Genomic DNA, 57,671 nt, shown 5'->3' on the forward strand with positions numbered 1-57,671 from the left:
GCTTATGGTGCTATGATAAATTCTTGTTTTACTTTATTTGTGTTATAGAACAGTATCCTGTTTGAATATTCTCTTGTAAGGCTAAATAATATTTGAGTTCTATATCATAGTATAACTGTATAAAGATAATACATTTTATGATTTTTTTGATATATATAAAAAATTTTCTTTAAATTTGTCTTCTTTTTTAGAGTTTAGAAGTTTTTTACATTTTTAGGGATTTTTTATAACGCGGTTTAACAAGAAAAATTGCTTAAAAAGTCAATAAAGTTTGGGCATTTTTTGTAAAATGTTCTCTCTCATGGTGTTTTAGATAAACTGGAGCTCCCTTGATGTTTGAGGTCGTCTGTTTTGCGGATAGTGCTGTTTGCTTTTGAGCTTTAGTCGTTTTTTAGAAGAGCTGAAGATTATTTTAGGCGGTTTGAAATTTTTTGCTCCTTTATTGATTGTGTTTTTTTCGTTTTATTGTTGCTTGATTAGGGGTGTTTTTACCAGATTTTCCTTTTCGATTTTCCAAAATACCAGTGTCTATGGTTGGTCCCATATGTGCAAGGTCTGGTTTGGAGAAAAGGCTTGGTTGTAACACGGGCTCATGGGTGGATTGTTCGCTATGATGTGTTAAGGGGCTCTCAGCGATTTCTAGTTCTATCTTTTGTAATTGTTTGATTTCATCGCGAAGTCGCGCTGCTTCTTCAAAGTTGAGATCAGCAGCCGCTTCATGCATTAATTTTTCAAGGTGTTTAATATGAGATGTCAAATTGTTGCCAACCATATTTTTTTTCTCGATGACATCAGGGATATTTGTGCGAATATGGTTGTTTTCATAGCCTGAATTGAGAATATCTCCGATATTTTTTTTGATACTTTTCGGTGTGATATGGTGTTCTTCATTATAGGCTATTTGTTTTTGTCGACGTCTTTGTGTCTCCTGTAAGGCTCGTTCTATGGAGCCTGTGATTGTATCTGCATAGAGGATAACGTGGCCATCCACATTACGTGCAGCACGTCCGATTGTTTGTATGAGGGAAGTTTCAGAGCGCAAAAAGCCCTCCTTATCGGCATCTAGAATGGCAACAAAACCACATTCTGGAATATCTAAGCCTTCTCGGAGCAAGTTGATACCGATGAGGACATCAAAGGTGCCAAGCCGCAGATCGCGTAGAATTTCAATGCGTTCTAATGTATCAATGTCAGAATGCATATAGCGTACGCGAATATCTTGTTCGTGGATATATTCAGTTAAGTCCTCGGCCATACGCTTTGTGAGAACTGTCACCAATGTACGGTAGCCTTTTTGAATTGTTTTACGAATTTCATTCACAACATCATCGACTTGATTGCTGGCTGGACGAACCTCTGTTGGTGGATCAATGAGCCCTGTTGGACGAATAATTTGTTCTGCAAAAGTGCCATGAGATTGTTCTATTTCCCAGCGTCCTGGTGTTGCAGAGACGGCAATAGTTTGTGGGCGCATGGCATCCCATTCTTCAAAGCGTAAAGGGCGATTGTCCATACAGGAAGGTAGGCGAAACCCATATTCTGCTAGGGTTGCTTTTCTTCGAAAGTCACCTCGGTACATGCCTCCAATTTGGGGAATGGTTACGTGGCTTTCATCGATAAAAACAAGAGCATTGTTTGGAATGTATTCGAACAAGGTTGGTGGTGGTTCACCAGGTTTTCGTCCTGTTAAATAGCGTGAATAATTTTCGATTCCAGAGCATGAGCCGGTGGTTTCCAACATTTCCAAATCAAAAATTGTACGTTGTTCTAAACGTTGTGCTTCTAAAAGACGTCCAGCTGCGTTCAACTCATCAAGGCGTTGAGCGAGTTCCATTTTGATCGATTTCATCGCTTGGTTAAGTGTTGGGCGTGGTGTTACGTAGTGTGAGTTGGCATAAATTTTAATCGATTGAAGGTCGCCTGTTTTTTGTCCTGTGAGAGGATCAAATTCCGTAATTGTTTCCACTTCATCGCCAAAGAGCGAAATACGCCAAGCACGATCTTCGAGGTGGGCAGGGAAAATTTCAATTGTATCCCCTCGAACACGAAAGGAACCACGAATGAAATTAATATCTTGTCGATGATAGTGTTGGGCAACTAAATCGGCCAGTAATTGCCGTTGATTGAGTTTATCACCTTTTTCTATTTTGAAGGTCATAGCAGTATAAGTTTCTACTGAACCAATCCCGTAGATACAGGATACAGATGCGACAATAATGACGTCATCACGTTCAAGAACAGCACGTGTTGCAGCATGGCGCATACGGTCGATTTGTTCATTAATTGAGGATTCTTTTTCAATATAGGTATCAGAGCGTGCAACGTAGGCTTCTGGCTGATAATAGTCATAATAGGAAACAAAATATTCGACGGCATTGTGGGGAAAAAAACTTTTAAACTCTCCGTAAAGCTGTGCTGCTAGAGTTTTATTTGGTGCTAAGATTAAAGCTGGACGCTGTGTTTCTTCAATGATTTTGGCCATTGTATAGGTTTTTCCTGAGCCGGTAACACCCAAAAGCACTTGTGTACGTTCATCTTTTTGAATTCCATCAACCAGAGTTTTAATGGCTTGAGGTTGATCTCCCGCAGGTTCAAAGGGGGTTTCGAGTTGAAATGGAATACCACCTTCAGACTTTTCAGGACGAATAGGGCGGTGAGGTGTCCATAATGCACCATTCTTAAAAAGAGGATTACCTGAAGCAATCAGAGCAGAAAGAGCCTCAACTGTTGCTGTAACACCATTTTTCATTGTTGTATCCTTTGATAGAAAAGTGCTGGTGATTTTAAAGAAAATACTAATTTTTACAATTTCATCACGACAACAGCAAAACGTTATTGAACAGATTTATTTTGGTTTATTGGAGCTTTCATTAGGATATTGATCAAGTTTTTTCTATGAGACGAATTCTTCGAAGTGTTTCTTTGGAGGAGCATATTTGTGGTTGTTCGTGGACACTATTGCATTTTTGCCATGATGATATTTAAGATGGCATAAGTTATTATGGCTGTTATGGAGAATAATCGGTACGTTTGGGTACTAAAGACATCGTGTATGTGTGATAAAGATCATTTCCATCTTTAAATGAAAGATAACGAGATGACACCCAACCGATTTGAGTGTTATATCGGATATGGCACCAATTTCCTTCACAGTTTTTAACAAAAACCAATTCTCCAGCAGAGATTAAGCCGCAAAGTGCATACTGAGTGCTGGGACCTGTTCTAAAATTAAGATTCCTCGTAACAAAAGCATCCGCAGCTTCAGATACTGTTGTGGCGAAAAAGAAAAAGCCAAACATAAAAAAAATGACGATTTTTTTCATTCTTCTGTAAAGAATTTCTTTAGAGATTTTCTATCCTTCTCTCTTTGTATCCCATATGATTTCTTTTCCTAGATTATGATAAAACAGAAAAAAATACAATTCTTTCTTCTTTAGGAGACTTTAAAGAGAAGAGTGAAGTTTAACGGTTTAAACACCAAAATGAGATGTTTTAATCACTATTTGTGCATGTTTTGTTTCCTTTATTTATTTTTGTATGGAAAATAGCGATACTGTACTATATAATAAAAAAGATCGTAGTTTTCGGATTCCAAAAGTAATTTTGGAAGCCGTTTTTTGTATTTTTATTAAACCTTCCGTGTAATAGAAAGGGACGGATTATGGAAAAAGTTCCGATGACTACAGCTGGTTTTGAGAGTCTTAAAGAAGAGTTGCGTTGGCGTCAACAACAGGAGCGTCCGCGAATTATTGAAGCAATTTCTGAGGCGCGTGCACATGGTGATTTATCAGAAAATGCTGAGTATCATGCAGCTAAAGAAGCGCAAAGCCATAATGAGGGGCGTATAAATGAGCTTGAAGATTATATCGCACGAGCAGAAGTTATAGATGTCACGCGTCTTTCAGGCGACAAAATAAAATTTGGAGCAACCATTAAACTCTTGGATGAGGATACTGAAGAAAAAAAAGTGTATCAGATCGTAGGAGATCAAGAAGCTGATGTAAAGGTTGGTAAAATCTCTATTTCTTCGCCTATTGCACGTGCACTCATTGGCAAGCAAGAAGGTGATGTGATTGAGGTGAATGCACCCGGTGGTGCGCATAATTACGAGATCATTAAGGTTCAGTACATCTAAATAACATATGGATTATTATGCGTGTATCTTTGGATGAAACTGAGATTATTGCGCCTCACTTTAAAAGGCGTTTATCGGGAGTAACATCTACGATTATTCAGCTTATTCCACTGCAACGCGAACAGGGTGTGCGTATATCCACTTTGGGGTTTGGTTTGCCACAAACTTTGCCGGCTCTTGCTTTTAAGGACCTTTTCGGACTTTGGAAAAGTCCGAAAGGGAAGCCATTTCGTATTTGGCATGCACGACGCAATATTGAGATGCTTTTTGGGATCTTTTTGCGCGATATCTTGAAAATGAAGCTGAAACTTATCTTTACATCGGCTTCACAACGCCATCATAAGCCTTTTACCAAATGGTTGATTCGCTGTATGGATAGGGTTATCGCTACCAGTACACATACGGGCGCTTATCTAGAAGTGCCTCATAAGGTTATTATGCATGGGGTGGATGTGAAGCGTTTTACTCCACCACAGACTCTTGATGATTGCTTTTTTTCGACAGGATTTCCAGGAAAATACGCGGTAGGGTGTTTTGGGCGTCTGCGTTACTCAAAGGGAACAGATTTATTTGTTGATGCCATGATAGCGTTATTGCCTGACTATCCTGAATGGACAGCACTTATCGCTGGTCGTACGACAGAGCAATATTATCATTTTGAAAAAGAATTACACCAAAAGATTGCTAAGGCTGGTCTGGATGATCGCATTATTTTTCTTGGTGAGATTCTGGATATCCCTTTGTGGTATCGTCGTTTATCGCTTTATGTTGCACCTTCTCGTACAGAAGGTTTCGGTTTAACACCATTAGAAGCAATGGCATCACAGGTTGCGGTTGTAACGAGTGATGCAGGAGCTTATAAAGAATTGGTGGTCGAGGGAACAGGAACAGTTGTAAAAGCAGGAGATGGAGCGGCTTTAACAGCAGCAATTGAACCTTATTTTGCTGATGTAGAAAAAACATTGGTAGCCGGAAAGAAAGCTTTAACCCATGTTCGTACACACTTTCCTTTGGAAAAGGAGACAACCGAGATTGAGCGTGTTTACAAAGAACTGTTTGCGGAAAAAACACTTTGATTATTATATCAAAAATCTTTTTGAGGAGTGATAAAAAGTGTCTTCCTTAAAGGTTTTTCATAGTCATCAAGAAAACAGCTCAATGATATAAATGTTATTTTACAAAATTTATATTGTCTTTAGTAGAACGCTATAAGAAGTTCTCAAAATTTTGGATAAAAGATTAAAAATGTATACGCTTGAGAGCAATATGTGCTTTATGATGAAGCATACTAGGAGAGAGGAAAATTATTTTTATTCAGTGATATTTTAGAATAAGAAAATAATGCTTTAACTCAAGTTTAGATATACGGTGTCGTACTGATATTGTTCGTTTTGGAAGACTTAAATAGATAGAAAAAACGTTTTCTTGTCTTTAAAAAGATATTTATGGTGTCTCCATGGGTAAAATAGTCGTACATATTTTCAATAAATTCATAATAAGATGGATCTAAGATCAATATATATATGATTTCTATAGATAATTTACCTTTTTAATTTGAATAAGAGCTATCCTCTTGCACATCACAATTGGAAGAAAGCATGTGGTGGATAAAAACTATTGAAGACAGGGTATAAAGAAATTTCTTATAAATTGTCTGAAATGCAGGCTGTTACGACATTAACAGAAAGAAAATAGTATGGTGGTACTAATTTATATCTTATTTTGTGGTACCGCCTTGCACCTTATTATTATTTAAGTAAAAATGATGGTGCCCATTTTATATCTTTCATGAGAGCTGTCGTGAAATGGGGGTGATGAGTATTGTGAGATGTTTTTTACAAACAAGCTTGTGAATTCGTAATATAATAGCATTTTATTTTCTATAAGGATGTAACTCTATTAAAGAGAAAACGCACTTTTATCAGCAAATATTCATATTTTTTGCATGAGAGATTATTCGTAAAAAAAGGATGTTCTATGTGCCCACTTTATTTGATAAAGAAGATCAATAAAGTGAAGTTTTATATGTTCTGGATTTGAAGGCTCTTGGTATTTGATTGCTCTTGTCGAATTATTTTTATATCAACATTTATATCATTGATATGATGATTTGTATGAAATTTTAGGAAATCTTCAGTGGATTGAGTGAGGGGTGAATATTATGACTCATACTGTTCACGCTTTTTTATCTTGTAAATTTTTTATCATGGTAGAATAAAATGCTCTATGCATTAGAATTGTTCACGCCAGAAAGCGGGAATAAAAAGGACGAATATTGTTATGATTTCAAGGCGTCCAGCTAACATTAGAAAACTTAAAATCCATAAAGCATTATCGTTGATTGTAGAGAAATTACCAGCGGGGCCAATAATATCTCCAAAGCCTGGACCAACATTTGAAAGTGCGGTTAAGACCCCTGTAAAGGCAGAAGTAAAGTCAAGACCGGTTGTAAGCAAAAGTGCAGTGCCGATAATAAGGCAAAACATATAAAGACAGACAAAAAACAAAACGGCTTGTGCAACATCGTTTGATATATTTGAGTGATCGTAGCGCGCCTTTACAATGACATTAGGAGAAAGAAGTTTTTCTATATTTGTTTGTGTAATACGCCAAAGAATAATGAGGCGATTGATTTTCATGCCACCAGAAGTAGAACCAGCACATCCGCCTGTAAAAGAAACAATGAAGAAAATTCCAAGCGCAAACGGTCCCCAAAGTTGATAATCTTCAGCGCTGTAACCTGTGGTGCTAATAATGGATGAAAGGTGAAAAATGACATCAAGGAAAATCAAGTGGAACGCGCGATGATCATAAAACCGTAGCCATGCCGCTAAAGCAAAGCTGAAAAGGAGAACGATATGGAGAAAAACAATCACTTGTGGGTCAAGGAAGCGTTTGGAGTGTCCAGGAAGGACTAATTTAACATAAAGTACGAAGGGCAAAGCAGAAAGCAACATGAAGATTGTTGAAATAATTAAGATGGCTGGTTTATCTGAAAAATAACCAAAAGAAGCATCATGCGTTGAAAAACCAGCTGTTGCGACTGTACTCATTGCATGGTTAATGGCATCAAATAAATTCATGCCTGCAGCAAAATAAGAAAGCATACAAGCCAATGTGAGACCAACATAAGCGATGATAATTCCGTTAGCAATTTGGTTGATGCGAGGCAATATTTTTTCAGATTTATCAGATGATTCCATATGAAAAAGTCGTACGCCACCCACACGCAGTGAAGGCAAAAGTAAGAGGGCTAAACCGATAAAACCAATGCCCCCAATCCAGCATATAAGAGAACGCCATAACAAAATACTTCGCGATAAATTATCAAGATCAGAAAGGACTGTGGAGCCTGTTGTTGTAATTCCAGAAACAGATTCAAAAATGGCTCCTGCTAGAGAAATGGGAAGAGGAGAAAGATAAAGAGGTAAGGCACCTACGATGCTTCCTGTTAGCCAAAGACAAACAGTGAGCATAAAGCCAAGCCGTGCTGAAAAACGACAAGTAGCTCCCTTAGTTGCTAAAAGAATCAGCGTTGCTAACATGGTGGTTATGGCACAAGAATAGAGAAAGGTTATCCAATTACGATTGTTGTCGTGCAGATCCACAAAAATTGGCAAAAGCATTGCTCCTGCCATGATTAACGCAAAACGTGCACAGACATTGATAATAAACTGAAAAATGACCGTTCCCTATCTTTGTATCTCTTTTTATTATGGTTTTGTGCTCATAAGAATTTACGTTTTTCTCTTTATAGGATAAAGATTAATCCTTAACATTAGCATGCCTTGATGAATTGGTAATCAGACCTTTTCATAAAACTTGAAAATGAAGTACATATAACATAATCGAGGCTCTTGAAAAATATTTTTTTAAAAGGCTGCATTCCGTTATCATTTATAGAATAATTAAGTTATAATAAAGTGAAGGGGATTTAATGATACAATCGCATATTCGTCTGCTGATTATTGGCTCAGGTCCGGCTGGTTATACAGCGGCGATCTATGCAGCAAGAGCAATGCTTAAGCCGGTTTTGGTGACGGGCTTGCAGCAGGGTGGACAATTGACAATTACAACTGATGTTGAGAATTATCCAGGTTTTGCAGATCCCATTCAAGGACCGTGGTTGATGGAACAAATGGCGAAACAAGCTGAGAATATGGGGACAAAAATTGTCTATGATACAATTATAAAGGCTGATTTGTTGAAGTATCCTTTTGTCTTATATGGGGATTCAGGAACACAATATTCTTGTGATGCACTGATTATTGCAACAGGAGCTCAAGCGCGCTGGCTTGGTTTAGAAAGTGAACAAACCTTTATGGGCGGTGGTGTGTCCGCTTGTGCTACATGTGATGGCTTTTTTTACCGTGATAAGGACGTTATTGTCGTGGGAGGAGGAAATACCGCTGTTGAAGAAGCACTTTATTTATCGCATTTGGCTAAAAGTGTAAGCGTGGTTCATCGCCGAGATCATTTTCGGGCAGAAAAAATTTTGCAAGATAGGTTGCTTGCTTGCAAGAACGTACGTATCATTTGGGATCATGTGGTGGAAGAAATTGTGGGGCTGCCAGCACAGGGGCCAGTGGGCGCTGTTGTAACAGGGGCACGTCTGAAAAATGTTAAGACAGGTCACGAGATGACCGTGAATGCAGAGGGAATATTTATTGCTATAGGGCATGATCCTGCTGTTTCTCTGTTTGAAGGACAGCTGAAACAAAAACGAGGCGGCTATTTATGGACAGCACCGGACTCAACAGCAACAAGCATTGCTGGTGTTTTTGCTGCTGGGGATGTAACAGATGAAATATTCCGCCAAGCTGTAACAGCTGCGGGAAGAGGATGTATGGCAGCGTTGGAGGCAGAACGGTTTTTAGATATATCTAAGCGTTAGTAACTCATTGAGAACATAAAGAATCTAGAGGTAGAATTAATTGTGGCGCCACCGTTGGATTGGGATAAGTTAAGGGTTTTTCACGCTGCAGCAGAAGCGGGATCTTTTACGCATGCTGCTCAAAAGCTTCATTTATCTCAGTCAGCAGTTTCACGACAGGTTTCGGCTTTAGAACAAGAGGTTGGGGTATCCTTATTTCAACGTCATGCGCGTGGTTTGATTCTTACAGAACAGGGAGAAACTCTTTATCGTACAGCTCATGATGTTTTGATGAAGCTTGAAAGTGTACGTTTGCAACTAAGTGAAAGCTATGCAAAACCAACGGGGCACTTGCGTGTGACCTCGACCTTTGGAATGGGGGCAGGGTGGATTGCAGAGCGTATGCCAGAATTTCTTAGTCTTTATCCTGATATGCAGGTTCAGCTTTTGCTTTCCGATGAAGAGCTTGATTTGACAATGTGTCATGCGGATTGTGCTGTTCGCTTACATCAACCCCAACAACCTGATCTTATACAAAGAAAACTCTTTACAATTCATATGCATGTTTATGCTTCGGAAAAGTATATTGCAAATTATGGAAAGCCGGAAAAATTGTCTGATCTCGATGAGCATCGTATTATTTCGTTCGGTGAACCTGTCCCACCTTATTTGTCTGGTTTAAATTGGTTGGAAAAGGCTGGTAGAAGTGATGGATCATTGCGCGTTTCAGTTCTACAAATCAACAATATCATCTCAATAAAGAATGCGCTTATGCGTGATCTTGGGATTGCTGTGCTGCCTGATTATATCGTCAATAATGATGAGCATTTGGTGCGTCTTTTTCCTGATATGGTTGATATTCCTTCTTTTGATACTTTTTTTTGTTATCCTTATAATTTAAAGAATTTGGCAAGGTTAAATGCTTTTCGAGATTATATTTTTTTAAAAGCCCGTCAGTGGTCTTTTTAATGTTAATGCCTTAATTTATAAGGAATAATTAACTTTTTTACAATTTGAGACTCCCCTAATATTCTTTCGTTTTAAATTTGCCCATATTGAATCAATTAAAACTATTCGTTGCACATTAAAAGTGGATGGAGTCCGTGTGGAAAAATACTTTTGAAAAAAGGGATAAATGTTTTTTATGAATGCTAGCAAATGTGAGAGTTATTATATATTGAAAACTGGACAATCGTGTGATGGTGTAGCTTACATTTTTATATTTAATTAATAAAGAGTGGTACATGATGGAGACAAATTTAAAGCTATGTGTTTATTGCATAGCAGATACGCTTAAGTCTTTATTGTACTTTTTCTTATAAAATGACATAGAATGCTATCTCTTGATTATGTTGCCTCCCAGTGCATTTTCTTGAGTGTTCCCTTACGAAGATCTATCAGATTGATTTTATCTCTGAGGATTTTCCAAATTTGCCGGACGTATGTCCGGCTTTTTTTTATTTTTGAAAGAGCTCCTAGAAATTGCAATATATGGGAGGATGATAAGGAAAAAATTTCGAAACTTGTGGATATCCAACAATTTTTTAAGAATACTAAAATTCAATAAGGAGTTTGAGAGAGATTTATTCTGTTGTAGCATAAAAGTCTGTCTTTTAGGGGCGTGATATAAAATATTTAAAACTTTATACATTGAGGTGCTTTTTATTAGAGTGAGAGGTGAATATTTAAGGCAGGTCTTGTTCATAAAGCCTATGAAGTAAATCAAGTCGTTATTAGATAGAACTTAAAGGAAACTGGATTGTTTACATAACGACGGGAGGAGGCTTCTTCTTCATTTTAGGACGAAGAAGAAGCCGAGAAATAGAAAAGATTTGATTATAAGGGCAATTGTGTTTAAAAGTGCTCGATCTTTTTTAGAGTTATAAATTGAATAGAGAAAGCAGAATAGTTTTTTCATCTCTCATGATAATAAACCGATTCATTTATTTGATCGCTAGATTTTTTTGCTCTTTATCTACAGCCTCTATTGTTGTGTTTATTCATGGATATTTTTACTGAATCGATTGATTCAGACCATGATACAATTTCCGATATTTTCTCGGATATACTGACATTCGGCAAAAAAAACGATCACAAGAGATGATATTAAAAATTTTAAATTAAACTGTTGCAAAAGCGCTGTATACGTATACAAGCTTCTTCAAGTAATTCTTCTGATGTTGCATAAGAAATACGAAAAGCTGATCCAAGTCCAAAAGCAGATCCTTGGACGACAGCAACAGCTTCTGTTTCTAGAAGCGCTATGGCAAAGTCTTCATCATTCGTAATACATTGACCGTTGGGTGTTTTCTTTCCAATAAGTCCTGTGCAAGAGGGATAAACATAAAAAGCACCTTCGGGCGTTGGACAGTGAATGCCAGGAGCTTGGTTTAGCATGGAAACAACGAAATCACGGCGTGCTTGAAAAATACTTTTATTTTTAGCGATAAAGCTTTGTGGCCCATTGAGTGCTTCAACAGCAGCCCATTGTGAAATGACACTTGTTCCAGATGTTTGCTGACCTTGAATGGTATCCATAGCTTTAATTAATTCTTGTGGTCCCCCTGCATAGCCGATTCTCCATCCCGTCATCGCATAGGCTTTGGAAACACCATTCATTGTGAGTGTACGCTCATAAAGCGCTGGTTCTACTTGAGCTGGAGTAACAAAGGTAAAACCCTCATATGTGAGATGTTCATATATATCATCGGAAAGAATATAAACATGAGGATATTTTACTAAAACATCTGTGAGTTTTTTCAATTCATTATGTGTATAAGCGGCACCTGATGGATTTGAAGGAGAGTTAAAGATGAACCATTTGGTTTTGGGGGTAATGGCAGCTTCTAGCTCTTGTGGTTGGAGTTTATAAGAAAATTCGGCTTTTGTTTCTAAAAAGACAGGCGTACCACCGTTGAGTGCAACCATTTCTGGATAACTTACCCAATAAGGAGATGGAATGATGACTTCATCCCCTTTATTCAAAGTTGCCATCAATGCATTAAAGAGAATTTGTTTTCCACCGGTACCAACAATAATTTGCTCTGGTTCATAATTGAGATTATTTTCCCTTTTAAACTTTGCAGAAATTGCTTGGCGCAATTCTGGAATTCCAGATATGGGAGGGTATTTTGTTTCTCCTCTTCGAATAGCTTCAATGGCCGCGTTTTTGATGTTGTCTGGGGTATCAAAGTCTGGCTCTCCAGCGCTTAAAGCAATAACGTTGCGCCCTAATGTTTTTAAATGACGGGCTTTTTGGGAAGCAGCAATTGTTGCAGAAGGTTTGATACGAGACAGTTTGTCGGCAATAAAAGCCATAATTTTAAATCCTTATATTATATCAACAAATAGTTATTGCTTTAAGGATATTCTATAAGAGATTATATTGTATGCAATAAAAAACTTCCAAAATACTCTTACACGGGCTTTACATTCTTCTTTTTTGAGATTTTTACAAGATAATTTCTTCTTAGATTTTATGAAAGTTTTAGAGGAAGTATAAGGGAGGTTTGATAAATTGTGCAAAGGAGGTAAGCAGTCTTTTATTTTAACAAGGTAAAATGATGCTTTATACAAAATAAAAAATCTTCGTCGTTACAGACGAAGATTTTTAAATAAAATACTGCAGAATTTAAACTTTAAAGGGCAGCAAGGTTGCCAGCGGCAAATTTTCCTGAACGACGATCTTGAAGAACATCATAAGAAATTTTTTGCCCTTCATTAAGACTGTTTAGACCAGAACGCTCAACGGCAGAAATGTGTACAAATACATCTGCACTACCATCACTAGGCTGAATGAATCCGAAACCTTTTGTTGTATTAAACCACTTAACTGTTCCTGTAGACATAGGAAACTCCTTAGAATATATAATTATATTGAGTATTGAAGCTTTCATTCCTTCAATACGGTTGTAGATCGAAATTAGGTGGGAGAAGTTTCGTCAAAAGTGCAGATCGCACAGGAAAGAAAGTCACGTAACCGAAAATTCGATGAAACCTCTATAAAAGTCTTTAGAACAAAAAGCAAGTCTTAATCAATTTTTATATAAAAAAAATAAGAAAGCAGTGTACCTTTTGCTGAGTAGAAAAAATTCAACTGAAATAACTTTGTAGTGAACGTACTTCAAGGCGCCTTTTTTTGAGTGCTTTGATCGCTTCTACGACGGCTTCGGCTCCAGCTATTGTTGTATAATAGGGAACATTTTGCATGAGTGCTGCATAACGTAATGATTTTGAGTCTGAGATGGCACTGGCAGTGCTAGTTGTATTAAAAATCAATTGAATTTGGCGATTACGAATGGAATCTTCAATATGAGGATGCCCTTCTAGGACTTTGTTGATTTTTGTTGCTTCAACGTGGTGTTCGGTAAGAAATTTATGTGTTCCACTTGTGGCAACAACAGAAAAGCCAAGCTCAGTTAAACGTTTTACAGGATTTAAGATGCGTTTTTTATCTTCATCTCTTACAGAAACGAACAAAGTTCCCTCTTTAGGGAGTTTTACACCAGCTCCAAGTTGTGCTTTAGCAAAAGCAAGCGAAAATTCATAGTCAAGTCCCATAACTTCACCGGTTGAGCGCATTTCTGGACCAAGAAGTGTATCAACACCTGAAAAACGAGCAAAAGGAAACACTGCTTCCTTGACGGCAATATGTTGTTTTTTCTGCAAGGAAGGTAATCCACCATAAGCTTGAAGAGCATCATGAAGTGTTTCTCCTGCCATAATACGTGCAGCCATTTTAGCAATAGGGCGACCAATCGTTTTTGCAACAAATGGGACAGTACGTGAAGCACGGGGATTGACTTCTAAGACATAAATGGTGTCATCTTTTATAGCATATTGTACATTCATTAAGCCGCGAACATGAAGTGCTTGTGCTAATGCTTTGGTTTGGCGCTCTAATTCAGTAACTATTTTATTTGAGAGCGTACGGACTGGTAAAGAACATGCTGAATCACCAGAGTGGATACCAGCTTCTTCAATGTGTTCCATAATACCAACAATCAGTGTTTCGTTGCCATCACATAGACAATCAACGTCTACTTCAATTGCTTCTGTTAAATAGGTATCAAAGAGAAGCGGATTTTTACCAAGCAATATATTGATTTGTCCTGTTGTGTCGTTAGGATAACGGACTTTGATATCTTCTGAAATTAATTCTGGGACACTTTCAAGTAAATAATTTTGTAAGCTACGTTCATCACGGATAATTTGCATAGCACGTCCTCCTAAAACATAAGAGGGACGTACAACCAATGGGAAGCCTAGTTCGTGGGCAATGAGGCGTGCTTGTTCGATGGAGTGAGCAATACCATTTTGAGGTTGTGTTAAGTTAAGTTTAAATAACAGTTTTTGAAAGCGATCTCTATCTTCTGCTAAGTCGATAGCGTCAGGTGAAGTACCCAAGATGGGAATGTTGTGTTTTTCTAGAGCGCTTGCCAATTTCAAGGGTGTTTGTCCGCCAAATTGGACGATGACTCCAACCAAATCTCCTTTTTCCTGTTCTGCTTCTAAAATAGCGATAACATCTTCTGTTGTTAAAGATTCAAAGTAAAGGCGATCAGAGGTATCATAGTCGGTTGAAACTGTTTCAGGATTACAGTTAATCATAATCGCTTCAAAGCCTGCATCACGCAGTGCAAAAGCAGCGTGGCAGCAACAGTAATCAAATTCAATACCTTGCCCAATGCGGTTTGGTCCACCGCCTAAAATAGCAATTTTTTTGCGTTCAGAAATGTGTGCTTCCGAGTGCTCTATACCTGCAAAGGGAACTTCATATGTTGAATACATATAGGCTGTAGGAGAAGAAAATTCAGCGGCACAAGTGTCAATCCGTTTGAAGACGTGTTTAACATTCAGTGATTTGCGTAAAGCTGCGATATCATCGGGTTCTTTTCCAGTAAGGGAGGCTAATCGCGCATCTGAAAATCCCATAGCTTTTAACATACGTAAGTTATCTGCGTCTTGGGGTAATCCATGAACGCGGATACGCTGCTCCATTTCAATGATGGAGGCTATTTGTTCTAAAAACCACGGATCAATTTTGCTAATTTGGTGAATCTCATCTAAGGGTAAGCCTGTGCGCATGGCTTGAGCAATATAGCGTAGACGATCAGGGCTTGGTATTGCAATGGCGGAGCGTATAGAACTTTTTTCATCACCTTCAGCATGCTCTGGAATAACAATTTCATCAAGACCCGTAAGTCCTGTTTCAAGTCCACGGAGTGCTTTTTGTAACGATTCTTGAAAAGTGCGTCCAATTGCCATGACTTCTCCTACAGATTTCATCGCAGTTGTGAGGACAGGTGATGAACCGGGAAATTTTTCGAAAGCAAAACGAGGAATTTTTGTCACAATATAGTCAATAGAAGGTTCAAATGATGCTGGTGTTGCACCACCCGTTATATCATTTTTTAATTCATCAAGAGTATAACCAACAGCCAGTTTAGCGGCTACTTTGGCAATGGGAAACCCCGTTGCTTTTGAGGCAAGCGCTGAAGAGCGAGAAACACGTGGATTCATTTCAATAACAATGAGGCGCCCATTTTCAGGATTGACAGCAAACTGTACATTGGATCCCCCCGTTTCAACACCAATTTCACGCAAAACAGCAATCGAAGCATTACGCATACATTGATATTCTTTATCTGTTAAGGTGAGAGCAGGCGCTACAGTGATCGAATCACCGGTATGAATCCCCATTGGATCAATGTTTTCAATAGAACAAACAATGATACAGTTGTCGTTCTTATCACGAACAACTTCCATCTCATATTCTTTCCACCCTAAAACACTTTCTTCAATTAAAACTTCAGTTGTAGGCGAAGCTTCAAGACCGCGTTCGATAATTTCATAAAATTCAGAACGATTGTAAGCGATTCCACCACCGGTTCCACCAAGGGTAAATGAAGGACGAATAATAGCTGGAAGTCCAACAACATCAAGAGCTTGAACTGCTTTTGCTGTTGCATGGGCGATATAATGTTGTTTGCGATCAGTTTCGGTATGTCGCCAGTTGCGCTCAAGTTCTTCGAGTGCTTTGTCAAGTGCAGCACCAGAAAGTTTTGCTTTAAGTTCAGCACGCGTTTTTGCGTGCTGTCGGCGATTTTCTTCTTTTAGTTCTGTTGCATTGGCTAACATAGAGCGTGGCGTTTCCAAACCGATTTTTGCCATCGCTTGGCGGAATAAAGCACGATCTTCAGCTTTATCAATAGCATCAGCATTGGCCCCTATCATTTCAACATGATAGCGGTCTAAAATACCCATACGCTTTAATGATAAAGCAGTGTTGAGGGCTGTTTGTCCTCCCATAGTGGGCAAAAGGGCATCGGGACGTTCGTGGGCAATAATTTTGGCAACTATTTCAGGAGTAATGGGCTCTATATAAGTTGCATCAGCTAGATCTGGATCTGTCATAATCGTGGCAGGATTAGAATTTACCAAAATAATTCGATAACCTTCTTCTTTTAATGCTTTACAGGCTTGTGTGCCTGAATAATCAAATTCACATGCCTGACCAATGATAATAGGTCCTGCTCCGATGATAAGAATAGATTTTATATCTGTGCGTTTGGGCATGGCTTTTTCCTATGACAAATATCTGTGCGCGATTGTTGCGGGTAAAATATTTCAGTTCTGAGGCTACAGTCATTTTATAAGTTAAGTGACAAAGAAAGTAAGCACTAAAATACCTTTTCCATGCTTTTTTTCATAAAATTGAAGATAAATTTCTTTTTTGAGCTGAGTCATCTCGTAAGTATATCAAAAGTATGATCTTTGATAAAAAAATAATAGTAGTACTCCAACAAATTAGAATATTTAAGCATACTGTGGAGAATAAAAGCCGGAACATCTTTTCAGTCCATTGCCGGCACATTTTGTGTTTTATGACGTTGTTTTCCTAAAGAGAGGGCGCGCACTTTTTCTGTTGCTTGTAAAACATAAGCCACTATTGATGGTTCGATGGGATTTCGTAAAATAAAATGGGAAGTTTATCTTGTTGTTCCGTAAAATACTGCCGTTTAGAGCTGTGATATAAGGTATGAAAATTTACCACATTAAGGTGTTTTTTGTTAGAGTATATGATAGAATTCAGGGCGGGATTTGTTTTTAGAGAGCTTGTGAAATAAACCATATGAAATGGTCTTATTTGGAATCTGTTATATAAAAAGCAAGATTGTTGATAGATCTGTTCTGGTCGAATTTTCCGTTTTAGGGTAGGAAGAAAGTCAATTGATGTATATTTCCATTTCATAAAAGGGTGAGAGTGTATTTTAATACAATGGCTAAGGAGATAATTTCAGAATGATTTTGTTTGCTGTTAAAAGATAGTGAATACTCTCTCTTTACTTTATGGATGATGTTCAAAAATATTTAAAAATATAAAGAAGGCTAAAATGCTGAACATTTCCCAAACGAGAATATTCTGTCTGAAAGATGTATCAATAGGAAAGCTTTTGGTGGCTAGGTCTCAAAAAGGGATTTGTTATATAGCGTTAGGAGATACTATAGAACAATTATTACAGGAGTTTACGATACGATTTGGCAATGCACAACAAGTTGTAGGTGACAATACATTTAAGAGAGAAGTTGCTCATATTATAGCTATGATAGAAACACCTAAGTTGGTCAAAAAATATAATTTTCCCTTAGATATAAATGGTACAGTTTTTCAACGACAAGTATGGGCAGTATTATGTGATATACCATGTGGTGAAACAATTTCATATGAAGTCTTAGCATGCCGTATTGGTATACCGAACGCTTTTCGTGCCGTTGCTAATGCGTGTGCACGTAACGAATTGGCTGTTATCATTCCGTGTCATCGTGTTGTGCGTAAAAATGGTTTTATTTCAGGGTATCGTTGGGGATCCAAACGGAAACAGATTTTGCTACAACGAGAACAAAATGGAGGAATTTAATTTTGTGTGATGGGCATTATAATCGTTACAGTTGTCCCTTTCATTTCTTTTGAGGTAATTTCAAGTTTTCCTTTGTGGAGTTCTAGCAAGGAGCGTGAAATGGCTAAGCCAAGACCTGAGCCCGTGTGAGATTTAGTAAGCTGATTTTCAACTTGTTCAAAAGGTTGCCCAAGTTTTTTAATTGCTGATTGGGGAATACCAACACCTGTATCTGTAATTTTAAAAATAAGGTTGTTTTTTTTCTTGAAAGCGCAAACATCAATATTTCCGCCAGAAGGCGTAAATTTAACGGCATTAGAGATGAGATTAAGGAAAATCTGTTTCATAGCACGACCATCAACTTCAGCATGAAGTTCTGGCGTAATGTTTGTTGTAACAACAATATTTTTTTCTTGAGCTTGAGGCGTTAGTGTTCGTACTGCTTCACTAATGATGGGCTCAAGATCGGTATTTTTACAATCAAGCGAAAATCTTCCAGCTTCAATTTTTGACATATCAAGGATGTCATTGATAAGGGTTAGAAGATGGGTTCCCGAATTGTAAATATCATGCATATATTCCTTATAGCGTTGTGAGCCAAGAGGTCCAAAAGTCGATTGCAACATGATATCTGAAAAGCCGAGAATAGCGTTAAGAGGAGTGCGCAATTCATGGGACATATTAGCCAAAAACTCTGATTTAGCTTTGTTAGCACTTTCAGCACGCTCTTTTTCTGCCTTGAGACTTTTATTAAGTTTTTCAACTTCTGAGGCACGTTGTTGAGCACTTCCTCGAGCACGTTTGAGTTCTTGAATAAAAGAAAAAAGACGCCTTTCACTGTCTTCAAATTTTTCCTGTTGTTGTTTAAGCTCAGAAATGTCAGTACCAATACAAACCAATCCTCCGTCTTGGGTCCGCCGTTCGTTAATTTTGAGCCAACAACCATCTGCCGTTTGGCGAATACTGGTTAAGTTACCAGTACCATCATCTTTAAGGGGATATTCACTGATAGCAGGGCGTGCCATGGCTTCGACGGTTGCACGTTGGATACCGGATTGTAGAATTTGTTTAGGAATAGCAGCATATTCGCAAAATTTGCTGTTGGACATGACTAAACGTCCTTCTGAATCCCACAAGACGAAAGATTCTGAAATGTTTTCAATTGCATCACGGATACGAAGGTCGGCTTGCGCTGTTTGTTCAGCCAATTGTTGCTGTTCACTAATATCGAAGGAAATACCAACCAAATGGGGTTCTTCTTCTTCAGTAACTTCAGCACGAATGCGCATCCAGACATAATGGCCATCGGCATGACGCATGGGAACGTTAATATCGATATGCTTTTTTTTACCGCTCATTAATTCCTGAGCAAGATCAAAAAAATTCGCATCATTTGGATTGATAATGGCGCTAATTTGGGAAATTGAGAGCAATGCATCTTGAGGGACATAGCCCAGCATTTCATACATTGCTCGTGACCAGTAGACGCGTCCACTTGCCATATTCCAATCCCATAGTCCACAGCGTCCACGCATCATTGCCATATCAATACGGTTTTGAATTTTTTCTGAGACAAGATCCGTTTTGCGTGCTCGTACAATTTGGTTGTAATAAGCATAAAGAAGAGCGAGGATAACGCCACTAGTTCCAATGAACAGGGTTATATTTAACGAGAGAATTTTCCGCCATTCCATGGCGCTATCTTGCATTTTTTCGCTAATGAATACGCCATATTGCCCATTTTCTGTTTGCTGAAATGAAGCAAGAGCAGGGGCATCTTTTCCTATTGTGATTTTCATAATTCCAACGTGCTGTCCAAGAGATTGTAAAGCAATGCTGTCAGAGATAAAATCTTGCAAAGGTTTTCCTAAAGAAATCTCTGAACTGGATGAAGCTAAGACATTTCCTTTTTGATCAATAATGGCGATCAGAGTGCTAGGATTAATAAGATCTTGATTACGAAAAGTGGTGAGGATATTTTGCAAATGACTATGAGAAAGGGCAGAGACTTTTCCTTTCTGAGAAACAGCCAGTAAGTCATGATTAATTGTATTGGTAATATGAGAAGCTAAGAGAGTGATGGTAGAACGCGTGTTCTTATCAATCGTGTTACGCCAATCATAGAGTGATATAAAACGAATTGATGCAAGTACAATAAGAAATGCTAAAATAACAAACGGAAGCGAGCGACGCAACCAAGGTTCAATAAAGAGAAGCTTTTGATAGGCGGAGCCAGAAAGCAGATGAATACGTTTTTTCTGCGCTTTATGACTTGGAGCGCTCGATTTTGAATCAGTATACACCTCCGTTGGCGCATGATATGCGTCCAATTTAGCCATTTCCAGTTCCTTTAATTATGGAATAATGTGATTTAAAAACTGCTTCGATATTCATAGTAACCCCATCGAGTGCAATGAATCAAAACAGGAGTCTTCTGTCCAGTCTTTTTTTTAAAAAAAATAATTTTACTTCTATGAACTTGGAATATGAAAAGGAAAAGGCACTTTAAACATGATCTATAAACAGGCTTAGATTGCCTGTTTATAGATTTAATGATGATCGAATAGTCTGTAGAATTTATTTAAAAAATATTATAGAATATTGATTTAAAATAATTTTTCGTTTCAAGTGAGCAGACGGTTGATAATATCAGCGACATCGCTTGATAATTTTGGCGCAGCAGCAATTGTTTTTAATTCAGTTTCAAGTTTTTGTTGTCGAATGGGTTCTAATTGTCGCCAAGAGCGCATCGTCGTTAATAATCGTGAAGCGAGCTGTGGATTTTTTTTGTCAATTTCCAAAATGATTTGGCAAAGAAAATGATAAGATGCTCCATCCATCCTGTTAAAGCCCGTGAGATTGTTAGAGGCAAAGACACCGATTAGGGAACGCACACGATTGGGATTGTCTTTTGAAAATAGCGGGTGTTGCATGAGCTTTTGAACATTCTCGAGCGTTGATGCCCCTGCAACCATTGCTTGAATGGAGAACCATTTATCCATGACCAAAGGATCATGGTGATAGCGGTTTTCAAAATCATTTAAGGCATTTTGCGCCTGCTCACTTTCATTAAAACGCTTCACGAGAACAGCGATACTAGCCATACGGTCAGTCATATTATCAGCTGTTGCATATTGTGCGGCAGCACGATTTGGATTGGCCTCAGTAATGGAAAGATAATCCAGTATTATATTCTTTAATGCTCGCTTTCCAGCTTGTACAGTGTTTGATGAATAGGGCTCTTTGGTTTGCATTTGCCCATAAAATTTTGTGAAGAGCCCTTGATGTGTATGTGCGAGCGAAGCTAAAAACTGATTGCGCACATGATGAATACGCTCTGGGTCAACATTTTTACCAAGTGTATGGGCAAGTTCAACTTCGCTCGGTAAACTTAAACAAAATGCACGAAACTCAGGTTCAAGACTTTCATCTGTAATGATAGCTTCAATCAATTTTATCAAAGCAGAGGGCATCCCCTCTTTTGCTTTTGTTTCATCTTGAATGCTTTGAATCAAAGCTTGCGTCATTAAATGATTAAGAGATTGCCAGCGATTGATGTGATTGTCATCATGTTGTGCAAGAAAAATAAGTTCGCTTTCATTGAATGGAGTTTGTAGATTGATTGGCGCAGAGAAGTCTCTAAGCAGTGATAAAACAGGTTTTTCACGCAGACCCTTTAATGTAAACGTTTGGTTTTCCTTGGATAAAAGCATAACGTTTGATTGAATATCTGTATCCGCTTCATAGGTGAGGTTTTCTCCATTAGGTCCTAACAAGCCAAATAATATAGGGATAAGCATGGGCTTTTTTGTATTTTGTTGTGGGGTTGCCGGAATATGTTGCTTTGCATGAATTGTTAAAACACCATCGCTATAATGACTATCGATTTCTACATTTGGTGTTCCAGCTTGTTCATACCACAACATGAATTGGGAAAAGTCTTGACCAGATACTTCAGCAAAACAGGTGATAAAATCTTCAATTGTACAAGCTTGTCCATCATGACGTTGAAAATAAAGATCAGTACCTTTACGAAACAGAGAGGGTCCTAAAATAGTCCGTATCATGCGAACAACCTCAGCACCTTTTTCATAAACAGTTGTGGTGTAAAAATTGTTAATTTGGCTATATTGACGAGGACGTACAGGATGAGCGAGGGGACCAGCGTCTTCGGCAAATTGAGTAGCTTTTAATGTTTTTATATTTTCAATTCGCTGTAGGCTGCGTACATTTTGATCTGATGAAAATTCCTGATCACGATAAACAGTGAATCCTTCTTTTAAACAGAGTTGAAACCAATCGCGACAGGTAATACGATTACCGCTCCAATTATGGAAATATTCATGTGCAATGACACGTTCAACATTTCTATAATCTTGATCGGTTGCTGTTTCAGGATCTGCGAGAACATATTTATCATTAAAAACGTTAAGTCCCTTGTTTTCCATTGCTCCCATGTTAAAGTCGGACACAGCAACAATATTGAAAACATCAAGATCATATTCGCGCCCAAAACATTGTTCATCCCAACGCATGGAACGTTTAAGAGCATCCATTGCATAGGTTGCGCGTTTGGTTTTTCCTTTTTCCACATAGATACCAAGCTCGATACGTCGTCCAGATACAGTTGTAAAATGATCTTCTAACTTATCAAGATCTCCACCTACTAAAGCAAAGAGATAAGATGGTTTGGGATAAGGATCTTCCCAAATGGCAAAATGGCGATTATTCTCTAAAGTTCCTGTTTCCACTAGATTACCATTTGAAAGCAAGATTGGGATTGTTTGGGAATCTGCTTCAATTTTCACTCTATAGGTAGAAAGAACATCTGGGCGGTCGTAAAAATAAGTAATACGACGAAAGCCTTCCGATTCGCATTGTGTGCAATAAACACCATTTGAAAGATAAAGGCCCATAAGTTGGCGGTTGCTTTCAGGATTCAGTTCCGTAACCAATTTCAATGTAAAAGGAGCCGCTGGTGGGTTTGTAATTTCTAAACGTGAAGGCGTCACTTTATAAGTGTTTGGGGCTAACGTCTCACCATTGATAGAAACGGAAATTAAAGTAAGATCATCACCAGAAAGAACAAGAGGTGTTAATTCTTTTGTATTGTGACGGGGTTCAATAGACAATATGGCTGTAACATAGGTTTTTGTTGGTGCCAATTGGAAGGAAAGTTGTGTTTTAGGGATAGCGTAAGGGGTTGGCTGATAGTCTTCCAAACGATAAATAGATGTTGTTGGCTGTTCCATAGTTTTTCCCATTCGTATTTTAAGAGTTAAAGAAGGTGTTTAATTTTAGAGTCAAAGAAGATTACAGAATTACAAAAGGCTATCGAGGCGATTTTTTACTTCTAAGAAGTCTGTCCATGTAAGTTTTTTTTGACTAGGGGTTCGGAGAAGGTAGGCAGGGTGGAAAGTTGGCATAACAGGTATTTTTATATTATCCTCACTTTCATAAATATGCCATTTCCCTCGTGTTCGGATAATCCCATTTTGAGATCCCGTAAGAAACTGTGCAGCAATGCCTCCCAGTGCTATAAGTACACGAGGACGCGCTAAATAAATGTGCCGTTCAATAAAAGGGCGGCACAAGGCAACTTCTCTTGGTGTTGGTGTACGATTTCCTGGTGGACGCCAAGGAATAGTGTTGGCAATGTAAACATTATTTCTTGTTAAGCCAATTGATGCGAGGATTTTATTAAGCAACATCCCTGCTTTTCCCACAAAAGGAATTCCTTGTATATCCTCTTCTCGTCCTGGTGCTTCGCCTATAAGCATCAGGGGGCTTCCTGCTGTTCCATCTGAAAAGCAGGTATTTTTTGCTGTCAATTTTAGTGAACAGCCATTAAATGCGAGGAGCGCAGATTTTAATTCATCAAGTGTTTTTGCATTGTTTGCACTCTCTATAGCTGTGGGTTCATTTTGTATAGCCCCCCTAGAGTTATGCAGCGGACGATGATCTGATTTTACGGTGGGAGATGTTTGTTGATTATGAGAAATGTTCACGACAGATATTAATTTGCTCTCTGAACAAGCAGACTGCTTAAAACGATTAATAGGGAAATTTGTCAGAACAGCATCCGCACCACTTTCTTTATAAAAGTTTAAGAGTTCTTCATAGGAAATTGAGCACGGCGTTTGATTTAACATTTTATTTTTTCTAATGATCTAGCAACTATAGATCAAACAAAATTATCCTTCAAGTTTTATAAATGTATTCGCTAGCCATTAATGTACAAGAACGCTGATAGGATTCTCTCTTTTCACAAAAAAGGCAAATCGTAAAATGCGAGTGTTCGCGATTATATACATCTTTAAATGTACAATTTGTTTAAATTACGCTATTTTAAATTTTTAAACAGACTAAGCTCTTTATAATAAAAGAATTCTCTACTGAATGCAAGTGGTATGATAACATTTTTGATCATTATATTCTATATTTAATAATTAATGAAAGTGATTTTTGTAGTATTTTATTTGTAATAATTAAGTATAAATTTTTTATTATTATATTTTTATCTTTTTTTTTAATAATTTTTATTAAAAATATTAAATATATTAATGAGATATATAAATATTACTTTTATATGAGAAAATATTAGATATATGAGAAAATACTAAGACTTTACAAACTGTTTTTGCAATGGGTTAAAAGCAATGTGTAGATATATGCTTTTGCTTTTTTTACAGCTGAAATGAGAGGTTCATTTAATGCTAAATGCGCAGCAATAGCGCTTGAGAGAATGCAACCTGTTCCTCGCATTGTTCCTTTTAAACGTGGCGTAGAAATATTTATGACTTCAGTTTTGTCAATGAAGCTATCAATTGCAAGAGGACCCTCTGCATGTCCCCCTTTTACTAAAATAGATCGAGCTCCCAATGACAAAAGTTTTTTTGCTTGTTGTATTGCTTGCTCATCATGAGATGCCAATGGACTTTGGCTAAGAAGAGCAAGTTCTTCTCTATTCGGTGTTAAAAGAGTAACATGAGAAAGCAGTTTATCGATCATCGTGTCGATGATTGCTTCCGTTGTTAGTTTTCCTCCTGATGAAGCGACAAGTACGGGGTCCAAAATAACTGGAACATGGGGATAGTCTTTGAGTACGTTACAGATTGCTGTTATAATTGCTTTTGTACCCATCATACCGATTTTTATTGCGCTTATTGGATTTGCTTCTAGGGCAGCACGCATTTGCGCAGCGACGAGGTCTTCACGCATTGGAATGATTTCGGCAACGCGATTATCATCTTGTACGTTAACACAAGTGATTGCCAAATTTGCTTTTATTTGAAAATGTGCAGCGGTTTCTATATCACGAACAATACCGGCACCTCCTGTTGGATCCGTGCCTGCAACAATAAGAATGGAAGGTATCAACGCCATGTTTGTGTCACTTTTATCCACTGTTGGACACGTTCTTCAGGTTTTTTATGGAGGATAATATCAGTCACAACAGCAGCACTATTTGCTCCCGCTTTTAAAACACCAACTGCGCGTTCTGGTGTTAAACCACCAATACCCACCAAAGGTAAAGCACCAATCCGCTTTCTCCATTGTTTGATTTTTTCTAGTCCTTGCGGCATCCATTTCATTTTTTTTAAGATTGTCGGATAAATAGGACCAAGTGCAATATACTCAGGATTAACAGAGAGTGCGATATCCAATTCATGTTCATCATGTGTACTAAGACCAACTTTTATACCACTTTTACGAATTGCGTGAAGATCAGCATTGCTTAGGTCTTCTTGTCCCAGATGAATAAAATTGCACTTTTCATCAATTGCTATTTCCCAATGATCATTAATAATTAATTGTGCTCCCAATTTATTGCATATGTTTTTTGCGCGCTTGATATGTTGACGGATTATTTGTTGATTTTCATGTTTCATACGCAATTGTACGAGCTTGATGCCAAGAGGGAGCAAACGTTCAATCCAATCAGCGTTATCAACGATGAGGTAAAATGGATCCAGTTTCATGAAAATACTGCTTTTCCAATGACTGGCGTTGAAGGGACTGCTACATTGCGTGCTTCGATCATGCCAGCTTTATATCCCATACGTCCTGCTTGAACAGCTTTAGAAAATGCTTCAGCCATTAAGACAGGATCACCTGCTTTAGCAACTGCGGTATTAAGCAGTACTGCATCATAACCGAGTTCCATCGCAATGGCGGCATGTGATGGGCGTCCAATGCCGGCATCAATAACAAGAGTAGCGTCAGGAAGGTAAGCACGGATAGAACGCAATCCATCAGTATTATGAGGTCCTTTGGCAGAACCAATAGGAGCACACCAAGGCATAATAACACGGCAACCAATGTCGAAAAGTTTTTCAGCAACAATGAGATCATCCGTTGTGTAAGCAAAAATTTTGAAACCTTCATTGTTTAAAATTTGCGCTGCTTCGATTAAGGAAAAAATATTTGGCTGTAAGGTGTCTGGGTTTCCTATCACTTCGAGTTTAATCCAAGCTGTTTTAAAGAGATCTCTTGCTAATTGCGCTGTGGTTACGGCCTCTTTAACAGTATAACAACCAGCAGTATTAGGAAGCACTGTTACCCCAAGTTCTTGAAGAAATTGCCAAAATTGTCCACCTTGTTTTCCACCTGCCGTTTCACGACGCAAGGAAACAGTCACAATTTCCGTATTCGATTTATGAATAGCATCACGAAGAATTGCTGGTGAAGGATATTGCGCTGTACCTAATAGAAGACGGGAAGAGAATTGTCGTCCATAAAGATTCAGCATAATTTTAGCCTCCTTGCATTGGGCTTAAAATTTCAATTTTATCTCCTTCATGCAAGACAAATTGGCTTCGTGCATCTATGGAAACAACTTCAGCGTTAACAGCGGTTGCAAGCCAATTTCCTTCATACCCCAATTCTTCAAGTAAGAGACCGAGAGTCATAACTTCTGTTTGGACTGTTTCACCATTAACAAATATTTGCATGCTTTATTCCAATGCCAATTTCATTGCTCGTTTTGCCATTTCTGGAGACAAAAGAAAACCATGTCTATAAAATCCATTAATAGAAATACAATTACCATCTTTATGCACAGAAGGGAAGTTATCAGGATAACATGGACGAACACCAACGCCAGATTCAATAATTTCTGCTTCAGCAAAAGCAGGATGTAAAGTATAAGCCGCGTTGAGCAGTTCCATCATTGATCTCACTGAGATTGCACCATCAAAGTTACTTTCAATCATTGTTGCACCAATCATAAAAATATTATCTTGTCGAGGTACAATATAGAGAGGAAACCGTGGATGAAGAAGACGAATTGGACGCAAAATTTTAATATCGGTGCAGCGCACGAGAAGCATTTCGCCGCGCACGCCCCGTATATTTTTATCTTTTCCTAAACGTGCTATTCCTGTTGCATCAATAACAATATCAAAATTTGTTTCAGCCGTCTCTACATCAACAAAACACGCTCCATTGTTGAGAAGCTTTTCTTTTAAAGCCATAAGTGCTTTGCGAGGATCAATATGGGCTTCATTTTCATAAAAGAGCGCACAGTTAAAACGTTCCGCAAGATCTGGTTCAAGATGAGCTATTTCTATATTATCTATGGTTTTGTGATTATGCGTGCGTCCAGAAAACCGTTCAAGCTCTCCTCTATCTCGTGTAGGTGCAACCACTAAAGTGCCTTTTTGTATGACAAGGTTGGGAAGCGTTTTACGCCACCACTGTATAGCTTGTATACCAAGATCTTCAACAATCTGTTCCGCATTTTCTTTCTCACAGTAAGGTGCGAGCATTCCTCCTGCATACCAACTAGCACTTCCTATAGGAGAATGAGGGGGAGCTGATATAGTAACAGAAACACCTTTTTGCTGTAACATAAAGGCAACCGTTAAGCCGCCTACACCTGCACCTTTGATAAGAATGTTCTTCAACTGTTTACTTTCTCTTTTTGAGGAGGAACAATTTCCATATAAAGGTCGCCATTTTTCTGATATTTCTCGGCCATGGCGATCATACCTTCCCCTTTTGTTTTTCTTATTGCTGCTGCCTCACGAATATCATGAGAAATACGCATAGAACAGAATTTTGGTCCACACATGGAACAAAAATGTACCAATTTATGGGCTTCTTTAGGCATTGTCTCATCATGAAAGGCACTGGCTGTTTCCGGATCAAGAGAAAGGTTGAATTGATCATGCCATCTAAAATCAAATCGTGCACGCGAAAGAGCATTATCGCGCAATTGTGCTCTAGGCAAACCTTTGGCAAGGTCAGCGGCATGAGCAGCAATTTTATAAGTGATCACACCAGTTTTTACGTCATTCCTATCGGGGAGTCCTAGGTGTTCTTTAGGTGTTACATAACACAACATAGCTGTTCCAAACCATCCAATCATAGCGGCACCAATTGCTGATGTAATATGATCATAACCAGGAGCAATGTCGGTTGTAAGAGGTCCCAAAGTATAAAAAGGCGCCTCGTGACAGAGATCTAATTGTTGCTCCATATTTTCTTTAATTTTGTGCATTGGGACATGCCCAGGACCTTCAATCATAACCTGTACATCTTTTTCCCAAGCAATTTTTGTCAATTCTCCCAAAGTTTTAAGCTCTGCAAATTGGGCTTCATCATTGGCATCGGCAATAGAGCCAGGGCGCAATCCATCCCCCAAGGAAAGAGAGATGTCATACGTGCGTGCAATATCACAAATTTCATCAAAATGTTCATAAAGAAAACTTTCTTTGTGATGATGCAAGCACCATTTTGCCATAATAGAACCACCTCGTGAAACAATACCTGTTACCCGATCAACGGTTAAAGGGATAAAAGGTAATCTTAATCCCGCATGAATGGTAAAATAATCAACACCTTGCTCTGCTTGTTCAATAAGGGTATCACGGAAAATATCCCATGTTAAGTTTTCGGCAATACCCTGTACTTTTTCGAGTGCTTGATAAAGTGGAACAGTCCCAATGGGAACAGGGGCATTTCGAATAATCCACTCACGAATATTATGAATATTTCGACCTGTTGAGAGATCCATAACTGTATCTGCTCCCCAGCGAATGGCCCAAACCATTTTATCAACTTCTTCTTCCATAGATGAAGTCACTGCTGAATTGCCAATATTGGCATTAATTTTAACACGAAAATTACGCCCAATAATCATGGGTTCGCACTCTGGATGATTAATGTTTTGTGGAATAATGGCGCGTCCACAAGCAATTTCATTGCGAACAAATTCGGCAGTATAAATTTCTGGTATTGATCCAGAAAATGTTTCATTTGATGGTACATTCTGCCGTTCTTTTACTGCTAATCCTTCATTTTCTCGTATAGCCACATATTCCATTTCCGCTGTAATAATGCCTGCGCGCGCATAAGCCATTTGTGTAATTGCTTTGCCATTTTTTGCTCGTAAAATGGGACGTTTTTGTTTAAATGTTGGTGTAAGGTTTTTATCAGAAGCCAATCCATTATCTTCAGGTTTTACTAATCGTGCAGGATAAGTTTCAGTATCATCCCGCTTAGAGAGCCAAGGCAAGCTAATTGCTGGCAAGCCTTTTGTAATATCAATGATCATATCTTTATCTGTGTAGGGGCCAGAAGTATCGTAAACGTTTAAAGGTTTCTCACCACTGCCATCAGTCAGTGAAATTTCACGCAATGGTACGCGCACATCAGAAAAGATAGGACTTTGTTGATAAATTTTGCGTGAAGCGGGAAAGGGGCTACAACTAATTGATGGAGTATTTTTCTGCACAAACTTTTTCCTTATAGACACAGAGTTCAAAAATAGGTTACGATGTTAATGGGGATGTATTCAAATTATCAATCACGAGTATTCGGATGAATAGGAATAGTATTGCTTTATAGCAAAGCAAACCCAATAAAGATCAAGAAAATTTATTTTGAAAAATTGATACAATATCTATTCTCATATTTGCATGCCTCCTCCCACTTAAAGTATTTTTGCTAATACGAATATGGTTGGCTTAAATATCTATATTGTCAATCATAAAAATATATTTAAACGATTTTGGTGTGTTTTTTAAGAGTGAAAATAGATATTATGAAGTGATAAACTGTGATATTGAAGCTTTTATAAACAAGAATAAAGTTAAAAACGGATTATCAAGGAAAAAGTAGATAGTTTATAGCTCTGATTGAGATTTTTTCATATTAAAATAATAACTCAGAATACTATAAGATTCTCTCATCATACATCTTTTCATATAAAATCACTTCCTTGCACGTCATAAGTGGGAGCATATGGGGCAAAATACTTGAAGAAAGGAAGCCAAAAGTCATTCATGAACATTCTCAGATGCGAGGACTATCGCAATGTGGGGGCCAACAAAATGTATGATGGGTTCCAGCTTGTATCTTCAAAAGCTTAAAGATGATGATCTGTAATAGCTTATCATTGTATCATTGACGTGCGCTGTCGTAAAATGAACGGAGTATATTTTAAGCAATATTTCTTTAATAAAGTGCGTGATATGCAATATCATTATATTTTGTGTGGGGCATTCTATTTTTCATGAGGGGATGTTCCCATTAAGAGTGCGATAAACAAAAGCGTGAAACAATACCTAATCTTTATTATTAAAAATAATATTGCCTTGAATGTTTTAAAAATCGTAAAGCGGAATTAAAAAATGATGATGAAAATGAACAAAGGCTTTTCATCTTGAAATTTCATCAACACTTTTAAAGAGTTGGAAGAGAGAGGAAAGAAAAAGGATGTATCTCAGCATAAAGTACTACGTAAATTCATTAATTAGTTTGCAATAGAAATGCGCACAAAGCGCTGTGTTTTAGCTTAAGACGAGGCAAAAATTCATTTTCTGAGACATAAAGCTCTTTGTTTTCAAGGTAAAGTTATTCAATAGTCATGTGATATCATGCAACAATATTACAGATAAAAAATCATTAATTATATACAAAAAGCTTTCTAATTATAACGAAGTGCTCTTATTATTATAATAGAACAAGAGAAAAATTGAGTAAATTTTCATCAAAAAAATTTTTAAACACTAAAATAGGTAATAAATAAAACAAACGCAAACAAAGAATTATTATGATAATGATTAACAAAGCCAAAAACTAATTTTGGAATAAGTAGGGAATTATGAGGAGGAGTAACCAAATTCCCACTAATATTGCTATTATTAGCAATGTTACAATTGGTAGCCATATAAAAGCTGCAGCTATACAGGAAAAGATGATTGGTATACTCCAGAGATAGACAAATGTGTTAACAAGAGACTCATAGGTAAATTCGTTAGTAAGTTCTTTATCTACACTATTATAGCATTCTATAATCGCTTTGCATTGTCCCACTAATACCATAAAACTGGTTATGAACATTATGAAAGATATAAAAAACAGTTTATCTTTTAGATCTTGTAAAAAAATCATTTTTAAGTAGTGCACTTATACTAAATAATGAGGTAAACGCCGGAAAGAATAGAGAAGAGCACCAATAATTGCAAGATGTTGTTGAGAATGATTTATTATTCTTGCAAAAAAAATATACATATAATAATATATATAGAGATATGCTAAGTGCGGGAGGGGAGAATTTGATTACGGGGCGTTTAAAAAACAAGGGTATTGTTCATAAAAATTGGGGGAGGGTGCTAGGTTATGTTTTTTAATATTTTCCGGATTGGATACAACCTTCAGATTTGGTGAGGGTGTGTGGTGTTTCTTTAGTATTTCAAAGTATTTCATTTCCAGTTCAATGAAAGTGTGAAGAAATGTCCATATTGAATATATTTTCTATGGTGCATTTAGATTAGACAAAAGCTTGTTCAAAAAAACATTGGTGCTGACCTTGTAATACAATTTCAGGAATAAATTGAATAAAATATAACAAAGCATCTGCATGTGAATAAAAACATAATGAAGCATGCAACGAAGTTGAAGCTAACTTTTAAAATTTTAATACAAGTGATAGCCAAAAGATAGAGTTTTTTTGTTTTAAAATATCGACGCGATAGATTTAAACTATTGAAAAAAAATAAAAAAAGATAATGTTTAAATCAGAAACTTTCTATGTGGATGATAAGTTATTACATTCGATAATGGTTGTATGAAATCCATAATAAGGAAAATTTTGAACAGTATTTATAAATTTTGCAACAAGATGCAAGCTTTAAAAAATAATTATATAACAACAGCAAAGCAACAAAACAAGATATTAAGTAACATCAGATGAGGTGTTACATTACACATTAGAAGAGAAAACATTAATACTAATGTTATGAAAAGCATCTGGTGAATTTAGGTTATTAAATTGTAAGGAGTGAAGAGAGGTAAAATGCGTAAATACGGATGGTGCAGTGATTATGATGTACCAATCAACAGCGGCAGCACATTTTAGTGCACAGAACGAGAATTTGTTAAAAAAACTATGAAAATAATGGGGGATTTATAATGTCTAATATTTACGATTGGTCTCTAAAGGCTGATGAAAATGCTTATTCAGATAGTATCATTAATTGGGCAGAAGGTCAGCCGCCTAGTTCTGTTAATGATAGTGCACGGGCGATGATGCAGCGCGTGCGTGAATATCTTGCAGATAATGGTGGATCTATTAATTCAAGCTTTATAGTAAATGTGGAAGATAAAACAACATTAATTACCTTAAAGACAGTTTCGCCTATAAAGAAATACAACAATGATATCGTCATACGTTTTAAAGCTTGTGGTGTAAATATTGGCGCGACAAAAATAACTGTTAATAATATAGGAGAAAAGCTTATCTATAAAGCAACTGATGTGGGGGTTATACCATTAGAAGGTGGAGAACTTCAAACAGATGGCATTTATGAAATGGTATACAATAATGGTGTTTTAATAAAAGAGCATGAGGGGTGGTACTTATTAAATCCTACACCACCAAAGATAGAAAGTTTTCCCTCTGGATTCATTGCAACATTTGCTATGCAAAATGTGCCAAATGGTTGGCTTTTGTGTGATGGTAAGGCCTATAAGCGTGAAGATTATCCGCAGTTATTCAACGCAATAGGTGATAAATGGGGAAAAGACAGCAATAAAACTTTTAAAGTTCCTGATTTTAGAGGCATGTTTTTACGCGGCTTTGATAATGGTCGGGGTTTAGATGGTGGTAGAAAATTTGCAGATGAACAACAAGATAGCATAAAATCGCATACGCATATTGGGAGTATTGAAAATGCAGGCGAGCATGCGCATAATTTTGAGTATCAAGGGGTAGGATGGCCAGTTGGTGATATTGGGAGACTACCGAATCATTATACTTATAATGCGACCCTGAAAGGGAGAACAGGTTCTGCTGGTGCACATACACACAAGGTAACTCTTTCCCATACGGGTGAGGCAGAAACGCGCCCTGTTAATGCAACCGTTGTCTATGCTATAAAATCATGAGTATGTTTGAGTAATAATAATTCATCCACCCTGATAATTTTGTTAACGCAGAGCAATTCCGCGTTATTTTCTAGCGTATGAAGAGGAAATCTATACTGTTAATATGATACTTGAGAGAGTCGAAAAAAACAATTTTTTAAAATGACAGATGACAAAAAAAACTCATATAAAAATAAAAAAATTCTTGAATATTTGCATGTTTTATTTTTCTATGGACTTTAGTTTTTAGATTGAAACCGATAGCTTAGAGATTTAATTTCATAGGAGGATGCCGTTTGAGGGAGTATAAAAGGGATATCTTCTTTAGGTAATTCAGAAACGTTTAAAGAACAATGATAAACATCGCGGAGATTTTGTGTTGTTAAAACGTTAGTTGCATTTCCTTCGCAATAAACCTCTCCTTCCTTGAGCAAAATCATGTTATCTGCATAATGTGCTGCGAGATTGAGGTCATGAAGAACAGCAAGAACGCCGCCACCAGAATGGGCGAAATTTTTGGCAATATCCATAACGATGATTTGATGTTGAATATCGAGGCTAGCAATAGGTTCATCTAATATCATCCAGCGAGGAATTCCATTATGAACAGGTTTCCAGATTTGGCAAAGTACACGGGCAAGTTGTACTCTAGCTTGTTCTCCGCCTGATAATTGGTGATAATATAGGTTGCCATAATCAGCAAGGTCAACGCACTCTAAAGCTTTTTGGATAAGATTTTGCACTTCGGCTTTGGTAATGGTAAATTGGTTTACAGAAAGGCCAAGCCCTACAACTTCATGGACTAAGAATGGAAATACGAGCGTTGTTGATTGTGGTAGTATAGCGCGCATTTTGGCCATTTCATGAGTTTTTGTTTGGCATACATTATAACCATTTAAGGTTATTTTTCCACTGTAAGGAATTTCACCACTCAGAGCTTTGATAAAAGTACTTTTTCCTGATCCATTAGGACCAATAATAATGGTAAAAGCACCACTTTTAGCTTGAAGATTAATGTGTTTAAGAATCTGCTTCTTTCCGCGCTGAACACAAATATTTGTCGCTTCAATCATGAAAAGTCTGTTCTTCGTTTGCATATAAGGATCCATAGAAAGAAAGGTGCACCAAAAAGTGCTGTTACAATTCCAATTGGCAATTCTGCGGGGGCAACAATTAAGCGTGCAAACGTATCAGCAAAAATAAGTAATGCTGCTCCCAAGAGAGCAGAGCAAGGAATGAGATAGCGATGATCAGGACCAATGAGTTGACGTAAAATATGAGGAACAATAATACCAATAAAACCAATACCACCACTGACAGCAACAGCACTACCACACATAAGAGCAACAAGGGGAATAGCAATATTTTTAACGCGTTGAATATGGAAACCAATATGGCCAGCAACAGCTTCTCCAAGAGCAAGGGCATTAAGTGCTCGTGATAAAAAGGGAGAGAAAAGAAGACCAATAACGATGAAAGGGAGAACGAGCCATACTTTCAACCACGTAGCGCCCGCAAGAGAGCCAAGACTCCAAAAAGTGATATCACGGAGTTGTTGGTCATTTGCGATAAAAATCAATGTTCCAACAACTGCACTGCTTAATGCACCAAGAGCAATACCAGCAAGCAGCATGGTTGCAATAGAGGTAAAACTATTATGCGTTGCTATTATGTAGAGAATAATCGTTGATAAAAGTCCACCAAAAAAAGCACCTATGATAACTTTGTAAGGCTCTAGAAAAGGTGCAAATGAAATAGGAAAAGCAATACCGACAACAATTGCTAAGACTGCTCCAAGTCCAGCACCTGCTGATACACCTATAATTCCAGGATCTGCAAGAGGATTACGGAAAAGCCCTTGCATAAGAACACCGGAGACAGCTAAAGCTGCTCCAATCAACAATCCAAAGATAACACGGGGAAGCCTTATGTCGATAAGCACGAGGTAATCACGCGTTTTACTACTTACTGAAAAATCTTGTGTAAGCATTACATGGAGGAGATCAACGAAAGAAACCTTTGCGGCACCATTCAAGAGCCCACCAAAAATACTGAAGATAAGGAATATTATTAAGCTTAATAATAAAATCTTCCCCTGCTTTGAACGGTTTATTTTTTTACCTTCTTTTGCTTCAGGTAAATGCATCATGGATGTACCGTCTACCATTTTTATCAGCTCTTACCGTTTTGATTTGCACCATAAAGTATCTCAATAAGCTCTCTTGATGCGTCTGCAGTGCGTGGACCAAATCCTAAAAAATACATAGCATCCATCTGTTTTATGGCATGATTTTTTGCTGCTGTTGTTGCTTGAACTGCCGGTATGGCTAAAATCTTATCAATGCTGGTTGATCTTGCACCATGTTTTACAAGTAAGATAACATCAGGATCTGATTTCAATAACGCTTCGCCATTGAGAAGTTTATATCCTTTATAATCGGTGATAGCATTGATAGCACCTGAAAGTTTTATCATACTATCAGCTGCAGTACCTGTTCCAGATGCCATGACGCGTCCATTTTGCACAGAGAAAACAAAAAGAACACGCTTTGGTGTTGTTACTTTCGCCAAAAGCGCATCGTTTTCTAAAAAATTACGCTTCAATTTTTCAATTAACGCAGCCGCTTGCACTTCTCGATGAATAGCTTGGCCAACGAGGCGAATCTTTTCGATCACATTTTCACGGGAGTAGTCTTCTGGTATGATCACCAGAGGTATTGATGTTTTTTTGAGAATATCAATTGTTGAAGCGGGACCGCTTCCTTCAACAAGTAATATGCCCTCTGGGGCAAGTGATAAAACACCCTCCGGTGAAAGAGCACGCATATATCCAAGCACAGGAAGCTTGAGCGCTTCTTGTGGGTAGACGCTTGTACTATCACGGGCGACAAGTTGATCTTGGGCTCCCAATGCATAGACAATTTCTGTAAGTGCTCCGCCGATAGAAACAATTCGAGCATTTTCAGGAAAACGGGTTGTAGGTTCAGCAATCACTTGTTTAGAAAAACAGGTAAGAGAGAGCAGTAAACATATAAGGAAAAGGTTTGATAACCTATGCAAAAGAGATATGAACATGTCTGACCTTACCTTATCTTAGTTACTGCTGTTTTCTTGACACGATGGTAAACCATTCAATAAAGAGCGCCAATCGTCACGTTCTTTTTGGCCCTCCTTGCGTACGCCAAAGAATTGAATAATCATCTCATCATCTTTATCGAAAACTTCAAGTGAGTTGACATACCCATCAATTGTAGGTTTGCGAACACGCCATACCTTCTTGATTCCAGAAACGAGTAAATGGAGGTGAAATTTCTGATCGAGAACATTAAGCCAAGGTCCCATTTGCTTAATGTTCTTTACTTGTCCAGTGAAAATTTGGATACATCCTTTATTTCCAACAAAACACATAATTGGTAACTCTTCTCGTACAACTTGTTTGAGCATCATCTCAACAGCTTCTATTTTTAACTCATCGGCAAATTCATTTCCGGCATGTTTTACAGCATTATGTCGATTAATTTTCAGTTCAGAAATAATTCCATGAAGTTGATGCACATCAGTCATCTGTCGCCAACGATCTCGGAACTTTTCAACATCTAACTTTGCCGTATCACATTGTACTGGAGTAGGAGCGGGAGAAATATCAAGTGCGGATGATTGATCGTCATGAAGCAACTTTTCAACAAGTGCAGCCCATTCTTCCATATTTGTTGCGTCTTGAGAATAGAGTTTGAAAATAGCAATGCCATATTGATCAAAAAATTGCAGACTTTTCATAGGTGTTCCGAGAATAGTCACGTCATGCTCGAAACCAAACTTCCACTGTTTTGAAAAAATACGCAAGTCAATTTCACCGAGTGTTATCGGAATATGCTGACTTTGAACAATCTTCTCAAAACATCCTGTTATTTCATGGACAGCATTTTCATTCCGTGTTAATGCCATGACTATTCCAAGTTTAGGAGCATTTTCCAAGAGAGTAGCGACATCAGCGCGTAGTTTTTTTGCTTTTCCAATTGTACAATAAGCCGCAATGAGTTCTGCTTCGGATATACCAATAGAGTCCGCAAAATCGCGGCTACGCATCTCTTTTTTTTCTTCACGCAAGCGAATAATCATTTCGGCTGTGTATGACATAGGCTTATCCTTATGTTACCTGTTTAAAGGTTAATTGTTTAATTTTTCAAATCAAAGAAAGTGAGTTGAACCACTATCAACTAATGGTTCAACTCACCACCAAACAAGCCCTTATTTTATCAACAATAGAACAATAAAAAACAATAAATTACAAAGAGTTAAAGCGCAAACCTCAAAATTTGTTGTTCAAAGAACAATAAGAATAGAAACGCAACAATTTATTCTTTATCGATATAACCTTTTTCATTGATCTAATGGTTAACAAAAGTGACTAAAATTTTTGCACGAACGAAACTTTAAAGTTGCGACCAGGCTGACTATAATAATCCTTCGGCGTTGAGCTTTCACCGGAAGGAAGATCTGATACATTCCAATATTTTTGATTGAACAGATTATAAACACCAGCCCTTATAACAGGACCCTTTTCACCAAAGGGCTTCAACCAACCTGACACATCAATAATATTATAACCTGGAATTTTTTGATAGTCCGATTCCTTAGCAACTTTATCACGTTTGGCAGATGAGGTAAGCACGACGTCTGCTCCCCAGATTTCTTTTGCATATCCGATCCCAGCAATCACTTTTAAAGCTGGAATTGAGTTAAGATATTCATCTTTATCAAGATCCTTTCCTTGCGAATAGGTAAGAGAAAAATTGCTATGGAATCCATCATTAAGAGCCAAATGTATTTTTGCTTCAGCACCATAAATACGCACATTCGCACGATTTGTATAATGGCGACGTCCCAATCGGTATTCCTCTGATGGCCCTATATCCACAGTATCTATGAAGTCCTTGTATTGATTGAAAAAGGCACTGAGTGAACCACCGAAATTTCCATTTCCATACCTTATGCCAACATCATACCCATTGCTCGTTTCTGCTTTTAAATCAGGGTTGCCCTTCGAGTAATAAGCAGGGGGTTTCATATAAGAGACGTAAAGTTCTGCAACACGTGGTGCACGAAAAGCCTGTGCCCATTGAGCATAAAGTGTTACTTGATCACGAACATCCCACTCCATACGTAATTTGGGAGAAAAACGTGAACCATTTCTTTCTGGAGGAAATTTGTCAGAAAGCAGAGCTTTCTCATAAGAAGACGTTTTCTGAGGGATATACTTATACCAATCATAACGAATTCCAGGTGTTATACGGAAATGGTTATCAGCAAAGCCAATTTCATCTTCAAAAACAAAACCCAAATTATAGCCATTTGTATCTGGTGAATCTGACCGATTAGCGGGTACAAAGAGGCACCCCCGTGCATTTTCCGGCAAGTGACAATTATCTTTCCCGAACAAATAATGATGAAACTTAGATGACAAGACGTTAGCGGTAATCTTTAACGTATGATCTACAGTGCCAATATGAATTTTCTTGAGAGCATCAGCATTGAAACCATAATTGGTATTACGCAAAAAATTATCTCTCAAAAAATCCCCTTTGGGCGCCCGAACACGAAATGAAGTCGTAATATCATGACTTGACTGTCTTTGCCAATAAATCTGTCCACGAAACGCATCAAAAATAGCATCTTCATTGCCGTTATAGTCATAAGAAAGAGAAAGGCGTTCACGGAGTTTGTCGCTCTTATCATAAACGGAACCACGGGCATAAGATCTTTCAGAAGCATTCAATAAATGTGTATCAATATTGTGACCAAAACGCTCTGCTGTAAAACCAAGCCGGTGATTGTCATCAAGGTATTGGTGAATTTTAAAGAGCAAATTATTTTGGTCAAAATGAGCAGGGTTTTTACGTGTGCGCTCTTCATAGCCTTCTAGAGTTCCCATATTTTTGCGCTCATGACCTTCCGCATAAGAACCTTGGAAAAGCAAAAACGTTTGTTGAGCACGCATTGCAACAGCTTGATCTACGTGCCAACTATTATCAACAGAATGATAACCACCTCTTATAAGACCACCCCAATTTTTTCCTTCTGTGATAAGATCTTCAGGATCAAGGGTACGCAACGCAACAACTCCTCCTAGTGCACCAGAGCCATAAAGACTAGAATCCGATCCCTGAATAACATCAAGTGTGGAAAGCGCACTAAAGTCAAACATTGTGTTACCACTGTTCTCACGCAATATATCATTGAACCATGGAAGAACAATACCATCCATTGTTGTGAGAACACGGTTTGCTTCTAAACCACGCATGACAAAACTGTTATTGCTTGGGTTATACCCCACGGTTGGATAAAGACGACTAATATCATAGGCATCAGTTATTTGTTTCTCACGAATATCCTTCGCGGTTTTCCGATCTGTCAAAATAGTGACCGAATCCAAGGCCGTTCCTATTTTTTTCTCTTTAATAACAATTGGCTTGAGTTCAGTGATAGAACCTCCATCTTTATTTTGTGCCAAAACAAATGAAGGCATACAGACCGATAATGCACTTAAAATCACACAGCTTCTATAGATATTTTTTCGTCTTATTTGCATAACACATCACAACCCTTTTAAACGTCCCCTCTCTGTTTTGAAATTTTATTTACATACAAAAAAAGCTGGACCCGCTGATTAAAACTTGCCAGCCAAGTAGAAATGATTTTGACAACAACACAAAACCACTAGAAAACCATATTAAACATGACAAAATCAGTCAAGAAAAAAGTTGCAATTTCAAAATAGCCTGTTTTAATGAGATTGGACACCAATACTAAGCTTAAAATAGTGGCAGAAGAAACGATGAATTTTGCAAATACGAAGCAATTATTAACTCTTTGGATTGGTGCATTTATTGGAGCTTTCTTTTTGCATGTATTATTGGGAGCGCAGTTTTATTTTCAAAGTACGGGTGTAAGTAATGGCTTGCTCTCTTCGGAGATTATGCTGACTTTTGTGCAAGAAACTATCTATCCGGATGTTGATACAGACTTGTCAGATATTCATACAGAGTCGGATATTAATACAGAGCCAAAAGTATTACAGTCTGATCTTTTAGAGAAGGAGTCAGAGGAATTGGAATCCGTGGATGAAGTTCAATCGGAAGAACCTCAGCATATGATAGAACAAGATGACTTAAAGTCTTTGGAAGAACCGCTTCCTCAAAAAGTGGAGCATAAAGCGTTTATCAAAAAAACAATACCGATGACAAAGGCTGTAGTAAAGCGCTCTAATGCAAAGGCGGTACGTTCTTCTTCCACCAACAAGGGCGTCGGTACGGCAGGGCTTGAAGATATGTTGTTAATGGAGTGGTTAGCAAAGGTACAGTCACAATTAGAAAGGCAAAAAAATTATATTGTGGGACAGCGTACCAGTCGTGCAAAAGGAACGGTGAAGTTAGAATTTATGGTGCATGAGCAAGGAAGTATTTTTTCTAGTCGTGTGGCAGTCTCTGCTGGTAATCCGGAACTTGATCGATTAGCGATGGCGGCACTTCAACGCGTTGGTTCTTTTCCACCACCACCACTATCAAAAGTGAATAAAATAATCAGAGTATCCCTGATATTTAGCTGATTTTTTATATAGGGCGCTTATTCTTATAATATATTGATTTATAATAATTATTTATAATTTTAACAAAAGTTAAAATATAGTTCGTTCGATTTTTTTGACGTTGTATCAATCAAAACCATTCGCTTACTTATGACACAAGTTGAGGGGGAGCATGGATATAAAACTTCTAAAAAGCAGTGAATATATTTCTTATGAATGCTCTAAATGAAAGGGCTGTTACAACATTGGGAGTTAAGGGATGATAGAGCTATAGCTTTTATTCAGTAAAGGTTAATCGTGTCTCATCGATTTTTATACCATTCGTGAGAGGATTTTCGTAAATACTTTTCAGATACACCGTTGTGAAATGGCCTTAGAAACATTAAAATAAAACAAGAATATAAATAAGAAAAACATACTATTTTGAGATGCTCTGTTTTGTGTGAAGGATGTGAGCTTATATGTAAAAATGGGGGAAAAAAGCAAAGCTTTATCTTCATCATTAAAAGATATTGACATATTTAAAAGTCGTAAACCCGAATGAAAAGGGAAGGGGTAGAAGAGAATTGTTTGTCTTTAAAGCTTTCTAACTCAATGAGTCTGTCTTTCTGTTATTAGAGATAATCCAAACGATATACATAATAACGTACTCTTATTTGGTATAGAAATGTTATAAGCAGAACAAAATAGTCTTAAAATATGCTGTTGTACAAGATTTGAATATTGACACTAATAAGCAACAGTAAAAAAATGACCTATTTGTAATCATCTATGATATTGTCGTTTATGTTGAGAAGAAATGAACTATTTGTACAACATGTTGATTTATAATGATAATTTATCATTTTGTGTTTGAAATAAAAGATCTGAATAGCGTAGGGTTTTCTCATTTCGAATTTATTGATACTGAATCAATTAAAATTACTTGCTTATATATATCATAAGCAGGTTGGTATGTGGGTATTATTTAAAAAGGAATAAAAACACTTCTTATGAACACTTTCAAATACTATTTGGGAAGTTAAGGCATATCATTTCCGTCGACCAGAAAGCAGGTCGGTTTTTATATCTATTTTCCCAGTGAGTCTTGCTTTGTAGACACCATAATTTTCCATGACACGCATCACGTAATTACGTGTTTCTGTATAAGGAATACGCTCAATCCAATCAATGACGTTATCGAGAGATTGTCCTCGAGGATCGCCATAACGTTTTATCCATTCATTGACTCGACGGGGACCCGCATTATAGCCAATAAGAGTTAGTATATAGGATCCATTAAAACGTTCCAATTGTTCATTGAGAAAATGGGCACCTAATGTTGCATTATAATGAGCATCACTGCTAAATTTTTTAGGAGACCATGCGATTGAGTATTTTTTTGCCAATGCTTTTGCTGTTGTAGGAAGCAATTGGAGTATACCTTGTGCGCCTGCTTTTGATATGGCTGTTGGATTAAATTCGCTTTCTTGGCGTGCAATGGCATAGATAAGCGATTTTTCTTCTACAGAAATATTAGTAGAAGCTGGTATAGCTCCCAGAGGATGAGAGAGTGCACCGACATTTTTTCCCTGAAAGACAGCCATTTTTCCAATTTTGAGGCTGGTATAATAGTCTCCATTTTTTTCTGCCATAACAGCCAGAAGGGCTAATTCGCCGGGGCTTTCTATTTTTTTTCCGAGCTCTCTATAAAAAATTTTAGCAAAATCAGCATAGCCGGCTGCTTCAAGACGTTGAATTGCTTTGATCGCTTTTCGTGCACTAAAATGTTGTCGCTCAGCGGTTGTTGGTTTGGGAAAGGAAACTTTAAGCTTTTTTTGGTTGAGTCGTGCAGCGGCTAATTGACCATAGTAAGTTGCACCAAAATGAGCTGCGCGATGAAAGTATTGCTGGGCATTTTTATGTTCTTCTAGCGTTTCTGCTGTTCGTCCCATCCAGTAATATCCACGTGATGCAGAAAAAGGTAAAGAAGAGAGTTGAGGAATACGTGAAAAATGCTGCATTGCCAATTTAGGGTTATGAAGAAACCGTAGTGCGTACCATCCTGCATGAAACTCAGCATCGATAGCTAATGCAGATGTTATACCAGTGTGCATTGCAACGAGTTGATAAGCAATTTTGGGTTTGTTTAAATCGAGCATTTCACGAGAAAGGGCGCGTTGTTCTTTCCACAATGAATGAGGGTTCATAAGGCGGAATGCATCTTTTGATGTTTTCATCATGAGTGCTGCGGCTGCATTATATTGCTCTGTTCGTCGAAGATGGCGTATTCGAGCAAACTGAAAAAGAGGATCTTTTTGCCATGATCTCTCTACAGCTTTTAATTTTTGTGTAGCTCTAGGGTCATTTTTTTCAACGGCCACAAAAGCATCAAAAAGAGATTGAGCATGGGCTAATTTTGCAACGCGTGCTGCTGAATCAAAACGATATGCATACAGCATAAATTGCATGCGTTTCAAATGATCAATGGGTTTTAATGCAACGCTTGCATTTTTAAGAACAAATATTTCTTCTTTTGCATTAAGCTGTGTTTTATGCCACCATGGCGCAATAACGTGTCGAGCACGAGTGGTTTGTCCCGTTGCAATAAGTGCTTTAGCGAAGAGAGCCATTCCTTGCGCTGTTTGGGGCGGGTGATGAGAAAATTTTTGGATGATTGCGCGTGTGAGGTTGGTTTCGTTAAGAAAAGCACGTTCAGCATTGCGTTGCATCGTTTCTATACCGGGCCATCCTTTTAGCATGTTGATTGCATTAAATATTTCAGAACTTGGTATATTAGCTTTGTTTGATATCCCCAGCGCCCATGTCAAAATATGACGATCAAGGCTATGTTTTTCCATTGAATTACGAAGATTTATTGTTTTTGCAATATTGTTGTTTGCTAGTGTATCTAGCCCAGCTTTCAGTTGCTGAAGTGTAGCAGTATTGTGTGATGTCGTGTGTATCTGTGGAAGAGGCTCTTGAGCTCCTTTTTCGGGAAAGAGAGTAGGGCGCACCAAAGGGATTGGCGCTTTCCCGTGCAAAAGAGGTGTTTGCGCGGATGCACTTGAAAATAAAATTCTTATTGCCAGTATAAGTGCAGTAAAGGTTGATACGAAAAGAGAGGTGGAAAATACACGCATAGAGAAAAGACCTTGAGACCTTGCTTTTTGTAAAAACTTAAGGATTTATAGAACACAAGCATGAAAAACGCGTTAATATAGACGGTTTATTTTAAACAAATGTCCAACATTTAAGGAGGGACATTTTCATCTTATGAGGGCTTTTTTTGAAATTCATCTTGCTTCAATGATAGAGCAAGATTATGCTCTATTTAAAATTTATAAAAGGCGATTATTAAAAAAATAAAAGCGAATATTATAGGGAGTTTATCATGCTCAAGGGAGCTATAACTGCGCTTATTACACCGTTTGATAATAAGGGCGAAATTGATGAGAAGGCGTTTTGTGATTTTATTGAATGGCAGATCACACAAGGGATTAACGGTGTAAGCCCAGTTGGGACAACCGGTGAATCAGCAACGTTAAGTCATGAAGAACATAAGCGGATTATAGAATTGTGTGTTGAGCAGGTCGCAAAGCGTGTTCCTGTTGTTGCTGGAGCGGGATCAAATAGCACAAGTGAGGCTGTAGAGCTTGCACAATACGCGCAAAAAGCTGGTGCAGATGCAGTTTTGGTTGTCACTCCCTATTATAATAGACCAAATCAATCTGGTTTATACAAACATTTTTCTTCCATTGCCAAAGCTGTTTCTATTCCGATTATAATTTATAATATTCCTGGTCGTTCTGTTATCGATATGGCTGTGGAAACGATGAAAGACCTTTATCAAGATTTTAAAAATATCATTGGTGTAAAAGATGCAACGAGCAGAATTGAACGCGTTAGTGAACAACGTGAAAAGTGTGGGAAGGATTTTGTACAGCTTTCCGGTGATGATTGTACAGCGTTAGGTTTTAATGCACATGGAGGTATGGGGTGTATTTCAGTTTCCTCCAATGTTGCTCCAAAGCTGTGTGCAGAGCTTCAAGCTGCTTGTTTTCGTGGTGATTATAAAACAGCACGAGAATTAAATGATCGCTTGATGCCTCTTAATCGTGCTGTGTTTATTGAGCCTAGTCCAGCGGGTATTAAATATGCTGCTGCAAAATTAGGATTTTGTGGTGATACTGTGCGTTCTCCGATTGTTCCATTAACAGAAAGAACAAAGAAGATTATTGATGTAGCCCTCAGTCATGCTGGTATTTTAAAAGCATAAAATGATATTGACAAAGCCATGAATAAAAAAAAGAACGCGCCCGTACGGAAAATAATTGCTGACAATCGTAAAGCACGTTTTAATTTTGAAATCCTTAATAATCTCGAGGCCGGTCTTGTCCTTCAGGGAGCGGAAGTAAAGTCCTTACGTTCTAATCATGCCAATATTGCTGAAAGCTATGCGAGTTTTGAGAATGGGGAATTATGGTTAGTAAACAGCTATATTCCTGAATATACGCAGGCTAATCGTTTTAATCATGAACCGCGACGTTTGCGCAAGTTATTACTTTCAAAACGTGAGATGGCACGTTTTTTTAATGCAACGTCTCGTGAAGGAATGACACTTGTTCCTCTTAAACTTTATTTTAATGAACGAGGGCGCGTTAAGTTGGAGATTGCTCTAGCGCGGGGAAAAAAGCTTCATGATAAGCGCGAAACGGAAAAAAAACGCGATTGGGGACGTGAAAAAGCAAGACTTTTAAAAAGATATGAATGACGGATGCGATTTAGATATCCTTTATTTATAGCGCTGGTTTAAAACAGTTTTAGCATTGATCTAAGTATGTTTTTGCTGCTTGAAAAATTTGGTGAAACATGGCGTCTGTCAAGCGTCCAGTATTTGTATTATAACGAGAACAGTGATAGCTCGAAAAGATGCGTAATCTGCCGATGTTATGAATTTCGCCGTGTCCAAAAGGGTGAGCTAAAACTTTTGCATTAAGGGCACGTATCGTTGAATGGTGCGCAATGGTGCCTAAGGTAATAACGGCTTTAAGTTTGGGAAGATTTGTTAAAAGAGGTGAGAAGAAATAGCGGCACGTGTTAATTTCTGCACCGGTGGGTTTATTTTCTGGGGGAACACAACGAACAGAGTTGACGATTGCTGCATCAATCAGCTCAAGAGTATCGTCTGCTCTTTCTTCAAAGGTTCCTTGGGCAAAACCAAATTTTTTTAAAGTTGAATAAAGTAAGTGCCCAGCATAATCACCAGTGAATGGACGTCCAGTTCGATTTGCTCCGCGTAATCCAGGAGCAAGCCCAACAATAAGAAGGCGCGTTGTGTCTGCTCCTTTATAAGGAAAGAAGGGGCGCACCGGTGCGTTATACCAACTTGGTTCTTTGATACGCCAGTCAGCGATAAACTGATGGAGCCTAGGACATAAATTGCAATTTTGGGGTGGTTCTGGGCAAAGCGATGTTAATTGGCTATTCGTGGTGTTAGGCATCAATCGTTTTTTCTATTTTTTTGAGTCTTTTATAGCGTATATGACGGGTTATGTTTTGATAAACAATCTATAATGAATATAAATAAAGTTTAATATAAACTTATTGCTAATTATTATGTACAGAGAGGTAATCTTTCAGTAATTTATTTGATGAATAAGAGTACAATACACATGATGTTCAAAGAAAAAAAGTTCTCTCTTTAAATAAAGATATTATCATAAAAAGTATGCATAAGGCTGTCGTTATTGCAAAGGATTTTAAACAGCTGGTGTTCCTTTTAAAAGGATGAAGACTCCAGACAAGTATTTTGTCAAGAAAGACCTCCCCTTGTTTGAAGCCAATCTATTGGAATGCTTTTAAGAGCAGCTTTGATAACGAGCATGGATAGGTTATACATTTTTATAAATTTTCCAAGAATTTTCTTAAATAAGTTCTTTAATCAAAAAATATAAAAGTTTGTGTTGTTTTTCTTGTGTTTTATTTTGATTATTGTATATACTCCTCTATCCGCTATTAAATTTTTTTATTTGAGAAAGAGGCATAAATGGCCCGCGTAACGGTAGAAGATTGTATTGATAAAGTTGACAACCGCTTTGAATTGGTACTTTTAGCAGGTCATCGGGCGCGTCAGATTTCACAAGGAGCGCAGATTACGGTTGATCGTGATAATGATAAAAATCCAGTTGTTGCTTTGCGTGAAATAGCAGAAGAAACATTGTCGCCTGCTGATTTAAAGGAAGACCTTATTCATTCGCTGCAAAAGCATGTGGAAGTAGATGAGCCAGAAATGGCAAGTGAATTTATTACCCATTCAGGTGAAGCTGAAAGTGTTTTTAATACGTCGTCGCAAGAAGAAGGTACTTCATTTGATCATATGTCAGAGGAAGAGCTTTTAGCGGGTATTGAAGGTTTGGTTGTTCCAGAAAAAAGTGACGATTATTAATTGCGGCATTTTATATTACAGGAGTAAAGATACCTTGTCTGTAAGGAGCCGTTATTTTTCTTGTCTTTTATTGATAAGACGTGTTCAATAAGGATTAGGGGTGTGAAAAGATAAAGGATATGCTCGTATGATGCGTCAGTGTGAGCTTGTTGGACGTGTTCAACGTTACAAGTCTGACGTAGATGAGGCTCTTTTAAACAGGGCCTATGATTATGCAATGAGAAAGCATGCACATCAAAAGCGTGCTTCAGGTGATCTTTATTTTTCTCATCCTTTAGAAGTTGCTGCTATTTTGACAGATATGCGGTTGGATGAGGCGACGATTGCTGTTGCTCTTTTGCATGATACAATTGAAGATACAAGCGCTACACGAGCAGAAATTGATCAGCTTTTTGGTTCTGAAATTGGGAAGTTGGTTGAAGGACTTACAAAGCTTAATAAGCTTGATCTTGTATCAAAGAAAGCCGTACAGGCAGAAAATCTTCGTAAGCTTCTTATTGCCATCTCTGATGATGTTCGTGTTCTTTTAGTCAAACTTGCTGATCGTCTTCATAATATGCGCACCCTTGGTGTTATGCGTGATGATAAACGTCGGCGAATTGCTGAGGAGACGATGGATATTTATGCGCCGCTTGCTGGTCGTATGGGTATGCAAGATATGCGCGAGGAATTAGAGGATCTTTCTTTCTTTTATTTAAATCCAGAAGGTTATCGTACGATTACCAATCGTCTTTCTGAGTTATCAAAACGCAATCGTGATTTGCTTTCCACAATTGAAAACGAGTTGACAAAACTTTTTTTCGAGCATGGCATTAAAGCGAATGTTAAAAGCCGTCAGAAAAAATCGTATTCCGTCTTTCGCAAAATGGAAAGCAAGGCGCTTTCTTTTGAACAATTATCCGATATTTTTGGATTTCGTGTGATTGTTGAAACAGTGCATGATTGTTATCGCGCTCTTGGTGTCATTCATACGACGTGGCCAATGGTTCCTGGTCGTTTTAAAGATTATATTTCTATACCAAAGCAGAATGATTATCGTTCCATTCATACAACGATTGTGGGACCATCGCGACAACGTGTTGAATTGCAGATTAGAACTGCTGCTATGGATGAAATTGCTGAATATGGCGTTGCGGCACATTCCATTTATAAAGAGCAAGGTTCTAATTATTCGGCTTCGAGGTTATCAAATGAAACAAATGCGTATGCATGGTTGCGTCAAACGATACAATCTTTGTCAGATGGAGATAATCCGGAAGAATTTTTAGAACACACAAAGCTTGAGCTTTTTCAAGATCAAGTTTTTTGTTTTACGCCGAAAGGTCGATTAATTGCTTTTCCTAAAGGAGCTACGCCTATTGATTTTGCTTATGCCGTCCATACAGACATCGGTGATTCTTGTGTGGGTGTGAAAATCAATGGTCGTATTATGCCTTTAATGACCAAATTAAAAAATGGTGATGAAGTTGATATTATTCGTTCACATGCTCAAATTCCGCCAGCTGCATGGGAATTTCTTGTTGTCACAGGTAAAGCACGTTCAGCTATTCGACGAGCAAGTCGTGCCGCGGTACGTAAACAATATTCGGGTTTAGGATATCGTATTCTCGAGCGTTCATTTGAATATATGGGAAAACAATTTTCAAAAGACGTTTTGAAGAAAGTTTTGCCACGTTTAGCACGTAAAGATGTAGAGGATGTATTGGCTGCTGTTGGGCGTGGAGAGCTGTTTTCCGCTGATGTGATTAAAGCGGTTTATCCTGATTATCAAGATCACCGTGTGGTACAAAAGTCATCTTTTAAGCCTGGGGAAGAAGGTTGGTTTAATATTGAGAATGCTCAAGGTATGATTTTTAAAGTTCCAGAAAATGAAAAAAATGCAATGGTCGAGAATCATCAATCTAAAGCATTGCCTATTAGAGGAACCCGTGGAGATATACCCGTACGTTTTTCACCGGAAGGAGCAGTACCTGGAGATCGGATTGTTGGTATTATGCAGCCCGGAGCTGGGATCGTTATTTATCCAATACAGTCTTCAGCTTTGATGGCATATGATGATCAGCCAGAACGATGGATTGATGTCCGCTGGGATATTGATGCCCAAATGAATGAACGTTTTCCTGCACGGATAAATATTTTGGTTGTAAATAGTCCTGGCTCTTTGGCTGAAATTACACAAATAATTTCTGCTAACGATGCCAATATCCAAAATTTATCTTTTATCCGTACAGCACCGGATTTTACAGAAATTATGATTGATTTGGAAGTGTGGGATTTAAAACATTTGAATCGTATTTTTTCTCAGTTAAAAGAGGCAGGTTCAGTAAGTACAGTACGGCGGGTTCATGGATAAAAAGAAAGATTTTGCAATGAATACACAAGATGTCATTGATATTTTTAAACAAGCAGATGCTATTCTAGAAGGGCATTTTATTTTAACATCGGGGCGCCATAGTGCGACTTATATGCAAAAAGCGAAAGTATTCATGCATGCTGACTTGACGGAAAAGTTATGTCGTGGATTGGCTGAAAAAATCAAAAAATCTATCGAGGGAAAAATTGATTATGTTGTTGGTCCCGCAATTGGCGGCCTTATTCCTTCCTATGAAACTTCACGTCACCTTGGTGTTCCTTCTCTTTGGGTAGAGCGTGTAAATGGCATCTTTGAATTGCGTCGTTTTGAAATCAAGAAGGGTGCACGGGTTGTTATTGTCGAAGATATTGTGACAACGGGTCTTTCCATTCGTGAGACTATTGAGGCGCTTGTTGCAGCAGGAGCAGAGGTATTGGCCAGTGCATGTATCCTTGATCGTTCTGGTGGTAAGGTCAATGTTGGAGTTCCATTGATTGCGCTTGCTGAATATGAGATAACCTCTTATACTAGTGATGCACTTCCTGCAGAGCTTTCTGTTCTTCCAGCGATTAAACCAGGCAGTCGAAATATTTAATTGTCGTTCTATTTTTTTTGTGCAAAAGCTTAAAAAGATTAATTTGGATGATATAAATTATTTCATCATCAAAAGATGTATATTGAGAGTCATATGCTTTTTCGTAGTCGAGAACCAATAGATTTTGTAACGCGTATTCGACTTTGGTTATGGCCACGTCGTTCATTTTCTCGCTCATTTTGCTACATACATAAACGTATTTTGCGTATATCAGCAACACCGCATGAAGTAGCATTAGGGGTTGCTGTTGGCATTTTTTTAGCTTGTTCCCCTTTCTTTGGGTTGCATATTATTTTGGCAATATTTTTTTCTTGGCTTTTGCGTGCAAACTTTGCTGCCGCAATCATTGGGACGATTTTTTCTAATCCACTCACATTTTTATTGATTGTCATGGCTGATTATAAAGTAGGGTATTTTTGTTTATCACTTTTTAGCGATGTCAAAGAGATTTCTCTTTCGCAAATTCGTGCTCTATTTAATGGTTTGACATTGTCAAATCTCTCTCTCCTCTTTAAAGGCGCATGGGACACAATTATGAGTCCTATGATTTTAGGTGGAACTCTTTTAGGTATTGTTTTTGGTGGTTTATCTTATATAGGTGTTTACAGAGCAACGGTTCGTTTTAAACAAAAGCGATATCAAAAGATTATAAAAAAAAGGCGTTTAAAGAAGCGTTCATCGGAAGAAAGATCGGGTAATACCGTATGATTGTTGGTCTTGGAAATGATCTGGTTGATATACGACGTATTGAGAAAATGTTGGTTCGCTATGGTGAGCGTTTTACCCAACGTATTTTTACGGATATTGAAAGGAATAGATCCGAAAATCTCAAAAAAAGCTCCTCTTCCTATGCAAAAAGATTTGCTGCTAAAGAAGCATGCGCTAAAGCCTTAGGAACGGGAATCGCTTGTGGTATCAATTGGAAAGACATGGGGGTCGTTAATTTGCCATCTGGTAAACCAATAATGCAATTAACAAATCGTGCGCAAGTGCAACTTCAAAAGTTATTACCTCCTCATCATGATGCAGTTATTCATCTTAGCATAACAGATGATTTTCCTTGGGCACAGGCATTTATTATTATCGAAGCACTTCCACGTGGATAGATGGTGTGAGAGATTGTGCTTTTGTTATTTGAATATTATGATGAAAAAAATTATATCTGTGATGAGAAGGCAGTTGGTGATGATCCAAAAAGATAAAGTGCATAAAAAAGAAAAAAAAGGCGGGGTTCGTGAATTTATTTCTGTTTTAGTACAGGCTCTGCTTTTAGCAGCGGTTATTCGGACACTTTTTTTCCAGCCTTTTAGTATTCCGTCCGGTTCAATGCGTCCTACTTTGTTGGTGGGAGATTATCTGTTTGTTTCTAAGTATGCATATGGGTATTCTCGTTTTTCCATCCCCTTTTCTCCTCCTCTTTTTTCTGGACGGATTTGGGCATCTCAACCTCAACGTGGAGATGTAGTCGTTTTTCGCTTACCAAGTAATCCGAAGATTGATTATATAAAACGCGTTGTTGGGCTACCAGGTGATCGTATACAAGTCCGTCAAAGTGTTCTTTATATTAATGATGAGGCTGTTTCACGTCACTTTATGGGGGAGATTGATAATTCTGATATAACAGAGGTTAACTATCCTGTTGAGGTTTATCGCGAGACAATGCCTAACGGTGTTAGTTATGATACACTTGATTTAGCTTTCATCCCGAAAGTTGATGATACAAAAGTTTTTGAAGTTCCTCAAGGACATTACTTTATGATGGGAGATAACCGCGACAATTCAGATGATAGTCGTTTAGATGTAGGCTATGTTCCAGAAGAAAATCTTATTGGTCGCGCGAGCGTGATTTTCTTTTCTATCAGTAACGGTTCAAGTGCTTGGCAGGTTTGGCGCTGGCCATTTGATGTGCGTTGGAAGCGTTTGTTTTCTTTCATAAATACGGTTCATGATTTGCCGCTTATCAAGCAAGGAAACAACGATGAAACGTCTAATGATTGATCAGCTTTTCAAGCTGACGGGGCATCGTTTTAAAGATGAAGAGAGGTTAAAGAAGGCATTAACACACTCGAGTGTACAAGATTCGGAACAGGGGAATTATGAACGACTAGAGTTTCTAGGGGATCGGGTTTTAGGGCTTTTGATTGCAGAAATGCTGTATCAACTTTTTCCTCAGGCAAGTGAAGGTGAATTATCAGTCCGTTTGAATCATCTGGTTAATGCGCAGACATGTGCTGATATTGCGCGTGAAATGAGGCTGCCTGATATGATCCGTGTTGGTTTTGAGATGAAAAATTTCGAGGGGCGTCGACTCATCAATATGCATGCAGATGTCGTGGAAGCTTTGATTGCCGTGATATATCTCGATGGAGGATTGGAAAGCGTTCGCCCTTTTATTCAAAAATATTGGCACGGTCGGGCAAAGAAAATGGATGCTGGTCGGCGTGATGCCAAGACCGAATTACAGGAATGGGCGCATATCCAAGGCAATGCACAACCACATTATCAGGTTATAAAACGTTCAGGTCCAGATCACGATCCTGTTTTTATGGTAGAGGTAAGTATTTCTGGGTTTGCTTCAGAGATTGGGCAGGGAAGTTCCAAAAGATATGCCGAAAGAATGGCAGCTGAAAAAATTTTGCGACGAGAGGGTGTATGGAAAACAGTGGGAAAAAATGATCATGAGTGACGTTATGAAAACGCGTTCTGGGTTTGTTGTACTTATTGGGATGCCTAATGCCGGTAAATCGACATTGGTTAATCAATTGGTTGGAACAAAGGTTTCGATTGTAACGCATAAGGTACAAACAACACGAACTTTAATCCGCGGTATTGTCATTCATGATGATGTGCAAATTGTGTTGGTCGATACACCGGGTGTTTTTCGTCCCCATAAGCGCTTAGAACGTGCCATGGTCTCTGCTGCTTGGGGAGGGGCTAAGAGCGCGGATGTTCTGCTCGTTTTAATTGACGCTCAAAGTGGTCTTTCGGATGAAGTTGATATGATGTTAGATATTGTAAACAACATGAAACAAGAAAAAGTTCTTGTTCTTAATAAGGTTGATACAGTTGTTAAATCATCTCTTCTAGCGTTAACCACTAAAATAAATGAACGTGTAAAGTTTGCGCAAACATTTATGATTTCTGCTCTAAACGGTTCTGGTTGCAAGGATTTACTTCATGCGTTGAGTAATATGATGCAGGAGGGACCATGGTATTATCCGGAAGATCAAATTTCCGATATGCCCATGCGTCATCTTGCTGCTGAAATTACGCGTGAAAAACTTTTTCTTCGTCTTCATGATGAACTTCCTTATTCCTCAACGGTTGAAACAGAAAACTGGGAAGAGCGTTCAGATGGTTCCGTTAAAATTAATCAAGTTATTTATGTCGAGCGTGAGAGTCAGAAAAAAATTGTCTTAGGAGCAAAAGGCGATACAATTAAAGCGATTGGTCAAGCAGCACGTAAAGAACTCATGGAAATTATGGATCAAAAGGTTCATCTTTTTCTCTTTGTGAAAGTGCGCGATAATTGGGATACCGATCCAGAACGTTATCGCGAAATGGGATTGGATTTTTTAAAATAAGATTTTTTAAAATAATTAAAGTAAAATGAAGTGGAAAGAACAAGCTGTTATTCTTGGTACACGCCAATATGGTGAAACAAGTGTTATTCTTGAGGTTATGACACGTGAACATGGTCGTTATATGGGAGTGGTAAAAGGGGGGCGATCACGTCGTATGGCAGCTCTTCTTCAACCTGGAAATTTTGTGGAGGCTGAATGGTGGGCTCGTTTAGAAGAACATTTGGGACTTTTTCGGCTTGAAGCTCTTGATCTACATGCGGCACGATTAATCTGTCTACCAGAAGCACTTTATGCTTTGCAATTGATAGCTTTTCATTTGCGGCTTCTTCCCGAACGTGATCCGCACCCCGTTTTATATGATATTTTACACCTTTTTATGCAGAATTTTGATGAACCATTTGTAAATGCAGAATTGCTTGTACGTTTTGAAATGCGGCTTCTTGAAGAACTTGGTTTTGGTCTTGATTTATCTTGTTGTGCTGCAACAGGTCGTCAGGAAAGGCTTCATTACGTATCACCAAAATCTGGACGGGCTGTCTGTGAAGAAGCAGGGGAACCTTGGAAAAAAAAGCTTCTCATTCTACCACAGTTTCTTGTGCAAAGAACGACTCGTCCTACTGATTCTAGTGACATAATAAATGGTTTTATACTGACGGGTTTTTTTCTTATGCGTCATGTCTGGGAGCCACGAGATATAAAGCAGCCGTCAGTGCGCATGAATTTGATACAATTGTTTGAGCGCCAATTTGGTATACAAGCATTAATTTATTAATCTGATGATAATTGAATGGGAAAATGAAAGTTTTAAAGACAATTGCTGAAGTCCGACAATATACTTCAGAGGAACGACGTTTAGGTTTTTCGATTGGTTTTGTTCCAACAATGGGGGCATTGCATGATGGTCATCTTGCATTAGTACAGTATGCAAGAGCAATGTGTGATCGCGTATTGGTTTCTATTTTTGTCAATCCAAAGCAATTTGGACCTCATGAAGATTTTGCTCAATATCCAAGAGATTTGAAGGGCGATTGTGCTTTGTTAGAAGAAGCAGGTGTTGAATGTGTTTTTGCCCCTTCTGTAGATGAAATGTGGCCACTGGGAAATGATACAATTGTGCAAGTGAAAAAATTATCACGTATTTTGATGGGAAAATTACGTCCAGGGCACTTTTGTGGTGTGACAAGCGTTGTTGCTAAACTTTTTAACATTGTCCAACCAGATAAGGCTTTTTTTGGGGAAAAGGATTTTCAACAAATTTTAATTATTCGGCGTATGGTTGAAGATTTGGCTTTTCCTATTGAAATTGTTGGAGTTCCTATTCTACGGGAGTCAGATGGTGTCGCTTGTTCTTCACGCAATCAGTTTTTAACATTAGAAGATCGTAAAGCTGCCAAAATTATTCCTGAAAGTGGGAAAGCAGCTGAAAAGCTTTACCATGAAGGTGAACGGTCGGTTGATAAATTATGCAAAACTGTTCGTGATATTTTACAACAAGAAACGCGTGCAATCATTGAAGCAATAGATTTACGGGATATGGAAACTTTATGCGTGATTAAAGGAACATTGAATAAACCAGCAGTTTTACTTCTTACTGTTCGCTTTGGAGAGGTAAGGCTGATTGATCAATATATATTGCAAGAGAAGGGCGGAAAATGAGTGTACATAAAACCGTAAAGCGTATAACATCTTCCGAAATACGTACAAGAAAGGGACAACAGCCAATTGTTTCTTTAACAGCTTATCAAGCTTATACTGCGCGGATTGCTGATCCATATTGCGATATCCTTTTGGTTGGTGATAGCGTTGGTATGGTTGTGTATGGATTTGAGACAACGCTTCCTGTTAATTTAGATATGATGATTTTACACGGACAAGCCGTGGTGCGTGGATCTCAAAAAGCTCTTGTGGTTATTGATATGCCTTTTGGCTCTTATGAGGAAAGTCCAGAGCAAGCTTTTTTAAATGCATCGCGTATTCTTGCTCAAACGGGGTGTGGTGCAGTTAAGCTTGAAGGTGGTGTTTATATAGCGGAAACAATTGATTTTTTGTGTAAACGTGGCATTCCAGTGATGGGGCACATCGGTCTTACACCCCAGGCGGTGAATCGTTTTGGTGGTTTCAAAACACAAGGACGAAAACAGAGTGATTGGCAAAGAATTGAAGCCGATGGGGCTGCAATTGAGGAGGCCGGTGCTTTTGCTATTGTTTTAGAAGGGATTGTCGAACCTTTAGCAGTAAAACTGACAGAAAAGCTTTCTATCCCTACGATCGGTATTGGTGCATCCAATCAGTGCGATGGACAAGTATTGGTTATGGAAGATATGTTGGGCTATGGTGCTCATGTGCCAAAATTTGTACGCCGTTATGGAGACCTTGAACAAGCCATGGAAACTGCAATAAAGAATTATGCAAAGGATGTCACATCTCGTGCTTTCCCAGCGGATAATGAAGTTTATAAACTAAAATAAACTTCAGTTTAAGATGAAAAGTTTGACAAGGGAACATTTGTTGTTTTGATAATGAAAGTGCATTATTTCATATATTTTGTATGCAATTTGAGCTGTGCTTTTTTTTTAAAGAAAGCTTTCTTAAGGAACTCAACTCCTATTTCGCGACGGCGTCTGTGAATGGTATAACGGTAAAGCTCCTATGAAGTGTACAATTTACAGAGCACTAGCATCTTTACGCTTCATAAGAGACATTTTAAATTCTTTCTTTAAAAGTTTTTACCCATATGCCGGTCCCACTTATGACGTGCAAGAGAATGATTTTGATTGATTCAATATAAACAGATTTGAAATGAGTGAATCTCACGATATTAGGGGCTCTCATTCAACATGAAAAAATAATGAATTATTATTATAAATCAGTGTGATGAGTCTTTAATGATAGGGAATCAACAATGCGAAGAGTCTATAATCTTTGGGCATCCAAGGCATTGAAGCGAGTTAAAAATGCGTTTTCAATTTGTTGGGTAGAATAGGGGTATAAATTAAGATCATCGGGTAAAATATTATTGGGAGAGCCAAAATAGCGAAGGGCTTCTTCTGTACTAAATCCAGCAAGCGTAATCGCTTCATAATATGCAGCGATACGGTCGGCTTGTTTGATTTTTTTTAAAAGTTTTTGAGAAAGATCAACGGGAAGAGAAAAGCGCATGTGGATAGCATCTTGGATGCCCTTTTCAATGCGTTCATATTGTGTTCCTATGACAGCTTTAAAGGGGGAAATCATATCGCCGATGACATATTCTGGAGCATCATGAAGAAGAGCATAAAGACATTCGTTGCTTCCCGATTGTGGAAAAAGTTTTTGAAATATTTGTTCAACCAAAAGTGAATGTTGTGCAACAGAATAGGCATGCTCCCCTCGTGTTTGACCGTTCCAACGTGCCACGCGAGAAAGTCCATGGGCAATATCCTCAATTTCAACATCAAAAGGAGAAGGGTTGAGAAGATCAAGTCTGCGTCCAGAGAGCATTCTTTGCCAAGCGCGTGCTTCTCCATTTTTTAATAATTCAGCTTTAGCCATGCATATTTTCTATAGTATTTTCAGGAAAGGTAAAATTCATATTTTCAGCAATGTTTATAGTGACAGGAATGTTTTTTACAGTAAAGGGGATGTTATGGTCCATAGAATCTTTGACGTGATCAATACGCATTAAAGCGAGAGCCTCATTTTCTACACACGTTCCCAAGTAGCCAAGCACTTTTGTTCCTGCTTCAATGCTAGATTGAGGGGTTAATTCACACTGGCCTTTTACAATAAAAATACGGCGACGTGCTGCACGGCGGTGGTGCATTCGTGAAACAATTTCTTGTCCAATATAACATCCTTTATTGAA

Annotated in this window: 45 protein-coding genes (1 of these 45 running past the window's edge); 21 read left to right on the forward strand and 24 right to left on the reverse strand. The window is 38.0% G+C overall.

Annotated features, from left to right (window positions below):
- Positions 1–439: 439 nt before the first annotated feature.
- Positions 440–2,749: an excinuclease ABC subunit UvrB gene (uvrB, locus tag ACFIK8_RS02815; protein ID WP_375668952.1), complete on the reverse strand. Its 2,310-nt coding sequence runs from the start codon at positions 2,747–2,749 to the stop codon at positions 440–442.
- A 259-nt stretch (positions 2,750–3,008) separates the two neighbouring features.
- The gene (locus ACFIK8_RS02820) at positions 3,009–3,323 is read right to left on the reverse strand and encodes an SH3 domain-containing protein (protein WP_375635709.1); all 315 of its coding nucleotides are present in this window, start codon (positions 3,321–3,323) and stop codon (positions 3,009–3,011) included.
- Positions 3,324–3,661: 338 nt separating this feature from the next.
- Between ACFIK8_RS02820 and greA the strand changes: the two genes are divergently transcribed.
- Both greA and ACFIK8_RS02830 read left to right on the forward strand, forming a co-directional pair.
- The gene (gene greA / locus ACFIK8_RS02825) at positions 3,662–4,135 is read left to right on the forward strand and encodes a transcription elongation factor GreA (protein ID WP_012754902.1); all 474 of its coding nucleotides are present in this window, start codon (positions 3,662–3,664) and stop codon (positions 4,133–4,135) included.
- A gap of 17 nt (positions 4,136–4,152) precedes the next feature.
- Entirely contained in the window at positions 4,153–5,211 is a 1,059-nt protein-coding gene (locus ACFIK8_RS02830; RefSeq protein ID WP_375635708.1) for a glycosyltransferase family 4 protein, read from the forward strand.
- A 1,155-nt stretch (positions 5,212–6,366) separates the two neighbouring features.
- On the opposite strand, the gene ACFIK8_RS02835 is transcribed toward ACFIK8_RS02830, so the two are convergent.
- On the reverse strand, positions 6,367–7,761 hold the full coding sequence (locus tag ACFIK8_RS02835; protein WP_375635707.1) for a TrkH family potassium uptake protein: 1,395 nt from the start codon (positions 7,759–7,761) through the stop codon (positions 6,367–6,369).
- A gap of 311 nt (positions 7,762–8,072) precedes the next feature.
- On the opposite strand from ACFIK8_RS02835, the gene trxB reads away from it, so the two are divergent.
- Entirely contained in the window at positions 8,073–9,029 is a 957-nt protein-coding gene (gene trxB, locus ACFIK8_RS02840) for a thioredoxin-disulfide reductase (protein WP_375635706.1), read from the forward strand.
- A 42-nt stretch (positions 9,030–9,071) separates the two neighbouring features.
- Positions 9,072–9,977 (forward strand): LysR family transcriptional regulator, encoded by a 906-nt coding sequence (locus ACFIK8_RS02845; RefSeq protein WP_012754906.1) that lies wholly within the window; start codon positions 9,072–9,074, stop codon positions 9,975–9,977.
- Between the two features lie 1,146 nt (positions 9,978–11,123).
- On the opposite strand, the gene ACFIK8_RS02850 is transcribed toward ACFIK8_RS02845, so the two are convergent.
- The 3 genes from ACFIK8_RS02850 to carB all read right to left on the reverse strand — a co-directional run bounded on the left by ACFIK8_RS02850 (position 11,124) and on the right by carB (position 16,586).
- Positions 11,124–12,326 carry a pyridoxal phosphate-dependent aminotransferase gene (locus tag ACFIK8_RS02850; protein ID WP_375661296.1) on the reverse strand — a complete coding sequence of 401 codons (1,203 nt, stop codon included), beginning with the start codon at positions 12,324–12,326 and terminating at the stop codon, positions 11,124–11,126.
- Positions 12,327–12,646: 320 nt separating this feature from the next.
- The gene (locus ACFIK8_RS02855; protein ID WP_012754908.1) at positions 12,647–12,856 is read right to left on the reverse strand and encodes a cold-shock protein; all 210 of its coding nucleotides are present in this window, start codon (positions 12,854–12,856) and stop codon (positions 12,647–12,649) included.
- 244 nt (positions 12,857–13,100) lie between these two features.
- Positions 13,101–16,586, reverse strand: coding sequence for a carbamoyl-phosphate synthase large subunit (carB, locus tag ACFIK8_RS02860; RefSeq protein WP_375635704.1), 3,486 nt, complete (start codon positions 16,584–16,586; stop codon positions 13,101–13,103).
- Between the two features lie 818 nt (positions 16,587–17,404).
- On the opposite strand from carB, the gene ACFIK8_RS02865 reads away from it, so the two are divergent.
- The gene (locus ACFIK8_RS02865) at positions 17,405–17,929 is read left to right on the forward strand and encodes a methylated-DNA--[protein]-cysteine S-methyltransferase (RefSeq protein ID WP_273788414.1); all 525 of its coding nucleotides are present in this window, start codon (positions 17,405–17,407) and stop codon (positions 17,927–17,929) included.
- Here the strand turns inward: ACFIK8_RS02865 and ACFIK8_RS02870 are convergent.
- The 9 genes from ACFIK8_RS02870 to thiC form a co-directional block, all read right to left on the reverse strand.
- Complete coding sequence (locus tag ACFIK8_RS02870) at positions 17,926–20,247, reverse strand: ATP-binding protein (protein WP_026500316.1); 2,322 nt, start codon at positions 20,245–20,247, stop codon at positions 17,926–17,928. The genes ACFIK8_RS02865 and ACFIK8_RS02870 overlap by 4 nt on opposite strands.
- Before the next feature lie 285 nt (positions 20,248–20,532).
- The gene (gene pepN, locus ACFIK8_RS02875) at positions 20,533–23,160 is read right to left on the reverse strand and encodes an aminopeptidase N (RefSeq protein WP_375668953.1); all 2,628 of its coding nucleotides are present in this window, start codon (positions 23,158–23,160) and stop codon (positions 20,533–20,535) included.
- Positions 23,161–23,229: 69 nt separating this feature from the next.
- Entirely contained in the window at positions 23,230–24,060 is an 831-nt protein-coding gene (locus ACFIK8_RS02880; RefSeq protein WP_375635701.1) for a uracil-DNA glycosylase family protein, read from the reverse strand.
- 475 nt (positions 24,061–24,535) lie between these two features.
- Positions 24,536–25,294 carry a hydroxymethylpyrimidine/phosphomethylpyrimidine kinase gene (locus ACFIK8_RS02885; protein ID WP_012754914.1) on the reverse strand — a complete coding sequence of 253 codons (759 nt, stop codon included), beginning with the start codon at positions 25,292–25,294 and terminating at the stop codon, positions 24,536–24,538.
- The gene (locus ACFIK8_RS02890) at positions 25,285–25,890 is read right to left on the reverse strand and encodes a thiamine phosphate synthase (RefSeq protein WP_273723616.1); all 606 of its coding nucleotides are present in this window, start codon (positions 25,888–25,890) and stop codon (positions 25,285–25,287) included. The genes ACFIK8_RS02885 and ACFIK8_RS02890 overlap by 10 nt, the downstream gene beginning before the upstream one ends.
- Complete coding sequence (locus tag ACFIK8_RS02895) at positions 25,887–26,660, reverse strand: thiazole synthase (RefSeq protein WP_012754916.1); 774 nt, start codon at positions 26,658–26,660, stop codon at positions 25,887–25,889. The genes ACFIK8_RS02890 and ACFIK8_RS02895 overlap by 4 nt, the downstream gene beginning before the upstream one ends.
- A gap of 4 nt (positions 26,661–26,664) precedes the next feature.
- Positions 26,665–26,862: a sulfur carrier protein ThiS gene (thiS, locus tag ACFIK8_RS02900; protein WP_012754917.1), complete on the reverse strand. Its 198-nt coding sequence runs from the start codon at positions 26,860–26,862 to the stop codon at positions 26,665–26,667.
- A gap of 3 nt (positions 26,863–26,865) precedes the next feature.
- Complete coding sequence (locus ACFIK8_RS02905) at positions 26,866–27,816, reverse strand: FAD-dependent oxidoreductase (RefSeq protein WP_375668954.1); 951 nt, start codon at positions 27,814–27,816, stop codon at positions 26,866–26,868.
- Positions 27,813–29,648 (reverse strand): phosphomethylpyrimidine synthase ThiC, encoded by a 1,836-nt coding sequence (gene thiC, locus ACFIK8_RS02910; protein WP_375635699.1) that lies wholly within the window; start codon positions 29,646–29,648, stop codon positions 27,813–27,815. The genes ACFIK8_RS02905 and thiC overlap by 4 nt, the downstream gene beginning before the upstream one ends.
- Before the next feature lie 1,729 nt (positions 29,649–31,377).
- Here thiC and ACFIK8_RS02915 point away from each other — a divergent pair.
- Positions 31,378–31,548, forward strand: coding sequence for a hypothetical protein (locus ACFIK8_RS02915; RefSeq protein ID WP_155914971.1), 171 nt, complete (start codon positions 31,378–31,380; stop codon positions 31,546–31,548).
- 781 nt (positions 31,549–32,329) lie between these two features.
- The gene (locus ACFIK8_RS02920) at positions 32,330–33,304 is read left to right on the forward strand and encodes a phage tail protein (protein WP_375635698.1); all 975 of its coding nucleotides are present in this window, start codon (positions 32,330–32,332) and stop codon (positions 33,302–33,304) included.
- Positions 33,305–33,522: 218 nt separating this feature from the next.
- On the opposite strand, the gene ACFIK8_RS02925 is transcribed toward ACFIK8_RS02920, so the two are convergent.
- From ACFIK8_RS02925 to ACFIK8_RS02945, 5 genes are all read right to left on the reverse strand, one after another.
- The gene (locus tag ACFIK8_RS02925; protein ID WP_375635697.1) at positions 33,523–34,356 is read right to left on the reverse strand and encodes a heme ABC transporter ATP-binding protein; all 834 of its coding nucleotides are present in this window, start codon (positions 34,354–34,356) and stop codon (positions 33,523–33,525) included.
- Positions 34,353–35,450 carry a FecCD family ABC transporter permease gene (locus ACFIK8_RS02930; protein WP_375668955.1) on the reverse strand — a complete coding sequence of 366 codons (1,098 nt, stop codon included), beginning with the start codon at positions 35,448–35,450 and terminating at the stop codon, positions 34,353–34,355. The genes ACFIK8_RS02925 and ACFIK8_RS02930 overlap by 4 nt, the downstream gene beginning before the upstream one ends.
- A 5-nt stretch (positions 35,451–35,455) precedes the next feature.
- On the reverse strand, positions 35,456–36,358 hold the full coding sequence (locus tag ACFIK8_RS02935; protein ID WP_273788426.1) for a hemin ABC transporter substrate-binding protein: 903 nt from the start codon (positions 36,356–36,358) through the stop codon (positions 35,456–35,458).
- Between the two features lie 18 nt (positions 36,359–36,376).
- On the reverse strand, positions 36,377–37,420 hold the full coding sequence (locus tag ACFIK8_RS02940) for a hemin-degrading factor (protein ID WP_375635696.1): 1,044 nt from the start codon (positions 37,418–37,420) through the stop codon (positions 36,377–36,379).
- 271 nt (positions 37,421–37,691) lie between these two features.
- Entirely contained in the window at positions 37,692–39,872 is a 2,181-nt protein-coding gene (locus tag ACFIK8_RS02945; protein WP_375635695.1) for a TonB-dependent hemoglobin/transferrin/lactoferrin family receptor, read from the reverse strand.
- A gap of 246 nt (positions 39,873–40,118) precedes the next feature.
- On the opposite strand from ACFIK8_RS02945, the gene ACFIK8_RS02950 reads away from it, so the two are divergent.
- Positions 40,119–40,889, forward strand: coding sequence for an energy transducer TonB (locus ACFIK8_RS02950; RefSeq protein ID WP_375635835.1), 771 nt, complete (start codon positions 40,119–40,121; stop codon positions 40,887–40,889).
- Positions 40,890–41,899: 1,010 nt separating this feature from the next.
- On the opposite strand, the gene ACFIK8_RS02955 is transcribed toward ACFIK8_RS02950, so the two are convergent.
- Positions 41,900–43,990 (reverse strand): lytic transglycosylase domain-containing protein, encoded by a 2,091-nt coding sequence (locus ACFIK8_RS02955; RefSeq protein ID WP_375655880.1) that lies wholly within the window; start codon positions 43,988–43,990, stop codon positions 41,900–41,902.
- A gap of 251 nt (positions 43,991–44,241) precedes the next feature.
- On the opposite strand from ACFIK8_RS02955, the gene dapA reads away from it, so the two are divergent.
- Complete coding sequence (gene dapA, locus ACFIK8_RS02960) at positions 44,242–45,126, forward strand: 4-hydroxy-tetrahydrodipicolinate synthase (protein ID WP_375655878.1); 885 nt, start codon at positions 44,242–44,244, stop codon at positions 45,124–45,126.
- An 18-nt stretch (positions 45,127–45,144) separates the two neighbouring features.
- Entirely contained in the window at positions 45,145–45,621 is a 477-nt protein-coding gene (gene smpB, locus ACFIK8_RS02965) for an SsrA-binding protein SmpB (protein ID WP_375668956.1), read from the forward strand.
- 49 nt (positions 45,622–45,670) lie between these two features.
- Here smpB and ACFIK8_RS02970 read toward each other — a convergent pair whose 3' ends face one another.
- Positions 45,671–46,351: a uracil-DNA glycosylase gene (locus tag ACFIK8_RS02970; RefSeq protein ID WP_375635834.1), complete on the reverse strand. Its 681-nt coding sequence runs from the start codon at positions 46,349–46,351 to the stop codon at positions 45,671–45,673.
- A gap of 545 nt (positions 46,352–46,896) precedes the next feature.
- On the opposite strand from ACFIK8_RS02970, the gene rpoZ reads away from it, so the two are divergent.
- The 11 genes from rpoZ (at position 46,897) to panB (ending at position 56,295) form a co-directional block, all read left to right on the forward strand.
- Positions 46,897–47,295 (forward strand): DNA-directed RNA polymerase subunit omega, encoded by a 399-nt coding sequence (rpoZ, locus tag ACFIK8_RS02975; protein ID WP_273791104.1) that lies wholly within the window; start codon positions 46,897–46,899, stop codon positions 47,293–47,295.
- 127 nt (positions 47,296–47,422) lie between these two features.
- The gene (locus ACFIK8_RS02980; RefSeq protein ID WP_375635692.1) at positions 47,423–49,648 is read left to right on the forward strand and encodes a RelA/SpoT family protein; all 2,226 of its coding nucleotides are present in this window, start codon (positions 47,423–47,425) and stop codon (positions 49,646–49,648) included.
- Positions 49,649–49,664: 16 nt separating this feature from the next.
- On the forward strand, positions 49,665–50,243 hold the full coding sequence (gene pyrE / locus ACFIK8_RS02985; protein WP_375619471.1) for an orotate phosphoribosyltransferase: 579 nt from the start codon (positions 49,665–49,667) through the stop codon (positions 50,241–50,243).
- Positions 50,244–50,336: 93 nt separating this feature from the next.
- The gene (locus ACFIK8_RS02990) at positions 50,337–50,951 is read left to right on the forward strand and encodes a DUF2062 domain-containing protein (protein WP_375635691.1); all 615 of its coding nucleotides are present in this window, start codon (positions 50,337–50,339) and stop codon (positions 50,949–50,951) included.
- Positions 50,948–51,349, forward strand: a complete 402-nt coding sequence (gene acpS / locus ACFIK8_RS02995; RefSeq protein ID WP_375635690.1) for a holo-ACP synthase — start codon at positions 50,948–50,950, stop codon at positions 51,347–51,349. The genes ACFIK8_RS02990 and acpS overlap by 4 nt, the downstream gene beginning before the upstream one ends.
- 79 nt (positions 51,350–51,428) lie before the next feature.
- Positions 51,429–52,241 carry a signal peptidase I gene (gene lepB / locus ACFIK8_RS03000; protein WP_375635832.1) on the forward strand — a complete coding sequence of 271 codons (813 nt, stop codon included), beginning with the start codon at positions 51,429–51,431 and terminating at the stop codon, positions 52,239–52,241.
- Positions 52,222–52,929 (forward strand): ribonuclease III, encoded by a 708-nt coding sequence (gene rnc / locus ACFIK8_RS03005; RefSeq protein ID WP_375644889.1) that lies wholly within the window; start codon positions 52,222–52,224, stop codon positions 52,927–52,929. The genes lepB and rnc overlap by 20 nt, the downstream gene beginning before the upstream one ends.
- Positions 52,922–53,827, forward strand: coding sequence for a GTPase Era (era, locus tag ACFIK8_RS03010; protein WP_012754937.1), 906 nt, complete (start codon positions 52,922–52,924; stop codon positions 53,825–53,827). The genes rnc and era overlap by 8 nt, the downstream gene beginning before the upstream one ends.
- Positions 53,828–53,852: 25 nt before the next feature.
- A complete protein-coding gene (gene recO, locus ACFIK8_RS03015; protein WP_012754938.1) occupies positions 53,853–54,599 on the forward strand; it encodes a DNA repair protein RecO in 747 nt (248 codons plus the stop codon).
- Between the two features lie 23 nt (positions 54,600–54,622).
- The gene (gene panC, locus ACFIK8_RS03020) at positions 54,623–55,483 is read left to right on the forward strand and encodes a pantoate--beta-alanine ligase (RefSeq protein ID WP_273788435.1); all 861 of its coding nucleotides are present in this window, start codon (positions 54,623–54,625) and stop codon (positions 55,481–55,483) included.
- A complete protein-coding gene (panB, locus tag ACFIK8_RS03025) occupies positions 55,480–56,295 on the forward strand; it encodes a 3-methyl-2-oxobutanoate hydroxymethyltransferase (RefSeq protein ID WP_375668957.1) in 816 nt (271 codons plus the stop codon). Before panC ends, panB begins: the two co-directional genes overlap by 4 nt.
- 445 nt (positions 56,296–56,740) lie before the next feature.
- On the opposite strand, the gene ACFIK8_RS03030 is transcribed toward panB, so the two are convergent.
- Positions 56,741–57,358 (reverse strand): YfbR-like 5'-deoxynucleotidase, encoded by a 618-nt coding sequence (locus tag ACFIK8_RS03030; RefSeq protein ID WP_375636574.1) that lies wholly within the window; start codon positions 57,356–57,358, stop codon positions 56,741–56,743.
- Positions 57,351–57,671 carry the 3' end of a YgfZ/GcvT domain-containing protein gene (locus tag ACFIK8_RS03035; protein ID WP_375644919.1) on the reverse strand. It continues 552 nt past the right edge of the window, so only the last 321 of its 873 coding nucleotides appear in the window; the start codon falls outside the window, past its right edge; its stop codon occupies positions 57,351–57,353. The genes ACFIK8_RS03030 and ACFIK8_RS03035 overlap by 8 nt, the downstream gene beginning before the upstream one ends.

This window comes from Bartonella sp. MR168JLCBS, from assembly GCF_042194175.1.

Bases quoted from the DNA above. Each gene is read 5' to 3' on its own strand.
- ACFIK8_RS02855 (WP_012754908.1), bottom strand. From the start codon at position 12,856: ATGTCTACAGGAACAGTTAAGTGGTTTAATACAACAAAAGGTTTCGGA.
- smpB (WP_375668956.1), top strand. From the start codon at position 45,145: ATGAATAAAAAAAAGAACGCGCCCGTACGGAAAATAATTGCTGACAAT.
- dapA (WP_375655878.1), top strand. From the start codon at position 44,242: ATGCTCAAGGGAGCTATAACTGCGCTTATTACACCGTTTGATAATAAG.
- carB (WP_375635704.1), bottom strand. From the start codon at position 16,586: ATGCCCAAACGCACAGATATAAAATCTATTCTTATCATCGGAGCAGGA.
- acpS (WP_375635690.1), top strand. From the start codon at position 50,948: ATGATTGTTGGTCTTGGAAATGATCTGGTTGATATACGACGTATTGAG.
- ACFIK8_RS02870 (WP_026500316.1), bottom strand. From the start codon at position 20,247: ATGGCTAAATTGGACGCATATCATGCGCCAACGGAGGTGTATACTGAT.
- uvrB (WP_375668952.1), bottom strand. From the start codon at position 2,749: ATGAAAAATGGTGTTACAGCAACAGTTGAGGCTCTTTCTGCTCTGATT.
- ACFIK8_RS02935 (WP_273788426.1), bottom strand. From the start codon at position 36,358: ATGTTCATATCTCTTTTGCATAGGTTATCAAACCTTTTCCTTATATGT.
- ACFIK8_RS02945 (WP_375635695.1), bottom strand. From the start codon at position 39,872: ATGCAAATAAGACGAAAAAATATCTATAGAAGCTGTGTGATTTTAAGT.
- rnc (WP_375644889.1), top strand. From the start codon at position 52,222: ATGAAACGTCTAATGATTGATCAGCTTTTCAAGCTGACGGGGCATCGT.
- ACFIK8_RS02820 (WP_375635709.1), bottom strand. From the start codon at position 3,323: ATGAAAAAAATCGTCATTTTTTTTATGTTTGGCTTTTTCTTTTTCGCC.
- lepB (WP_375635832.1), top strand. From the start codon at position 51,429: ATGATCCAAAAAGATAAAGTGCATAAAAAAGAAAAAAAAGGCGGGGTT.
- pyrE (WP_375619471.1), top strand. From the start codon at position 49,665: ATGAATACACAAGATGTCATTGATATTTTTAAACAAGCAGATGCTATT.
- ACFIK8_RS02980 (WP_375635692.1), top strand. From the start codon at position 47,423: ATGATGCGTCAGTGTGAGCTTGTTGGACGTGTTCAACGTTACAAGTCT.
- greA (WP_012754902.1), top strand. From the start codon at position 3,662: ATGGAAAAAGTTCCGATGACTACAGCTGGTTTTGAGAGTCTTAAAGAA.
- ACFIK8_RS02865 (WP_273788414.1), top strand. From the start codon at position 17,405: ATGCTGAACATTTCCCAAACGAGAATATTCTGTCTGAAAGATGTATCA.
- ACFIK8_RS02895 (WP_012754916.1), bottom strand. From the start codon at position 26,660: ATGCTGAATCTTTATGGACGACAATTCTCTTCCCGTCTTCTATTAGGT.
- ACFIK8_RS02990 (WP_375635691.1), top strand. From the start codon at position 50,337: ATGCTTTTTCGTAGTCGAGAACCAATAGATTTTGTAACGCGTATTCGA.
- recO (WP_012754938.1), top strand. From the start codon at position 53,853: ATGAAGTGGAAAGAACAAGCTGTTATTCTTGGTACACGCCAATATGGT.
- ACFIK8_RS02850 (WP_375661296.1), bottom strand. From the start codon at position 12,326: ATGGCTTTTATTGCCGACAAACTGTCTCGTATCAAACCTTCTGCAACA.
- ACFIK8_RS02835 (WP_375635707.1), bottom strand. From the start codon at position 7,761: ATGCTTTTGCCAATTTTTGTGGATCTGCACGACAACAATCGTAATTGG.
- era (WP_012754937.1), top strand. From the start codon at position 52,922: ATGAGTGACGTTATGAAAACGCGTTCTGGGTTTGTTGTACTTATTGGG.
- panB (WP_375668957.1), top strand. From the start codon at position 55,480: ATGAGTGTACATAAAACCGTAAAGCGTATAACATCTTCCGAAATACGT.
- ACFIK8_RS02880 (WP_375635701.1), bottom strand. From the start codon at position 24,060: ATGTTAAATCAAACGCCGTGCTCAATTTCCTATGAAGAACTCTTAAAC.
- ACFIK8_RS02970 (WP_375635834.1), bottom strand. From the start codon at position 46,351: ATGCCTAACACCACGAATAGCCAATTAACATCGCTTTGCCCAGAACCA.
- ACFIK8_RS02885 (WP_012754914.1), bottom strand. From the start codon at position 25,294: ATGGCGTTGATACCTTCCATTCTTATTGTTGCAGGCACGGATCCAACA.
- pepN (WP_375668953.1), bottom strand. From the start codon at position 23,160: ATGGAACAGCCAACAACATCTATTTATCGTTTGGAAGACTATCAGCCA.
- thiS (WP_012754917.1), bottom strand. From the start codon at position 26,862: ATGCAAATATTTGTTAATGGTGAAACAGTCCAAACAGAAGTTATGACT.
- ACFIK8_RS02920 (WP_375635698.1), top strand. From the start codon at position 32,330: ATGTCTAATATTTACGATTGGTCTCTAAAGGCTGATGAAAATGCTTAT.
- ACFIK8_RS02940 (WP_375635696.1), bottom strand. From the start codon at position 37,420: ATGTCATACACAGCCGAAATGATTATTCGCTTGCGTGAAGAAAAAAAA.
- trxB (WP_375635706.1), top strand. From the start codon at position 8,073: ATGATACAATCGCATATTCGTCTGCTGATTATTGGCTCAGGTCCGGCT.
- ACFIK8_RS02925 (WP_375635697.1), bottom strand. From the start codon at position 34,356: ATGATTGAAGCGACAAATATTTGTGTTCAGCGCGGAAAGAAGCAGATT.
- panC (WP_273788435.1), top strand. From the start codon at position 54,623: ATGAAAGTTTTAAAGACAATTGCTGAAGTCCGACAATATACTTCAGAG.
- ACFIK8_RS02890 (WP_273723616.1), bottom strand. From the start codon at position 25,890: ATGAAACTGGATCCATTTTACCTCATCGTTGATAACGCTGATTGGATT.
- ACFIK8_RS02830 (WP_375635708.1), top strand. From the start codon at position 4,153: ATGCGTGTATCTTTGGATGAAACTGAGATTATTGCGCCTCACTTTAAA.
- ACFIK8_RS03030 (WP_375636574.1), bottom strand. From the start codon at position 57,358: ATGGCTAAAGCTGAATTATTAAAAAATGGAGAAGCACGCGCTTGGCAA.
- ACFIK8_RS02955 (WP_375655880.1), bottom strand. From the start codon at position 43,990: ATGCGTGTATTTTCCACCTCTCTTTTCGTATCAACCTTTACTGCACTT.
- rpoZ (WP_273791104.1), top strand. From the start codon at position 46,897: ATGGCCCGCGTAACGGTAGAAGATTGTATTGATAAAGTTGACAACCGC.
- ACFIK8_RS02930 (WP_375668955.1), bottom strand. From the start codon at position 35,450: ATGGTAGACGGTACATCCATGATGCATTTACCTGAAGCAAAAGAAGGT.
- ACFIK8_RS02950 (WP_375635835.1), top strand. From the start codon at position 40,119: ATGAATTTTGCAAATACGAAGCAATTATTAACTCTTTGGATTGGTGCA.